General features: G+C 41.3%; 57 protein-coding genes, 4 tRNA genes, 1 other RNA gene and 1 pseudogene. 26 read left to right on the top strand and 37 right to left on the bottom strand.

Annotation, left to right across the window (positions count from 1 at the left end; translation table 11 throughout):
• The 5 genes from E0H79_RS12240 to E0H79_RS12220 form a co-directional block, all read left to right on the top strand.
• Window positions 1–172, top strand: a 172-nt coding sequence (locus E0H79_RS12240; RefSeq protein WP_171458230.1) for a transposase, incomplete at its 5' end; no start/stop codon positions are given.
• A gap of 120 nt (window positions 173–292) precedes the next feature.
• Window positions 293–910 (top strand): GGDEF domain-containing protein, encoded by a 618-nt coding sequence (locus E0H79_RS12235; RefSeq protein ID WP_228258791.1) that lies wholly within the window; start codon window positions 293–295, stop codon window positions 908–910.
• 42 nt (window positions 911–952) lie between these two features.
• Window positions 953–2,083: a DUF389 domain-containing protein gene (locus tag E0H79_RS12230; RefSeq protein ID WP_131261761.1), complete on the top strand. Its 1,131-nt coding sequence runs from the start codon at window positions 953–955 to the stop codon at window positions 2,081–2,083.
• A 172-nt stretch (window positions 2,084–2,255) separates the two neighbouring features.
• Window positions 2,256–2,633, top strand: a complete 378-nt coding sequence (locus E0H79_RS12225; RefSeq protein ID WP_131261760.1) for a diacylglycerol kinase — start codon at window positions 2,256–2,258, stop codon at window positions 2,631–2,633.
• 58 nt (window positions 2,634–2,691) lie between these two features.
• Window positions 2,692–3,405 carry a phosphatase PAP2 family protein gene (locus E0H79_RS12220; protein ID WP_131261759.1) on the top strand — a complete coding sequence of 238 codons (714 nt, stop codon included), beginning with the start codon at window positions 2,692–2,694 and terminating at the stop codon, window positions 3,403–3,405.
• On the opposite strand, the gene E0H79_RS12215 is transcribed toward E0H79_RS12220, so the two are convergent.
• From E0H79_RS12215 to E0H79_RS12185, 7 genes and pseudogenes are all read right to left on the bottom strand, one after another.
• Window positions 3,386–4,696, bottom strand: coding sequence for an ATP-binding protein (locus tag E0H79_RS12215; protein WP_131261758.1), 1,311 nt, complete (start codon window positions 4,694–4,696; stop codon window positions 3,386–3,388). The two genes, E0H79_RS12220 and E0H79_RS12215, sit on opposite strands and share 20 nt — an antisense overlap.
• Entirely contained in the window at window positions 4,696–5,373 is a 678-nt protein-coding gene (locus tag E0H79_RS12210; protein ID WP_131261757.1) for a response regulator transcription factor, read from the bottom strand. Before E0H79_RS12210 ends, E0H79_RS12215 begins: the two co-directional genes overlap by 1 nt.
• Window positions 5,366–7,087 (bottom strand): phosphoethanolamine transferase, encoded by a 1,722-nt coding sequence (locus E0H79_RS12205; protein ID WP_131261756.1) that lies wholly within the window; start codon window positions 7,085–7,087, stop codon window positions 5,366–5,368. The genes E0H79_RS12210 and E0H79_RS12205 overlap by 8 nt, the downstream gene beginning before the upstream one ends.
• Window positions 7,088–7,328: 241 nt before the next feature.
• On the bottom strand, window positions 7,329–8,030 hold the full coding sequence (locus tag E0H79_RS12200) for a VIT1/CCC1 transporter family protein (RefSeq protein WP_131261755.1): 702 nt from the start codon (window positions 8,028–8,030) through the stop codon (window positions 7,329–7,331).
• Window positions 8,031–8,135: 105 nt separating this feature from the next.
• Window positions 8,136–8,354 (bottom strand): annotated as a pseudogene (locus E0H79_RS12195) (transposase); the annotation flags it as partial.
• A 101-nt stretch (window positions 8,355–8,455) separates the two neighbouring features.
• Window positions 8,456–8,848 carry a Cu(I)-responsive transcriptional regulator gene (gene cueR, locus E0H79_RS12190; protein ID WP_131261754.1) on the bottom strand — a complete coding sequence of 131 codons (393 nt, stop codon included), beginning with the start codon at window positions 8,846–8,848 and terminating at the stop codon, window positions 8,456–8,458.
• A gap of 57 nt (window positions 8,849–8,905) precedes the next feature.
• Complete coding sequence (locus tag E0H79_RS12185) at window positions 8,906–11,377, bottom strand: heavy metal translocating P-type ATPase (RefSeq protein ID WP_131261753.1); 2,472 nt, start codon at window positions 11,375–11,377, stop codon at window positions 8,906–8,908.
• A 159-nt stretch (window positions 11,378–11,536) separates the two neighbouring features.
• Here E0H79_RS12185 and E0H79_RS12180 point away from each other — a divergent pair, with 159 nt between their 5' ends.
• The 6 genes from E0H79_RS12180 to E0H79_RS12155 all read left to right on the top strand — a co-directional run bounded on the left by E0H79_RS12180 (window position 11,537) and on the right by E0H79_RS12155 (window position 15,658).
• On the top strand, window positions 11,537–11,731 hold the full coding sequence (locus E0H79_RS12180) for a heavy-metal-associated domain-containing protein (protein ID WP_004970528.1): 195 nt from the start codon (window positions 11,537–11,539) through the stop codon (window positions 11,729–11,731).
• Between the two features lie 503 nt (window positions 11,732–12,234).
• Window positions 12,235–13,236, top strand: a complete 1,002-nt coding sequence (locus tag E0H79_RS12175) for a putative oxygenase MesX (RefSeq protein WP_131261752.1) — start codon at window positions 12,235–12,237, stop codon at window positions 13,234–13,236.
• A gap of 26 nt (window positions 13,237–13,262) precedes the next feature.
• On the top strand, window positions 13,263–14,291 hold the full coding sequence (locus E0H79_RS12170; protein WP_131261751.1) for a methionine synthase: 1,029 nt from the start codon (window positions 13,263–13,265) through the stop codon (window positions 14,289–14,291).
• Between the two features lie 107 nt (window positions 14,292–14,398).
• The gene (locus E0H79_RS12165) at window positions 14,399–14,893 is read left to right on the top strand and encodes a flavin reductase (protein WP_131261750.1); all 495 of its coding nucleotides are present in this window, start codon (window positions 14,399–14,401) and stop codon (window positions 14,891–14,893) included.
• 71 nt (window positions 14,894–14,964) lie between these two features.
• Window positions 14,965–15,255, top strand: coding sequence for a type II toxin-antitoxin system HigB family toxin (locus tag E0H79_RS12160; protein ID WP_019836372.1), 291 nt, complete (start codon window positions 14,965–14,967; stop codon window positions 15,253–15,255).
• Window position 15,256: 1 nt separating this feature from the next.
• Window positions 15,257–15,658, top strand: a complete 402-nt coding sequence (locus E0H79_RS12155) for a helix-turn-helix domain-containing protein (protein ID WP_004970519.1) — start codon at window positions 15,257–15,259, stop codon at window positions 15,656–15,658.
• A 47-nt stretch (window positions 15,659–15,705) separates the two neighbouring features.
• Here the strand turns inward: E0H79_RS12155 and ssrS are convergent.
• The 3 genes from ssrS to E0H79_RS12140 form a co-directional block, all read right to left on the bottom strand.
• Window positions 15,706–15,888: non-coding RNA, 6S RNA (gene ssrS / locus E0H79_RS12150), on the bottom strand.
• Between the two features lie 110 nt (window positions 15,889–15,998).
• Window positions 15,999–16,283: a cell division protein ZapA gene (locus tag E0H79_RS12145; protein ID WP_004970518.1), complete on the bottom strand. Its 285-nt coding sequence runs from the start codon at window positions 16,281–16,283 to the stop codon at window positions 15,999–16,001.
• A gap of 1 nt (window position 16,284) precedes the next feature.
• The gene (locus E0H79_RS12140) at window positions 16,285–16,836 is read right to left on the bottom strand and encodes a hypothetical protein (RefSeq protein WP_131261749.1); all 552 of its coding nucleotides are present in this window, start codon (window positions 16,834–16,836) and stop codon (window positions 16,285–16,287) included.
• 64 nt (window positions 16,837–16,900) lie between these two features.
• Here E0H79_RS12140 and E0H79_RS12135 point away from each other — a divergent pair, with 64 nt between their 5' ends.
• Both E0H79_RS12135 and pepP read left to right on the top strand, forming a co-directional pair.
• On the top strand, window positions 16,901–17,539 hold the full coding sequence (locus tag E0H79_RS12135; protein WP_004970514.1) for a UPF0149 family protein: 639 nt from the start codon (window positions 16,901–16,903) through the stop codon (window positions 17,537–17,539).
• Window positions 17,540–17,632: 93 nt separating this feature from the next.
• Window positions 17,633–18,967 (top strand): Xaa-Pro aminopeptidase, encoded by a 1,335-nt coding sequence (gene pepP, locus E0H79_RS12125; RefSeq protein ID WP_131261748.1) that lies wholly within the window; start codon window positions 17,633–17,635, stop codon window positions 18,965–18,967.
• 79 nt (window positions 18,968–19,046) lie between these two features.
• Here pepP and E0H79_RS12120 read toward each other — a convergent pair whose 3' ends face one another.
• Together E0H79_RS12120 and E0H79_RS12115 are read right to left on the bottom strand one after the other, a co-directional pair.
• A complete protein-coding gene (locus E0H79_RS12120) occupies window positions 19,047–19,340 on the bottom strand; it encodes a type II toxin-antitoxin system RelE family toxin (protein ID WP_131261747.1) in 294 nt (97 codons plus the stop codon).
• Window positions 19,330–19,575 carry a type II toxin-antitoxin system RelB/DinJ family antitoxin gene (locus tag E0H79_RS12115; protein WP_004970507.1) on the bottom strand — a complete coding sequence of 82 codons (246 nt, stop codon included), beginning with the start codon at window positions 19,573–19,575 and terminating at the stop codon, window positions 19,330–19,332. The genes E0H79_RS12120 and E0H79_RS12115 overlap by 11 nt, the downstream gene beginning before the upstream one ends.
• A 372-nt stretch (window positions 19,576–19,947) precedes the next feature.
• On the opposite strand from E0H79_RS12115, the gene ubiH reads away from it, so the two are divergent.
• The 3 genes from ubiH (at window position 19,948) to E0H79_RS12100 (ending at window position 22,828) form a co-directional block, all read left to right on the top strand.
• On the top strand, window positions 19,948–21,156 hold the full coding sequence (gene ubiH, locus E0H79_RS12110; protein WP_131261746.1) for a 2-octaprenyl-6-methoxyphenyl hydroxylase: 1,209 nt from the start codon (window positions 19,948–19,950) through the stop codon (window positions 21,154–21,156).
• On the top strand, window positions 21,153–22,403 hold the full coding sequence (locus E0H79_RS12105; RefSeq protein ID WP_131261745.1) for an FAD-dependent monooxygenase: 1,251 nt from the start codon (window positions 21,153–21,155) through the stop codon (window positions 22,401–22,403). Before ubiH ends, E0H79_RS12105 begins: the two co-directional genes overlap by 4 nt.
• A gap of 176 nt (window positions 22,404–22,579) precedes the next feature.
• Window positions 22,580–22,828, top strand: coding sequence for a hypothetical protein (locus E0H79_RS12100; protein WP_004972644.1), 249 nt, complete (start codon window positions 22,580–22,582; stop codon window positions 22,826–22,828).
• Between the two features lie 191 nt (window positions 22,829–23,019).
• On the opposite strand, the gene rsmI is transcribed toward E0H79_RS12100, so the two are convergent.
• Complete coding sequence (gene rsmI / locus E0H79_RS12095) at window positions 23,020–23,862, bottom strand: 16S rRNA (cytidine(1402)-2'-O)-methyltransferase (RefSeq protein WP_131261744.1); 843 nt, start codon at window positions 23,860–23,862, stop codon at window positions 23,020–23,022.
• A 202-nt stretch (window positions 23,863–24,064) separates the two neighbouring features.
• On the opposite strand from rsmI, the gene E0H79_RS12090 reads away from it, so the two are divergent.
• From E0H79_RS12090 to E0H79_RS12080, 3 genes are all read left to right on the top strand, one after another.
• A complete protein-coding gene (locus tag E0H79_RS12090; RefSeq protein ID WP_131261743.1) occupies window positions 24,065–24,493 on the top strand; it encodes a YraN family protein in 429 nt (142 codons plus the stop codon).
• 110 nt (window positions 24,494–24,603) lie between these two features.
• A complete protein-coding gene (locus tag E0H79_RS12085) occupies window positions 24,604–25,281 on the top strand; it encodes a BON domain-containing protein (protein WP_004972649.1) in 678 nt (225 codons plus the stop codon).
• Entirely contained in the window at window positions 25,271–26,164 is an 894-nt protein-coding gene (locus E0H79_RS12080) for an alpha/beta hydrolase (protein ID WP_131261742.1), read from the top strand. Before E0H79_RS12085 ends, E0H79_RS12080 begins: the two co-directional genes overlap by 11 nt.
• A 95-nt stretch (window positions 26,165–26,259) precedes the next feature.
• Here E0H79_RS12080 and nudC read toward each other — a convergent pair whose 3' ends face one another.
• The 3 genes from nudC to dnaQ form a co-directional block, all read right to left on the bottom strand.
• Complete coding sequence (gene nudC, locus E0H79_RS12075; RefSeq protein WP_131261741.1) at window positions 26,260–27,033, bottom strand: NAD(+) diphosphatase; 774 nt, start codon at window positions 27,031–27,033, stop codon at window positions 26,260–26,262.
• On the bottom strand, window positions 27,033–28,676 hold the full coding sequence (locus E0H79_RS12070) for a chemotaxis protein (RefSeq protein WP_131261740.1): 1,644 nt from the start codon (window positions 28,674–28,676) through the stop codon (window positions 27,033–27,035). The genes nudC and E0H79_RS12070 overlap by 1 nt, the downstream gene beginning before the upstream one ends.
• Before the next feature lie 128 nt (window positions 28,677–28,804).
• The gene (gene dnaQ, locus E0H79_RS12065; protein WP_131261739.1) at window positions 28,805–30,355 is read right to left on the bottom strand and encodes a DNA polymerase III subunit epsilon; all 1,551 of its coding nucleotides are present in this window, start codon (window positions 30,353–30,355) and stop codon (window positions 28,805–28,807) included.
• A 212-nt stretch (window positions 30,356–30,567) separates the two neighbouring features.
• Between dnaQ and E0H79_RS12060 the strand changes: the two genes are divergently transcribed.
• The 6 genes from E0H79_RS12060 to E0H79_RS12035 all read left to right on the top strand — a co-directional run bounded on the left by E0H79_RS12060 (window position 30,568) and on the right by E0H79_RS12035 (window position 40,862).
• On the top strand, window positions 30,568–33,837 hold the full coding sequence (locus E0H79_RS12060; protein ID WP_131261738.1) for a lytic transglycosylase: 3,270 nt from the start codon (window positions 30,568–30,570) through the stop codon (window positions 33,835–33,837).
• Between the two features lie 66 nt (window positions 33,838–33,903).
• Complete coding sequence (locus tag E0H79_RS12055) at window positions 33,904–35,751, top strand: extracellular solute-binding protein (protein WP_004972660.1); 1,848 nt, start codon at window positions 33,904–33,906, stop codon at window positions 35,749–35,751.
• A gap of 64 nt (window positions 35,752–35,815) precedes the next feature.
• Window positions 35,816–36,886, top strand: a complete 1,071-nt coding sequence (locus E0H79_RS12050; RefSeq protein WP_131261737.1) for a microcin C ABC transporter permease YejB — start codon at window positions 35,816–35,818, stop codon at window positions 36,884–36,886.
• The gene (locus tag E0H79_RS12045) at window positions 36,886–37,896 is read left to right on the top strand and encodes an ABC transporter permease (protein ID WP_131261764.1); all 1,011 of its coding nucleotides are present in this window, start codon (window positions 36,886–36,888) and stop codon (window positions 37,894–37,896) included. The genes E0H79_RS12050 and E0H79_RS12045 overlap by 1 nt, the downstream gene beginning before the upstream one ends.
• Window positions 37,874–39,475: an ABC transporter ATP-binding protein gene (locus tag E0H79_RS12040; protein WP_131261763.1), complete on the top strand. Its 1,602-nt coding sequence runs from the start codon at window positions 37,874–37,876 to the stop codon at window positions 39,473–39,475. Before E0H79_RS12045 ends, E0H79_RS12040 begins: the two co-directional genes overlap by 23 nt.
• A gap of 142 nt (window positions 39,476–39,617) precedes the next feature.
• Entirely contained in the window at window positions 39,618–40,862 is a 1,245-nt protein-coding gene (locus tag E0H79_RS12035; protein ID WP_004972669.1) for an NADH:flavin oxidoreductase/NADH oxidase family protein, read from the top strand.
• A gap of 244 nt (window positions 40,863–41,106) precedes the next feature.
• Here the strand turns inward: E0H79_RS12035 and E0H79_RS12030 are convergent, their stop codons facing one another.
• From E0H79_RS12030 to pyrC, 20 genes are all read right to left on the bottom strand, one after another.
• A complete protein-coding gene (locus tag E0H79_RS12030) occupies window positions 41,107–41,931 on the bottom strand; it encodes a tyrosine-type recombinase/integrase (protein ID WP_100833116.1) in 825 nt (274 codons plus the stop codon).
• A 413-nt stretch (window positions 41,932–42,344) separates the two neighbouring features.
• On the bottom strand, window positions 42,345–42,614 hold the full coding sequence (locus tag E0H79_RS12025) for a hypothetical protein (protein WP_131261736.1): 270 nt from the start codon (window positions 42,612–42,614) through the stop codon (window positions 42,345–42,347).
• The gene (locus E0H79_RS12020) at window positions 42,611–43,795 is read right to left on the bottom strand and encodes a zonular occludens toxin domain-containing protein (RefSeq protein ID WP_131261735.1); all 1,185 of its coding nucleotides are present in this window, start codon (window positions 43,793–43,795) and stop codon (window positions 42,611–42,613) included. The genes E0H79_RS12025 and E0H79_RS12020 overlap by 4 nt, the downstream gene beginning before the upstream one ends.
• Before the next feature lie 69 nt (window positions 43,796–43,864).
• Entirely contained in the window at window positions 43,865–44,143 is a 279-nt protein-coding gene (locus E0H79_RS12015; RefSeq protein ID WP_125272310.1) for a DUF2523 family protein, read from the bottom strand.
• Window positions 44,140–45,459 carry a virulence factor TspB C-terminal domain-related protein gene (locus E0H79_RS12010; protein ID WP_131261734.1) on the bottom strand — a complete coding sequence of 440 codons (1,320 nt, stop codon included), beginning with the start codon at window positions 45,457–45,459 and terminating at the stop codon, window positions 44,140–44,142. Before E0H79_RS12010 ends, E0H79_RS12015 begins: the two co-directional genes overlap by 4 nt.
• A 111-nt stretch (window positions 45,460–45,570) precedes the next feature.
• Entirely contained in the window at window positions 45,571–45,828 is a 258-nt protein-coding gene (locus E0H79_RS12005) for a major capsid protein (protein ID WP_131261733.1), read from the bottom strand.
• Window positions 45,821–46,021, bottom strand: coding sequence for a hypothetical protein (locus E0H79_RS12000; RefSeq protein ID WP_131261732.1), 201 nt, complete (start codon window positions 46,019–46,021; stop codon window positions 45,821–45,823). Before E0H79_RS12000 ends, E0H79_RS12005 begins: the two co-directional genes overlap by 8 nt.
• Before the next feature lie 111 nt (window positions 46,022–46,132).
• Window positions 46,133–46,345, bottom strand: a complete 213-nt coding sequence (locus tag E0H79_RS11995) for a hypothetical protein (protein WP_131261731.1) — start codon at window positions 46,343–46,345, stop codon at window positions 46,133–46,135.
• Window positions 46,342–46,623 carry a hypothetical protein gene (locus tag E0H79_RS11990; RefSeq protein WP_070076104.1) on the bottom strand — a complete coding sequence of 94 codons (282 nt, stop codon included), beginning with the start codon at window positions 46,621–46,623 and terminating at the stop codon, window positions 46,342–46,344. Before E0H79_RS11990 ends, E0H79_RS11995 begins: the two co-directional genes overlap by 4 nt.
• A 38-nt stretch (window positions 46,624–46,661) precedes the next feature.
• On the bottom strand, window positions 46,662–47,834 hold the full coding sequence (locus tag E0H79_RS11985; RefSeq protein WP_228258790.1) for a replication initiation factor domain-containing protein: 1,173 nt from the start codon (window positions 47,832–47,834) through the stop codon (window positions 46,662–46,664).
• A complete protein-coding gene (locus E0H79_RS11980; protein ID WP_070076103.1) occupies window positions 47,824–48,057 on the bottom strand; it encodes a hypothetical protein in 234 nt (77 codons plus the stop codon). The genes E0H79_RS11985 and E0H79_RS11980 overlap by 11 nt, the downstream gene beginning before the upstream one ends.
• A gap of 9 nt (window positions 48,058–48,066) precedes the next feature.
• A complete protein-coding gene (locus E0H79_RS11975) occupies window positions 48,067–48,315 on the bottom strand; it encodes a hypothetical protein (RefSeq protein ID WP_070076102.1) in 249 nt (82 codons plus the stop codon).
• Window positions 48,316–48,662: 347 nt separating this feature from the next.
• Window positions 48,663–48,738, bottom strand: a tRNA-Glu gene (locus E0H79_RS11970).
• A 55-nt stretch (window positions 48,739–48,793) separates the two neighbouring features.
• Window positions 48,794–48,869: transfer RNA gene (locus E0H79_RS11965), tRNA-Glu, on the bottom strand.
• Between the two features lie 25 nt (window positions 48,870–48,894).
• Window positions 48,895–48,970, bottom strand: a tRNA-Glu gene (locus E0H79_RS11960).
• Between the two features lie 288 nt (window positions 48,971–49,258).
• On the bottom strand, window positions 49,259–50,677 hold the full coding sequence (locus E0H79_RS11955; RefSeq protein WP_026438458.1) for an amino acid permease: 1,419 nt from the start codon (window positions 50,675–50,677) through the stop codon (window positions 49,259–49,261).
• A gap of 110 nt (window positions 50,678–50,787) precedes the next feature.
• A tRNA-Glu gene (locus E0H79_RS11950) sits at window positions 50,788–50,863 on the bottom strand.
• A gap of 149 nt (window positions 50,864–51,012) precedes the next feature.
• Window positions 51,013–51,171 carry a hypothetical protein gene (locus tag E0H79_RS15320; protein ID WP_004972674.1) on the bottom strand — a complete coding sequence of 53 codons (159 nt, stop codon included), beginning with the start codon at window positions 51,169–51,171 and terminating at the stop codon, window positions 51,013–51,015.
• Between the two features lie 215 nt (window positions 51,172–51,386).
• Window positions 51,387–52,049 (bottom strand): ribonuclease T, encoded by a 663-nt coding sequence (gene rnt, locus E0H79_RS11945; protein ID WP_131261730.1) that lies wholly within the window; start codon window positions 52,047–52,049, stop codon window positions 51,387–51,389.
• Window positions 52,034–53,068: a dihydroorotase gene (pyrC, locus tag E0H79_RS11940; protein ID WP_004972678.1), complete on the bottom strand. Its 1,035-nt coding sequence runs from the start codon at window positions 53,066–53,068 to the stop codon at window positions 52,034–52,036. The genes rnt and pyrC overlap by 16 nt, the downstream gene beginning before the upstream one ends.
• 197 nt (window positions 53,069–53,265) lie before the next feature.
• Between pyrC and E0H79_RS11935 the strand changes: the two genes are divergently transcribed.
• A complete protein-coding gene (locus E0H79_RS11935) occupies window positions 53,266–54,525 on the top strand; it encodes a GGDEF domain-containing protein (protein ID WP_131261729.1) in 1,260 nt (419 codons plus the stop codon).
• A 67-nt stretch (window positions 54,526–54,592) separates the two neighbouring features.
• Here E0H79_RS11935 and tnpA read toward each other — a convergent pair.
• A partial coding sequence (gene tnpA / locus E0H79_RS11930; RefSeq protein WP_131261728.1) for an IS200/IS605 family transposase occupies window positions 54,593–54,817 on the bottom strand: 225 nt, incomplete at its 5' end.

The raw sequence follows: 54,817 nt of genomic DNA, 5'->3' as shown, positions 1-54,817 counted from the left end.
GAATTTGTATTTTATTCCAGCTTATAGCCCTGAGTTAAATCGAATCGAGATGGTATGGAAGCAGATGAAATATTATTGGCGAGATTTTCAAGTCATGACAGCTGATAAAATAGAGCAATGGGTGGAGAGAGTATCAAACCAATTCGGAAAAGAATACATGTTTACTTTTTAATGACAGCTTACGCTGATTTTTAAAGTATCGATTGGAATCTTCATTTTTTACTTTTTTATTTTTTTATTGATTTGGTATATCTCAAGCTTTATTTCTTCACCTTTGAACCGCTTGGCACGTATGGCAAGTATGCTCAATCATGCGGACATTGAAAATAAAATTAAAGAAGTTGATCCGTGGTATTTCGAGGTTTTAAAGTTTAGAACCTCATTATTAATGAGTTCGGAAACCTTTAGTGATCGGATTGCGGAGTTAAAACATCGTGTCAATACGGACCCATTAACAGGTTTATATAACCGTCGTGGTATGCAATTATTTTTAAATGAACTGCTAGAGACTCGTACCGAATTTGCAGTATTAGCCATTGATATAGATTTTTTTAAGCAAATTAATGATCAGTATGGGCATGATCAAGGTGATGTGGTACTTAAAACGCTCGCGCAAATAATGCTAACTAATTTTAGGGAACAGGATGTTTGCTGTCGTAGTGGCGGTGAAGAATTTCTGGTTTTAATGACGACTGCAGATGCAAATGTGGTGTATAAAGCTGCAGAGCGGCTTAGAAAAACCATGCAGGAAACTACGATTAATCAGATGGGTCAAATCACCATCTCTGTTGGCATCGCTTTTTGGCCTCGAGATGCAGAAGATGTGTCTGATGTACTGAAACTTGCAGATAATAAATTGTATGAAGCTAAACATGATGGGCGTAATTGCACAAAGTCTACGGCCGTATGAGGATTTGGAAAGATTCTTCTTTAGCTGACACGGAGGTATGCTTTGGAAAAAGATCAAGATCCAACGATAGTGGTTGAAGACAGTCCTGAACAAGAAAAATATGAACTTTTGAAAGAAAAGCTGAAATACAAACAGGCGGAGCGCGAAAATTCTAAAAAAATTGATCATAAACAAGTACGGTTGAACATTCAAGCGGATGCCTTACCAAGCAAAACCTTCTTTATTATGAATGCTTTGGCAGCTATTATTGCGGGCTACGGTTTACTGTCAAATTCAGCCGCAGTGGTGATTGGTGCAATGCTAGTTGCGATGATGCTAGGCCCTATTTCAGGTATTGCACTCGCCTTTATTGATAATCGTTGGTTACTGTTTAAAACGGCCTTAAGCACCTTGCTGCTTGGTGTGTCGATGATTGTCAGTATTGGCATCATTTTAGGTCTGATCAATTTTAACTTGCCCATCACCCATGAAATTCTGTCTAGAACTCAGCCCACCATTATGGATTTAATGATTGCACTTGCGGGTGGTGCGGCAGGGGCATTTGCAGCCGTTTCGCCGCGATTGTCTGTGGCTGTTGTTGGTGTTGCAGTTGCGACCGCTTTAGTACCTCCTTTGGTTGCAAGTGGCATATTAATTACGCATCTAGAATGGAAACATGCAGCAAACGCGCTACTGTTGGCACTGACCAATATTGTCGCGATTCAAATTAGTTCCTCTTTGGTATTGTGGGCAGCAGGTTTTAGACGCGGTTCGGATGAAGAAGTACAAAGTAATGTACTTGAGTTTTTAAAACGAAATTTGGCTAGCTTAGTGGTTTTAGTGCTTTTAAGTATTTATTTGAGTTTCAATTTTATATTGATGCTGAAAAAGCAGATTTATGAGCAGCAAGCTGAAAGCATGATTAGCACTCAGTTTAATCAGCATAATAATTTAATTGATACGGTGCAGTTTGATCGGCGTAAAGAGATGACTCTAATTCGCGTAGTATTGCGTGGAGATATAGCGCCAAAACCTCAACAGATTTCTGCATTAAATCAAAAACTGGCACAGGATCCACGCGGAAAACCCAGTGTTGTTCAAGTGCGCTTTATTCCTGTGCAAATTATTCAAGCCAAAGAAAGTCCTGATTTTGAGATGAAGCAAGTTGAAGCCGAGCAGTTGGTACAACCTTAGATGAAGAAATTGATGGTATTTATAGCTTACTTTAGATGGCGTCTTATTATTCAATAAGCACTCATAATGTTACATATTACACAGATTTAATTTAATAGTCTCAAAAGGTTATAGTTAAGCCAATTTTAAGCTAAGTGATTTAACATCCGTTTTATTTCAAATCAGATTCACTATGCTTCCACGCTCTCCTTACAAAGGCACTTCTGGTTTACAACGGATTTTGAACGCCACAGGTTATTCTTTGGCAGGCTTTAAAGCCGCCTTTCAAAACGAAGCAGCATTTCGGCAAATCATCCTGATTAATTCACTGCTGATTCCTATCAGTTTTTTCATGCCTGTCAGTCGTGTCGAACAAGTGCTCATGATCGTGGTGTGTTTACTCGCCATCATTATCGAACTGATTAACTCTGCTATTGAAGCTGTGGTCGATCGTGTTTCGATGGAGCAACATCCCTTGTCTAAAAATGCCAAAGATATGGGCAGTGCAGCGCAATTTGTTGCTTTGGCAATTATCGCATTGACTTGGGGCGCATGCCTGATTCCTGCTTAATCCCTTAAAAACAAGCATAAAACAGACTTTAAAATAGATAGTGAGTTGAGTATTCCTCATGCGGCATCAGCATTCAAAATTTTTACTTCTTCAAGCAATTTTACTCCTTCTGAGTTTGCTGATATTGCTCAATTTCTTTAGCGTTGCAGGCAGACTAGATTTACACCTCATTCAACCCTTTATGGATGCTCATGCAGAATTTCCACTTCGACAAGACTGGGCATTGGCTGAATTAAATCATCGGTATGTCAAATATATCCTCATTGCGGTATATCTGAGTTATTTACTGGCTTGGTTGCTGTCTTTCAGATTTCAAAAATTACGTGCTCGTCGTTGGGAGTTTGGCTATTTCTTTTGGATGGTGGTGATTTCGACCAGTGTGATTGCAATACTTAAATCACAGTCGGCACATGCTTGCCCGTGGGATATGAGTTTAGCCACAGCGCATGGTGTTCGGTGGGATTTAAGTGCAACGGCAGGGCATTGTTTTCCTGGTGGGCATGCCTCAAGTGGTTTTGCTTTATTGGTAGGATATTTTGTTTATCGGGTTGCTCAACCTAAACGTGCTTATTTTTTCTTCATTGCGGCTTGCATTTTAGGCATGGGGATGGGCTGGGCACAAATGATGCGCGGGGCACATTTTTTTAGTCATAATCTTTGGACAGGCTGGATTACTTGGTGTTTGAACGTAGTCGCTTATGCGTTCTTGGCGCATAAATTGCCACAATCAAAATTTAACTTAAAACCCGATTTTAACGCATCGGAAATTTAACCTGCACACATAAACCACCTAAACTGGCATTTTTAGAAAACTCTAAACTTGCACCTAAGCGTTGGGTGGCTTTATCTACAATAGATAAACCTAAACCACTGCCAATTTCTGCATGGTTGTGAATACGGTAAAAACGCTGTCGAATTTGATTGAACAGTGCGGGGTCAATACCTGCACCACTGTCTTCAATTTGCAAAATTGCATGTTGTTCTTGCTGAAAAATAGTCACATTAATCACGCCTTGTTTGGGCGTATATTTAATCGCATTATCAATTAAATTATAAATAATGGAATGCAAAGCAGAACTTTGCCCATGAATATTCAACTCTTGGCGTTGTTCGACACCTAAATCAATATCTTTTTGCAATGCCAATTGAATGAGCTGTTCCACACAGGCAATGGTCATTTGATTTAAAGAGAGGGTTTGATCGCTTTCAATCAGACTATCTAAGGCATCTTGCTTGGCTAAGCTTAATAACTGATTGACCAAATGCTGTAAACGTAAAACCCCTTGGCTTAAATTATTGAGGGCATCACTATGTGGAAATTGCTGCAATAGAATTTGTACTTGTAAATTGAGTGCAGTGAGTGGGGTACGTAATTCATGTGCAGCATCGGCAACGAACTGGCGCTGTTCCTGCTGTGCGGCAGAAATTCGCGTAAATAACTGATTCATTTCCTGAATCGTGGGTGCAAGCTCGACAGGATAATCCAACATGTGAATCGGGCTGAGATCCTGCGCTTTACGACGTGCCAATTCGCTTTTAAAGTCATTGAGCGGTTGGAAATTATGACGAATGAGCCAACCCAAAGCCAAAAGGGCAAAGGGTAAAAATAGCGCGTAAGGAATAAACATATTTGCCGCTAACTCTAAAGCTAAATATTGGCGCACAGAGTTTTGCTGGCTAATTTGAATTTGTAGATTTTCCTGCGGCAAAATATAGGTATGCCACAGTCCAGATTCAGTTTGATGATTATAAAACCCTGGTTTTTCTACGGGTTGTAGCAACACACCTTGAGGGTGTAATTGTGGTGTTGCATCGGTATATGACCAAATATCGACAAATAAGTCTTCTTCACTATATCTCTGATTTAAATTGATTTGGCTTTGTGTAGGTTCTGGATGGTTTGCTGCAATGCGTTCCGCCAAACTTTGCATTTGTGCATCTAAAATTTCATTGATTTCTTCTAGGGCAATTCGATAGGCTGCAAATACCAAAACGCAGCCCAACATGACACTAAAGATAGAAACATAAACAATCAGACGTTTTTGCAAAGAGTAGGATTGCATTAAATTTGCCCTAAACGGTAGCCCAAACCACGAATGGTACGAATAAAGTCCTTGCCAAGTTTGGCGCGTAAATGGTGAATATAGACTTCAATGGTGTTGCTGCTGACTTCACTGTCAAAATCATATAATTTATCTTCTAAATTACTTTTAGAGAAAATTTTATTAGGGTGGCTGAGCAAAGCCATTAAAATTGCCCATTCACGATTCGACAGTTCAATATATTCACCTTTGAATTTTGCTAAATGTTGTTCGGTATCTAAGACTAAATCGCCATAACTTAAAATATGCACAGTATTATTCACAGGATTTTGTGTACCGCTGCGTCTGAGTAGGGCATAAATTCGCGCCAGTAATTCATCAAACTCATAGGGCTTAATTAGATAATCATCTGCGCCCTGATTCAAACCATCAACCCGTTGTTGCAATTGATCACGCGCAGAAATAATCAGCACGGGCAATTGTGGATGTAACTGGCGAATATTTTTTAATACCTGTATGCCGTCCATCATGGGTAAGCCTAAGTCCAGCAACACCAACTGGATATCATGTTGCTGTAATTGCTTTAAGCCATCTATCCCGTTATTCACCCAAGTAACATCAAATTGCTGTAGCTTGAGCAAGGTCTGGGTCGATTCGGCAATCATAAAATCATCTTCGATGATTAATATTTTAGGCATGTGATGACTCGTGCTGCGGTTGGGTGATATATGGAGTATGACATTGATTCAGCATATCATTTTTCGGGTCAATTACTTTGCTGTTTACATCCAGCAAGCTCAATAAACTTGGGAAAAGATTATCCTGACTCAATGTTGCTTGACGTTGCGCTTTTAAGCAATTCACTTGCGCAGAATTTTGTTGTTGCCAGGTTTCTGAAAACCACATCAGCATAGGTACATGGGTTTGTTGAGTAGGCGCCATAGAATATGGTGCACCGTGCAAATATAAACCATGTTCACCTGTCGATTCACCATGGTCAGACAAATACCAAAAACCGGTTTGATAGTGCTTTTGTTGCGCTAAAGTTTGAATCAATTGACTTAAAACATGGTCGGTATAGACAATCGAGTTGTCATAGGTATTGCGTAAGGCATCGGCAGTGCAACCCTGAATCGCATTGCTGTTACACGTGGGTTGGAAAGGTTGATAAGCTGGGGTTGAGCGTTTGAAATAAGCAGGTCCATGACTGCCCATTTGGTGCAATACAATTAAATGTGAGCGCGTGTCTTTCGGGTCAAGTTGAGCAAGATAAGCCTGTAAACTGTCTACTAAAATTTGATCTAAACACTCACCGCTGGCATCACACCACTTTTGTTTTAGCGCTGCAGGAATTTGATATTGCTGCACCCGATCACAGGCACCTTTACAGCCTGAATTGTTATCAATCCAAGTGACTTGATAACCTGCACGCTGGGCAATATCCAGTAAACCTTCACGGTGACTTGCTAGTTGTTCATCATAATTTTGGCGTGGCATTCCGGAGAACATGCACGGCACAGAAACAGCCGTAGCAGTACCACAAGAGTTGACTTGAGTGAAATTAATTACAGGCAGCTTAGAGAGTTCAGGGTTGGTATTTTTTGCGTAGCCATTCAGCGAGAAGCTTTCGGCACGTGCAGTTTCACCAACCACCAACAGCATAATTTTGGGTGCTGTGCCTGTTTGCGCACGTTGAATTAAATGTGCATCTTCACCATAGCGCAGCAGCGGCAAATTCTGTTTGGGTGCTTTCTTTTTATAATACGATAGACTAGAGGCAATCGCATTTTGTGGAGAAAGCATGCCTTTTAAATCACGATGTTCACGGAAGATTGCAGCATAATCCACATAAAAACAGAACAATAAACCCAAAATCAGCACAATCGAAACTACACTACCGAAGGTCTTTTGCAGTAATTGTCGAGCAAAATGAGTCGGCTGAATTTTAACAGACCACACTAAAACCAATGGCAGTAGCACAAACAGCACACTCCAAACCACCAAACGTACAGACCAAAGATCACGTACTTCACGTACATCGGTTTGCAGCATATTTTGAATTTGGTCTGCGGTAATCACTACGCCCAAACTATTAACAAAATAAGCGCTGAATCCACCAACTACAATCAAAATACTTGCTAATATTTTGGCATTCCAACGCCAGTTCAGCCATTGCAGCAACAGATGATATGCTGACACAATCACGATCATAGTTGCGATCAATAGGCCAGTGGCTTTAATTCCTTGATAAGGTGTGAATTGTTGAATTTTCTCATAAAATCCATAGTTCAATACCAAGCCTAACCATAGGGCAAGCATTAGATTGAAATAGAATAAAGAAATCGGTTTTTGCCAAACGCGCAGTCGGTCTAAGAAAGACGGAGCAAGTGGTGAGTGGGGCTGCTTAGACATCGTCAATGATTCAAAAGACTTTAAGATGCTTTAGCCTAAAATTTGAAACTTAAAACTGACTTAAAATTGTGGGCTGAATCTGTCGTAGTTTTATTTTAGTAACTTTGAAGATAGAAATTTTAGAGAAGTAAACTTTTCATAAGTAACTTGTTTATTCACTTTATTTCTGAATTTCCCCCCTATCTCTGAATATATTTTTATTCAAAGACAGGGCAGAGATTTATACTGAATTTTCTAGGTTTTAAGCCACTGCAACATGGAACATTGAACCAATCCACGCACTAAATACCATGGCGACAATACCCCAAATCATGACGCGCAATGCGCCTTTCCACATACTAGCACCACCGACATAGCTGGCAAGCGCGCCCATAATGCCTAGGCTGATTACACCGACCAACATCACACCTTTATCTAACAGATGCTCAGGTAAGAGTAAAATAGACACCAACGGGAATAATGAACCTATGGTAAATGCCAATGCCGAAGAAAATGCTGCGGTAAAGGGTCGCGCTGAGGTGTGTTCTAAAATACCAATTTCATCACGGGCATGGGCATCTAAAGCATTGTGAGCAGTCAATTGTATGGCCACTTGTTCTGCCAATTTGGCATCTAAACCGCGAATCATATAAATATTGGTAAGCTCTTTTAGCTCATGCTCTGGGTTGAGTTTTAATTCACGTGCTTCCATCGCAAGGTCATTTTTTTCAATGTCTTGTTGAGATTTCACTGAAATATATTCACCCGCTGCCATAGAAGCAGCGCCCGAAATTAAACCCGCAATACAGGTAATCAACAATGTTTGTGAAGATGCACCACTAGCTGCCATCCCAACGACCAAACTCGTCACAGAGATGATTCCATCGTTTGCCCCTAAAACTGCAGCACGTAACCATCCAGATCGTGAAATATAATGTTTTTCGAGGTGGTAAGAATGAGGCATAGATCAAATTCTCTTGTTATTCAATTTTCATTTATTGATGTGTGATATAGCATAAATCATTCTAAAAAAATTATCGGTTAAATAGGTGCTTTATTTCACAAAAAAGATGTTTTGTACAAAGCCAATGACCATAGGTAAAGAAAGATTGAATAAGGATTTCATCATTAAGCAGCATTGGAAGGCTGCTTTGGAGTAGGTTTAGTTTAACCCTTGTTTGCCTTTTGATGGAGCATAGCATTGCCCAGCAGGATCAAACCAAATGGCAATATTTTCGCGATGAATGAGTGCTCGGTTATATGAAGACCAATGGGTTATCGGATAAATTTAACGTTTAGGCTTATTCGTTTGGAAATTATATTGTGGAATAAGCCTTAGAGATAGTTTGTGCACCAAAGCCATTTAAAATTAAATGTTGAGTTGAATTCTCACTTGCCCAATTCAATATTCTTCAAAATCACACAATCGGCTTGCTCATCACCAGAGCAATGATCTGCAGAACTTTGTAGCCAATTCGCCATTTCCTGTAATTGTGCAATCTTTTGATTTAAGGTTTCAATATGTTTAAGCGTGAGCTGCTTCACCTCTGCACTTTGTCGGTCAGCATTTTTCCATAAACCTAGCAATTCTTTCATTTGCTCAGAAGAAAAACCCAAATCCCGCGCATGCTTAATAAAAGACAAGGTTTTTAAATCTTGCTCAGAATAAATCCGATAACCCGAAGCAGAGCGTTTGGCACTATCCAACAAACCAATTTGCTCATAATAACGAATCATTTTGCTGGAAATACCCGATAGCTTAGAGGCTTGACCAATATTCATGTGACTTCTCTCATAAAAGGGCATAGAACAATTTTCTAAACCCTTTGTATGTTGCATTTAAACCTGTGCGGCTTGGAAATATTTTAAGCGGAGCGCATTCCCCAATACAAATACTGAAGATAACGCCATCGCACCCGCAGCAAAAATAGGCGAGAGCAAAATACCTGCAAAGGGATACAGCACGCCTGCAGCAATTGGAATCAAGGCAATATTATAAATAAATGCCCAAAATAGATTTTGACGAATATTGCGGATGGTGGCTTTACTCAATGCAATTGCATTGGGTACACCTTGTAAATTGCCCGACATCAACACCACTTCGGCTGCTTCAATCGCAACATCTGTGCCTGTACCAATCGCAATCCCAACATCGGCTTGTGCCAAAGCAGGGGCATCATTAATACCATCGCCCACAAAAGTCACACGTCCAAATTGCTGTTGTAATTCACGTACAACATCAACCTTGCCTTCGGGTAAAACCTCAGCCACCACATGATCAATCTGTAAACGTGCAGCAATCGCCTGAGCCGTATGTCGGTTATCACCCGTAATCATCGCCACTTTTAAGCCCAGTTGATGCAAGGCTGCGATTGCAGCAAAAGTCGTATCTTTAATCGGGTCTGCAACGGCTACAATGGCTGCCAGTTGTTGATCAATCGCCATATAAATTGGCGTTTTGCCTTCTTGTCCTAAACGCGCAGCTTCTGCATCAAAAGCGCTAACATCTAGCCCAATTTGCTGCATATAACGATCTGCACCAATCTGAATATGCTGACCAGCTACTTGTGCTTCAATGCCTGAACCTGTGATGCTGTCAAACTCGGTCACAGGCAGTAAACTAACTTGCTTTTCTGTTGCAGCTTGCACAATCGCCAATGCAATAGGATGCTCAGACTTCGCTTCTACCGATGCTAAAAGTGCAAAGACTTGATCTGCATCAAAACCCGATTGGACATGAAAATCGGTCAATGTCGGTTTGCCTTCGGTGAGTGTTCCTGTTTTATCCACCGCGACCACTTTGACCTCTTGCAAAAGCTGCAAAGCCTCGCCTTTACGAAACAGCACGCCCATTTCTGCGCCACGACCTGTTCCCACCATAATCGAAGTGGGTGTGGCTAAACCCATTGCACATGGGCAGGCAATAATCAGAACTGCGACGGCATTGACCAAACCAAAAGTGAGGGCAGGGTCTGGGCCAAAAATAAACCAGACCATAAAAGTCAGGGCAGCCAATAACATCACGGCAGGTACAAACCACATGGTTACTTGATCCACCAAGGCTTGAATGGGCAATTTAGAACCTTGCGCCTGCTCGACCATGCGAATAATTTGCGCCAACACCGAAGCCTCACCAATGGCAGTAGCACGAATATTCAGTGTGCCATTTTGGTTGATGGTGCCACCTACAACTTGATCGCCTGCTTGTTTGGCTACAGGAACAGGTTCACCCGTAATCATCGACTCATCTATATAACTATGACCTTCGACTACCTCACCATCTACAGGAATGCGCTCACCCGGACGGATTTCAACAATGGTATTGGAGCTCACTTCTGCCACAGGTACTTCAATAATTTGACCATCCCGATGAATACGGGCAGTTTTGGCTTGCATGCCAATTAAATGCTGAATGGCTTGTGAAGTGCGACCTTTGGCTTTGGCTTCAAAATAACGACCTAGCAAAATCAAACTGACAATCACTGCTGCAGCTTCATAATAAACATGAACTGTGCCTTCGGGTAAAAGCTGTGGCATAAATGTTGCCACCAATGAAAAACTGTATGCAGCCAAAGTTCCCACAGCCACCAAAGAGTTCATATCAGGCGCAAAACGTAACAGCGCAGGAATCCCTTTTTGATAAAAACGACGTCCAGGTAAAAGCAGTACCAATGTGGTTAAAGCAAATTGAATCCACCAGCTTTGTTGTTGTCCAATATTGTGCATTACCCACATGTGAAAGGCGGGAATCATGTGTGATCCCATTTCTAGAATAAATACAGGCAAGGCTAAAATGAGTGAAATCACTAAATCACGTTTCAGTTGTTGCTGTTCTAGATTCTTTTTATCGTGTTGTTCATTAGCGTTATGTTGCAGCAGTTTGGCGTCATAACCTGCTTTTTGAATCGCTTGAATTAGGTCTTGGCTAGAAACAGTGGCATTCGGCTGAATCCATGCGCGTTCAGTCGCCAAATTGACATTGGCTTGTTCTATACCAGGCACTTTCTTTAAGGCTTTTTCGACACGCGCCACACACGAAGCACAGGTCATGCCATCAATAGACAGTTCGATTGGTTGAATGGCTGGCACATCAAAACCTGCACGTTGCACCGCCTTAATGAGCAGCGCACGGTCTAAAGGTTGCGATGCGTGAATCAGTGCTTTTTCAGTTGCAAGATTAACTTCAGCTTTTTCTACACCATCAATTTTTTTTAAGGCTTTTTCGACCCGCCCGACACATGAGGCACAGGTCATACCTTCTATAGACAAGGTTTCCTGATAGAGAGAGGCATTTTGGTGTTTTGCGTCCATGGTCATCTCAATCATCTCGATCATTTGGGGGGATGTGCTTAGCATATAGATTGACATGATGGTAAGGTCAAGTAAATTCTTGCTCACAATAAGCTTGACCTTGCCAGCATGGTAAGCTTTAAACTACAGTTCAATAAAGGCAGAAGTGTGGAGTTCATAATGAAATTATTGATTGAAAATATGACTTGTGGCGGTTGTGCACGTGGCGTCACTGCAACGATTCAAGATGTTGATCCTGCTGCAAAAGTTGAAGTCGATTTAGCAACTAAAATTGTGACTGTGGAAAGCACTGCAACTGTAGATCAAATTACGGCTGCATTGGCAGAAGATGATTTTCCTGCACAAGTTCAATAAAACTGCATCATCTAAGAAGCTCCAATGTCTGAGCTTATTGTAAGGTCAATTGGTCAACTGACGAATTGACCTATTTTTTTGCATGCTAATTTTTGCTTGTTGTTTTTTTGATATGATCCAATGCATACATTTTGATCACGAAGATGCTCAACCATACCAATCAAAAGCTGAGATTTTTTAACTTCAAGCTGAGTTTCATTCATTCAGGGCTGAAACTTGCTGAATGGGAGATATACTGTCATCTAAAATCTACTATTCAATTCTTATCATTATAAAAATTTTTTTTGGCTTTAACTTATTGTTATTAATGTATTTGTCTTAATTTTTAAATTTTATTTATAGTAAAAAATCATTATTTTTAGATGTTTTGCAGCATGATCTAAACTAAGGTGAATAAAATTCACTTTGGACTGAGGTTAAATCATTTTTATTCACTTTGTCATTGCAGTATAAATACCCTCATTCAGAAATTTTAAATTTTTAAATTTGGGTAGTAGATCATCATGACAAAGCCATTCACCTGTTCAATTAAACGCATTCGTTTTGACGAAAACTATGAACCTGCTAACAGCACGCGTTTAACTACCAACTTTGCAAATTTAGCGCGTGGTGAAAGCCGTCAGGAAAATTTACGCAGAACCTTAGCGATGATCAATAATCGTTTTAATTCGCTCGCATCTTGCGATAACCCGAAAGGTGATCGTTATTCTCTTGATATTGACATCATTTCTGCAGAAATTGATATTGAAGGAAATGGCAAAACTTTCCCATTCATTGAAATGCTAAAAAGCACGATCACAGATCATCAAACAAATGAACGCATTGAAGGCATGATTGGTAACAGTTTTTCTTCTTATGTCCGCGATTATGACTTTAGTGTGGTATTGCCTGCATTCGGCTGCAAAGTGAATGAAAAGCCTGAAAGTTTTGGCGATTTGCACGGGAAGCTTTATCAGCATTTGGTCGGTTCAGCAGTGTTTCAAACTGAGTTTCAAAAACAACCAGTGATTTGCCTGAGCGTATCAACCACGAAAACTTATTACCGCACAACCAATGTACATCCTGTCTTAGGTACAGAATATAAAAACGATGAATATTCACGTACCGATGACTACTTTGAAAAAATGGGTTTAACCGTGCGTTACTTCAAACCTGAAAATAGTAATGCACCGCTTGCGTTCTATTTTTCTGGTGATTTACTGCGCGATTACACAGATTTTGAGCTGATCAGTGCCATCAGCACCATGGAAAGCTTCCAGAAAATTTACCGTCCTGAAATTTATAACACCAACTCACCTGCAGGCGAGGTCTATCAGCCAAGTTTGAATTATCAGGATTATTCATTGACCCAAGTTGTATATGACCGAGTTGAGCGTGCTCAGTTGGCAGTGAAGCAGGGTAAATGGACTGAAGAAAACTTTATCAAGCCTTATCAAGACATTCTTGAACAATGGGCTGCTAATTTCGTGCCGCCGCATGCTACTAATCAAGAACGCGTTGCTTAACTTAAAATACAGATAGAAGATTTAAAATGACTATTTTATTACCGACATCAACGGCTGGCAGTTTACCTAAACCTTCGTGGCTGGCAGAACCTGAAAAGCTTTGGTCAGCTTGGAAATTAACAGGGCAAGAATTACTGGACGCAAAACAAGATGCGTTACGTCTATCACTGCATGAACAACAACAAGCAGGGATTGATATTGTGAGTGATGGGGAGCAAACCCGCCAGCATTTTGTTACCACTTTTATTGAACATCTTGAAGGTGTCGATTTTGAGAAACGCGAAACAGTTAAAATTCGTGATCGTTATGATGCCAGTGTTCCTTCGGTAGTGGGTGCAGTTTCTCGGCAAAAGCCAGTATTTGTCGAAGATGCCAAATTCTTGCGCTCACTGACAGATCAACCTATTAAATGGGCGCTGCCTGGCCCTATGACCATGATTGATACTTTATACGATGCACACTACAAGAGCCGTGAAAAGTTGGCGTGGGAATTTGCCAAAATCCTGAATCAGGAAGCACGTGAACTTGAAGCTGCAGGAGTAGACATCATTCAGTTTGATGAACCTGCGTTTAACGTGTTTTTTGATGAAGTGAATGACTGGGGCGTGGCAACATTAGAGCGTGCTTTAGAAGGTTTGAAATGTGAAACGGCCGTGCATATTTGCTATGGCTATGGCATTAAAGCCAATACTGATTGGAAAAAAACACTCGGCTCAGAATGGCGTCAATACGAAGCGGTTTTCCCAAAATTACAGCAGTCAAATTTGGATATTATCTCACTCGAATGTCACAACTCACGTGTTCCGATGGATTTGCTTGAGCTTATCCGCGGTAAAAAGGTGATGGTGGGGGCGATTGATGTTGCAACAAATACGATTGAGACAGCCGATGAAGTCGCAGACACATTGCGTAAAGCATTGCAGTTTGTAGATGCTGATAAGCTTTATCCATCGACTAATTGCGGTATGGCGCCGTTGAGTCGAGAGGTTGCACGAGGCAAGTTACAGGCTTTGGCCGCTGGTGCGAAGATTATTCGTCAAGAATTGTCTAATTAAACGTTTGATCAGGCAAAGTGAATTCAAGTTAAGTGAATCAGGGGTGCTTTTTTAGGCAAAAAGCATCCTTTAAACTTTTGATAAAAGTTGAGTGTTGGAATACGGTGATGGTTAAAGCGACAGACTTTAAAAATGCAATGTCTTACTTATCAAGTGCGGTTAATGTGGTGACGACGGCGGGAGATGCGGGACGTCATGGTTTTACTGCATCTGCGGTATGTAGCGTGACCGATTCACCACCGACATTGTTGGTGTGCATGAACAAATCATCGCGTTCTCATCTCAGTTTTTTAGAAAATAAAGTGCTGTGTGTGAATGTGCTGAATGCAGAACAAGAACATCTTTCCAATGCGTTTGCCTCATCAAAATTAAGCTCAGATGAGCGTTTTAAGCTGGCGGAATGGGCTGCTTTAGAAACGGGTGCTCCTATATTAAAAAATGCATTAGTGAGCTTTGATTGTGAAATTTTGCAAATTCAAGAAGTGGGGACGCATACTATTTTTATTTGCCCAATAGTTGCCATTCAAAAAAATCAACAAGATCAGGCGTTGGTTTATTTTAATCGTCACTATCATCAAGTTGGTGAAACTGAGTTTGTTTAATTCGCTATAAAATATTGCAATATGCGATAATCAGTTTATACTTGATTTATAGCAAAATGCGATAAAATATTATGCATGTGATCACCCACGCTAGAATTATAGAGGCAATGCACAAGTGGCCACAGGCTGAAACAGCACTCGATGGTTGGTATCGAATTATTAAGGCAAATGATCCGAAAGACTTTGCCGAAATGAAGCAGTTATTTCCAGCAGTTGATAAAGTTGGAAAGTTTCATGTATTCGATATTGGTGGGAATAAGATTCGACTTATTGCTGTTGTGATGTATCAGGCAAAGCGTGTGTATATTCGTCATGTGTTATCCCATAAAGAATATGACAAAGGTCATTGGAAGGAGGATTAGTATGAACGCAATGATTAAACAGGCTGTAGATCACTGGCACTACGTTGCTCCTTTGCTGAGTAAACCAGAAAATGAAAAAGATTTTCATGCACTTGTCGAGGCTTTAGATGAGCTTTTAGATATTGTTGGTGATGATGAAACGCATCCTTTAATGGGACTGATTCATCAACTCGGTGACTTGGTTTCTGTTTATGAAAATGAACACCTGCCTATTCCTCATGGAGATGGTCGTGCTGCTTTAGCTTTTTTGATGGCGCAACATGGATTAGGTCAATCTGACTTGGCAGAGGTTGCAACTCAATCTGTGATTTCGGAGATTTTAAGCGGCAAACGCCAGTTGAATATTCGTCATATTAAAGCGCTGTCTGAGCGGTTTAAGGTTTCTGCTGATACATTTTTCTAAACGATTTTATATTTTTTAGACATTTTATTTTTAGATATTTAAAAATAAATAGCTCCGAAGATGCCGCTGCATGTCGTTACCCTGAACCCGAAAAAGTTCAAGGCGGACGCGACGCATACTTGCTGGGTTTCCCATACGAGATGGGCATACGCTCTAAATATGCAGAACACAATCCTAAGATTTAAGTATCGGCAGGGATATAGACTCGCTGGCGAACACCTCAGAGTTAGAATTAGTATAACCCATCTCAGTTGCTTGGCAACTCATGTTCACGAATTAACTGTAAAGATAGAGCTTGTTTGCATAGCCTTTATGCAAACTTAAGTCAAAAAAACGACACTTAAGTAAGGGCTTCAACTTCTTGCAAAATGGTGCTGAGTAAACGCTCACAATGCTCATAATGCTGCAAAGATTTATTCATAGAAAGAACCTCTTGCATCAACTCTAAAGCCACCACAATAATCAGTTTGCTCGGTTCCATATTGGGCGCTTTACGACGAAACTCATCATAGCGTTCGTTCAATAATTGTGCCGCACGCTCTAAATCTTCTCTTTTTTCTTCAGTTGTGGCTAAACGGAAACTATGCCCTAAAACACGTAAATCAATTGGAATTTGAACTGACATATTAACCTTCCTCGCTCACTTCAGCAGGGTGGGCAAGTTGTTGAATTTCTTGCGCATGATGATCTTGAGCTGTACCTAAAATTGCAAGACGCTGAATAATGGCTTCCACTTTGGCTTTGGCATGCTCATTTTTTTGTAACAATCTTTCACGTTCTTGTTTGAGTGTCTGGATTTCGTGCTGATTTAAACGCTGATCATTCAGCATTTTTTCTTTCAGAATGCGTAATTCATTGCGCTCAGCCAAAATTTCCTGAAAGCGGTTTTTCAAATCAGTACAGCTTTTTTCCAAACGACTGTAACGGTCTGCCAGTGCTGTCGCATCTTGGTTTAACTGCTGAAATTGCGCCTGAGTGCTGCTTAATTGCTCAGTCAGATTCTCAATTTCATCTTGCTTGGCAGTAATAATGCTGTTTCTTTGCACAATTTGTGCATGATGCTGTTCCTCAGCAGTTTGCTTGGCTGTGCTGAGGGCGGTATTTTCACTTTCATAATGATCAATTCGTGTTTTTAAAACACCAATATGCGCTTGTAGACGCTGTAATTCTTCTAACATATCGTGGTCGCACAGTATTGCAAACAAAGGTAATATATACGAAGTATAGAGATTGGATAAACGAATGCAAGACGATATTTCAGGTTGGTCGGAATGGTTCCGCAATTTTTCTAACATTGAAGAAATTTCAAGCCCAAGTGAGTTACATGGCTTGCTGACAGGTATAGTTTGTGTGACAAATGCACCAACTGAAACCGAGTGGCAGCAGATTTTAGAAACCCTCAATGTGCCAGAATTAGAGCCAGCCGCACTGTCACTTTTAACCGATGAATCGGAAGATGTCGCACATGCTTTGTCTGAAGATGAGTTAGATTATCTGCCGTTATTGCCAGATGATGAACATCTTTTACAAGAACGTGTGCAAGCTTTGGCAGATTGGTGTGCAGGCGTTGTGCTTGGTTTTGGTTTGGCTTCTGGGCATATTCGTTCAGATGAAATCGAACTGATTGAGCATTTACAAGATGTTGCTGCGGTTGAATTTGAAGATTCAGACAATGACGAAGAAGGCGAAGAAAGCTATCAGGAATTGTATGAATTTGTACGTTTGATTCCTGTGAGTTTATCTGTTGGGCGTAAAAAAGTACCAGTAGAAGAAAGCTCTTTATTGCAAAACTTACATGCTAAGTCGCGTCAACAAACTGCACAAACCACACAAAACGCAAGTGCTGTTGTTGAAATGTTTACGCCACACCGTCCGAGTTAATCGGGCGTTGTGTGCCTAAGCATGTCGGTGTAAGGTGCTTTAAGTCATTACAACAATCATATTTTCATCATTTTATATATGTAGACCGTATTTATGAAAAAACTGACTCAAGTCGAATTTAAAGAACGTCGTGATCAACTTGCAGAACTGATGGGGCCTAATAGTGTCGCAATTATTGCAACCAGTCCTGTGGCAATGCGTAATCGTGATGCAGATTATAAATATCGTGCCGACAGCAGTTTTTTCTATTTAACAGGTTTTGCCGAACCTGAAGCAGTTGCGGTGATTGAAACCTATGAATCAATTGATGAAGGTTATACCTACACGTTGTTCTGCCGTGAACGTAACCGTGAAATGGAAATCTGGAATGGTTATCGTGCAGGGCTAGAAGGCGCAATTGAGTTGTTTGAGGCAGATGAGTCTTTTGCAATTGCGCAATTAGATGCAGAAATCATCGCCAAAATTGTCAATAAAGACACGTTGTATTATCGTTTAGGGCAGCAGACTGAATTTGATGTACGTGTTGCGGCATGGAACCAACAAGCTGATGCACAACATCGTCAAGGCAATACTGCACCTGCCAAAATTGTTCAGTTAGATCGTTTGCTGGATGAAATGCGTTTGCATAAAACTGAGTCTGAATTAGAGTTGATGCAAATTGCTTCAAATATCAGTGCTGAAGCGCATACTCGTGCCATGCAAACAGTAAAAGCAGGCATGATGGAATATGAGCTAGAAGCTGAACTGAATTACATTTTTGGTAAAAATGGCTGCGTACCTGCCTATAACAGTATTGTCGGTGGTGGTGAAAATGCCTGCATTTTGCATTACGTTGAAAATGATAAAGTGCTTAAAGATGGCGATTTAGTCCTGATTGATGCTGCCTGTGAATATCAGTGCTATGCCTCAGATATTACCCGTACTTTTCCCGTGAATGGTCAATTCAGCCCAGAACAAAAAGCACTGTATAACATTGTATTGGATGCGCAAATTGCTGCAATTGAAGCTGTGCAAATTGGTAACTCTTATAAAGAGCCACACCATGTTGCGGTGCGTATTTTGGTGCAAGGTTTGCTTGATCTAGGCATTATGCAGGGCAATTTAGAAGAAATTATTGCTTCAGAAAGTTATCGTCAGTTTTATATGCACGGTACGGGGCATTGGCTGGGTATGGATGTGCATGATGTCGGCAGCTATAAACATGGTGAAGACTGGCGTGTTTATGAGGAAGGTATGGTGGTGACCGTTGAGCCAGGTCTTTACATTGCGCCAGATGATGAAACGGTAGATGCTCAATGGCGTGGCATAGGCATTCGTATTGAAGATGATATTGTGGCGACTGCGAATGGGCCATTGAATCTGACTTCAAAAGTGGTGAAAACCGTGGAAGAGATTGAAGCATTGATGGCGAAAGCCAAATTTGCTTAATTGAACTTAATCAAAGCTGGTCAGATGATCAGCTTTTTTATTAGAAAGCGCGTGTAAATTTTGAGTATGTAAATAATTTTTAGTCTTTTATCCGCTTTTTTGCTTCATTATAAACAATACTATCAGCACGCTTTCCAACGGTAATGAGCAAAATAACGACCTGATCATCTTTGACCTGATAAATAAGTCGGACGCCCGCTTTTAATAATTTGATTTTATAGCAGCCAGCAAGATCACCTTTAAGCATGTTCTTTGGAATATGTGGCTGCTCAATGACTTTGGCTAGTTTTTTCTTGAATTGGTCGCGAATAGCACTCGGAAGCTTTTCCCATTCTGCAGTGAAGTCCTTGTGACGTAAAAGCTTATAAGTCATCTAATGTGACTTCCTCAAACATCTCTTTAGGATCATTCATGCGTTTACGGACAAGTGCTAATAGTTCAGCATCTTCTTCTGAAAGTAAGGCTTTCTGTACTGGAAGCTTTCCAGTCGTTGCCACATATTCAAGAATATTGGTAAAGAAATCGGTAGGTGAGATACCTTGTTCTTTAAGGATTGAATAAGATTTTTCTTTAAGGGCTTCATCGACCCTGAAATTAACAGTAGCCATCACTTCTCTCAGTTATTGAATGTATGGAAATATTGTAATGCAATATGCATTACAAAGATAGTTTGTATAATAACCATTATGTGAGATCATTTTTATCGTTGAGCTTATTCTAAAATCAATCATCAGCCATCAATAATACTAAGTATTGAATTTATCTTCTCTTGTGTCATACATGGCTCGGAGCAAGAAGATGAGGGACTAATAATTATAGTTTGAATTGGACATTTGCAAGAAGTCTAATCATCTTCCATAGCTTCAACACTAATTCATTATAAAAATAAATGACTTTGCGGTAAGATAAAATCCATTACAGATTATACGTATTTCGATTGAATCTTTTGAAGTCGAATACCTCATAAAAAGGATCAAGGCATGCAACAAGAAGTGATCATTGTAGGCGGTGGTATGGTCGGGCTAAGCTTAGCCTTGATGTTGGCTAAGTCAAACATTGCAGTAAAGTTGCTAGAAGCGATTCAATACCCCAATTATGACGATGCTAACCTTGCGCCGTATCATTCCAGTTTTGATGCACGTAACAGTGCCTTGTCGCGTCGCAGCGTACAAATTTACCAAGAGCTAGGTTTATGGGATGCCTTGCAAGAACATGCTACGCCTATTTTAGAAGTTCAAATTACCGAACAAGGTAGTTTTGGCAAGGCACGTTTATTGGCCGAACAAGAAAAAGTCGAAAGCTTTGGTCAGGTGATTGAAAATGCATGGTTAGGTCGGGTGTTACTGACCGAAGTGCGTAAACAACCTTTGATTGAATTGATTGATGGTGTGCAGGTCACCAGTCTTAAACAAGATGCAGATTTTGCCTATATTGAAGCGGTACGTGGTCAGGAACAATTACAGCTTGCTGCCAAACTACTGATTGCTGCCGATGGTCGTGATTCTTTCTGCCGTAAAGCCTTGGGCATTGGTGCATCGGAACATGATTATGACCAAGTAGCGATTGTGACCACAGTGCAAACCTCCAAGCCGCATGCGCATGTGGGTTTTGAGCGTTTTAGTCACTTAGGGCCTTTGGCGTTGCTGCCCCTGCCAGGTGAATATCGCCGTTCTGTGGTGTGGCCTGTGCCAAAAGGGACAGAACATGAATGGATGGGCGATGAAAATGATCAACACTTTTTAAATGCCTTGCAACAAGCCTATGGTGATCGTGCAGGGAAGTTTGAAAAAACAGGACGTCGTTTTAGTTTTCCATTGTCACAAGTTCTGGCAGAAAAACAGGCGGTTGGTCGCGTTGTACTGATGGGTAATGCAGCGCATACCATTCACCCAGTCGCGGGGCAGGGCTTTAACTTGTGTATGCGAGATGCTTACGTATTATTGCGTTATCTCACCGAACAGGCGGCACAGTCAGCAGATTTAGGCGATGCTGCAATGCTGCGTGACTATGAACAATCGCGTTTGAAAGATCAACAGCGAGTCATTAAATTCTGTGACAGCGTGGTACGTGGATTTAGCAATCAAAACCCAATCCTGAAATTTATGCGTAATACAGGCTTAGTCGCGTTTGATACCATTCCAGGCATTAAACCTTTGGTCGCCAATTATGCCATGGGGTTAAAAGCATGATCACAGCAAATCAACAAACGCAAGTGTTAGATGTCGTCATTATTGGTGGCGGCTTGGTGGGAGGCTTAACTGCACTTTTATTGGCACAAGGGGGTGTGCAGGCTACAGTTTTAGATGCCGCACCTATTTTAGATGCAGAGAAAACCCTTGCAGTTGCCAATCCGCGTGTATTGGCTTTAAGTCAGGCCACCATCCACCTGTTAAAAACAGTCAATGTCTGGTCTAAACTGGCGCGACATATGCCGTATAGCGGCATGCAGGTTTGGAATAAAAATGGCTATGGCGAAATTAACTTTGGGGCAAGTAACGAACGTACACCCGCTATTGAGCAGGCTCTGGGTTCAATGGTCGAGCCAAGCATTTTAAATCTAGCGATTCAGCAGCAAATGTTGCAACAAGTGCAAGATTATCGAACGCAAGTCAAAGTGACCCGTTTAGAGCGTGGTGTTGGCGTTTGGCACATTTATTTGGCCGATGGTACACAATTACAGACTAAGCTAGTCATTGGCGCAGATGGTGCTAACTCCTTTGTGCGCGAACAAGCCTTTATTGATTTTGATGTGTTGGATTATCGTCAGGCAGGTCTAACCTGTGCAATTCGTACTGCGCAGCCGCATCAGCATGTTGCACGTCAAATTTTCTTAGAAACTGGTCCTTTGGCCTATTTACCGATGGCAAGTTTACACGCCGAGCAGGAAGGGCATTGGCAGTCGATTGTTTGGACTTTGCCTGATGACTATGCCGAAGAATATGCCAAACTGAATGATGCCGATTTTACTCAACTCTTGACCCGTGAAAGTCATCACATGCTTGGGGAAGTCTTAGAGGCAACCCCACGTGCTATTTTCCCACTGAAAGCACGTGCAGCGCAGCGCTATGTGCAAGAGGGGCTGGCATTGATTGGTGATGCCGCGCATGTAATTCATCCGCTTGCAGGGCAGGGCGTGAATATTGGTTGTCTGGATGCAGCCGTACTGTGCGATGTGTTGTTGAATGATTTCAAACGTGGTGTTTGGGCGCATGAGCAAACTTTAAAGCGTTACGAGCATCGTCGTAAAGGACAAAATGATGCCATGATGCATAGTATGTCTGCGATTGGCTGGATGGAAACCACCACTTTATTCCCTGTGGTGTGGGCACGTAACTTTGGTTTAAAACAGGTGGAGCAGCTGCCTGCGTTAAAAGATGCCTTTATGTCACAAGCCAGTGGATTAAGCCTGCTTAAAGACACACGCTACGCGGTTTAAAGCAAAACAGTCGTTTTTTGTACGGTCATACATACCTGATTACGAATTTGGTTAAAAAAGATACATTTTTTTTAATCTAGACTCTATGCGAAAGGCCAAGAGATTGCTAAATTTCATCGTAATTCATAACCAGTTTTCACTTGGACTAAATTGAAGTCATTTGTGGGGAGATTAAGATGACGGACATGAACGATTACGATGATGTAGAAGATTCAACTGTAGACGAAGATGAAGCGAAAGCGGCTGAAAAAGGTGCAGCAGAATCAGAAGAAGGTGCTGTAGATGGTGATCTTGCAGAAGCAGAAACTCTCACTGTAACTGCCAAACTAAAACAGCGTCAGGCATTGGAAGATGAAGTGGCTGCATTCTTGGCGCGTGGCGGAAAAATTACCGAAGTGCCACCAGATGAGTCTGCGCGCGACTAATCTGTTGAACGTGCTTGCTGAACTTGTTGATTGAATTTATTCGTTGAACTGTTGAGTGAGTTAGGGCGGGATGCTTACTATGCAGGCTGCTCTAATGTTTATCACTTCAAGATAAAAAAGCATCACCTTGTATAAAGGGTGATGCTTTTTTTATGCGCGATGATCGTCATCACTGTTATTGCTCAATCGGCTTATTCGGCTGCTTGGCTTAATTCCAATGCACGTTGATAGGCAATTTTCTTTTTAATCCCTGTTAGATCAGCCGCCAATTGTGATGCTGCTTTTACCGATAAATCTTGCAATAAACGCTGCAATAATTGATCTAATTTTTCTTGTTCCATGTCTTTTTCTTCGCTCGCTCCCCCCACCACCAATACAATTTCACCTTTTTGTTGATGATGATCTGCTGCGATAAATTCAGCCAATTCACCTAAAGTCATTTTTTTAATGGTTTCAAAGGTTTTGGTGATTTCACGGGCAAAGCCAACAGGGCGATCTGCACCAAACACGGCAGCCATATCTTTGACTGAATCTAAAATTCGATGTGGTGCTTCATAAAAAATCAGGGTTTGGGTTTCATCTTTTAGCTTTTCAAGTTGTTGTAATCGCTGTGACTGTTTAGAAGCGAGAAATCCCTGAAAACTAAAGCGATCACTTGGTAAGCCAACCGCACTGAGCGCTGCAATGGCTGCACATGCACCCGGCACAGGAATCACACGAATACCATTGGCTTGTGCTGCACGAACCAGTTTAAAACCTGGGTCGCTAATCAGTGGCGTACCTGCATCGCTAATGAGCGCAATATCTTCGCCATTGAGTAATTTTTGGACTAAAATATCAATCTTGTTACTTTCGTTGTGTTCATGGCAGGCTGTAAGCGGAGTTGAAATATTAAAATGTTTCATTAATTGTGCAGAGGTGCGGGTATCTTCAGCAGCAATTAGGCTGACTGATTTGAGCACATCAATTGCACGGTAGCTCATATCATCTAAGTGACCAATTGGGGTAGCAACAACAAATAACTGGGCACTCATTGAGTTTTCTCCGTGGGAAATAACAAACTAAAATAAAAAAATCAAACACGAAACAACGGCAGTATTGGCTTGCGTCTGATGCAAGTTACAGACCAAGCGCTTATTCTACCTGAATTGCAGTCTGACGTGTGAAACTCGCGTCATCTCACCTCAGTGAATAATATGCCTGATCAGCACAACAAAATAAAAAATTGGATATAGCATGAATAAAAAAATACTGCAGCAAAGCATTGGCACATGGGCAGAGCAGACGGCTTGGCAATATTTACAACAACATGGCTGGCGTATGTTGGAGCAGAATTATCACAGTGTTTTTGGTGAAATAGACGGTATTTTTATTCAAGCAGAACAACTGATTTTTGTAGAAGTTAAAGCGCGTTCACAAACTGGCTATGGTAAAGCCTATGAAGTGGTGTCTGCATCTAAGCAGCGTAAAATTATGAAAACCGCTCTGCAGTTTTTAATAGAATATCCACACTATTCAGAATATTATTGTCGTTTTGATGTGATTTGCTTTGATTTTTCTCGGCAATTTGCAAAAACAGTACAGCAAGACTTTTCCAAATTCCCGTATGATTTGCAATGGATTGAAAATGCTTTTACTTTTGATGCAGACTTGATTAATCTTTGAGTGAAATTTAAAGCAAAAGCATCAGTCGGTGTATTGTTGATCGTGCAAATCTAAGGATGAAATGCACAGCACAAGCCAGAATTGAAAGAAAATAATAGGAGTCTTGCTGAGTGTTCAAGCGTATTGCAGTGACCTTGCTGTGTGTAGCAAGTTTATCGGGTTGTGCAAGTTTTATTTCAAGTGGCACAGGCACTGCGCCAGTGGGTACAGAAAGTGGTGCACGCTCACTTGGGCAAGTGTTTATAGATAACTCTATTGAACGTACTGCAAAAATTAATTTATATAAACTGGATTCACGTTTTAAACAATCACGTGTCAATATAGAAAGTTTTCATGGCAATGTGTTGTTGACAGGGCAAGTGCCTGACGCCCATTTAAAACAATTAGCAGAAGACAATGTGCGTGCCATGAGTGATGTAAAAACCATCCATAATTATATTACAGTGGGTAATCAAATCAGCTATAGCACCATTATGCAGGACACCACGGTCACTGCAAATACCCGTGGTTTGATTATGAAAGCGCCTGTGGTGTCAGACAGCAAAGTGCGTATTCATACCGAAGATGGCGTGTTATATGTGATGGGACGTTTGAACAATGCAGAATTGCAGGATTTAAACCAAGTGCTACAACAAGTGGGCAATGTCACTAAAATTATTACCCTAATTGATAATATTGAGCTACAGCCGAGCAACAACGCGAACTTTGTCAGCCCAATGGTTGCTCCAGAAACACAAACGCCAGTCGCGATTGACCCAGATCAGGTTGAACCGACGCATGTTCAATAATGTGGAACACTGGTTTAAACAACTGAATAAAACTTTAGAACAGGCGAAACGTATTTATGAAGAATTTCGCCTGTATAGTTTGGGCAGCTATGCGCTGAACCGTTTAACCCCACGTCAGGGTTATACCGTTCAAAGTAATATTGCTTATGGTTTACGCGCGCGACATCGTCTGGATTTGTACCGCACTACAACACCACGCCCGCAGCGTCCACTCATGGTCTTTGTGCATGGCGGGGCATGGTCACGTGGCGATAAGCAGGATTATCGCTTTGTGGGCGAAGCATTTGCCAAAGAAGGCTTTGATGTCGCAGTGATGAACTATCAGCTCGCGCCACAGCATATTTTTCCCACCTATATTGATGATTTAACCCTTGCACTGAATTACTTGACTCAGCAGCAACACAAACTGGGTATTTCTACGGCACAGGTGGTGTTGATGGGGCATTCAGCAGGGGCGTTTAATGTGATGTCCTTGTTGTACCATCCGCAGCCGTATGCTTTAAGCTGTAAAGATCACATCCGTGCAATTATTGGTTTGGCAGGGCCTTATCATTTTGATTATAAAGATGACCCGCTGTGTGCCGATGCCTTTGATCAGGATGTACCGTATCAGGATGTGATGCCGTATTATTTTGTTGAGCCGAATCCAGTTAAGCACTATTTACTGGTGGCAGAAAAGGATCAAATCGTTGGGCCAAGCAATGCTACTGACTTCGACCATGTGTTAAAGAAATACGGCAATCATAGTGAAATTATAGTCATTCCAAGAACAGGGCATGTCAGTGTCATGGCATCGGTATCTAGTTTGTTTAGTCGTTTCTTTGCGACCAAGACTCAAATTATGCGAGCTTTAGATCAGGCCCTGGAAGATGAGTTATATTGATTGATCTTCAACATAGTGTTTGGTTGATGTAGCAATAAAAAACCGTTGCAGCAAATTTGTGGCAACGGTTTTTGTATTTAGGGTCACAGCAAGAGTTATAACCAAGCTTTGGTATCATCTGCAACAGCAGTGCCTTGCGTCACGTGCATAATCATGGCGTGTGCAATACTGCCTTTAAAGGGAATTTCAGGCAGTTGATCAAATTTAAAGAACTGCGCATCACGAATTTCTTCTTCTTGTAACTGAATTTCACCGCCTGCATATTCGGCTTTAAAAGCAATCATCAGATTACTTGGGAATGGCCAAGGCTGACTGGCTAGGTACTGAATATTTTTTAGTTGCACGCCAACCTCTTCAACGGTTTCACGACGTACCGCTTCTTCTAAGGTTTCACCCACTTCTACAAAGCCTGCAATGAGGCCATAAATTGCCTGTTTGTTGCGTGCATTGCGCGCCAGTAGTACTTCGTCTTCACCGCGAGTAATGACAGTAATCACACATGGATTGACACGTGGGTATTGATGATAGCCGCAAGCAGGGCAGACCATGGCATATTGGGTGGCATGCACTTCAGTTTTGTGACCACAATGGCTGCAGAATTTATGATTGCGACGCCATTCCAATAACTGTATGGCACGGCTGGCTTGCTCAAATTGCTGAGTGTTCCACAGTTGTAATAACTGTCGGATAGGAATTAATTGAAAGCCATTCGGGATTGGTTCATCTTCGAGGAGGTCTCGGGCAATCACTTGATCGCCCGAGCAAAAGCTTAAGTCACTTGCCAGTTTTTCCACACGGGGCAATTGGAAGTTTTCATCGACCAAAAGTTGTTGTTGCTGAAAAATATATGCAAGTGAGAGTTCAGTCATTAGGCTACAGTTTTCAATTTTTCACTACTGTCCAATGCTACCTTAAACATGCTGTGCAGAACAGGCTGTTTGTTCTTTAAATTGTCAATCAGCATATCTGCGCTGGCAAGTGTATCCAAGATGTGGTTGACTTGTTCTGCAGTTAAGTTCTGACCTGCTTCAACTTGTGTTTTCACAAAATCGGCAGAGACTTTCAGGGCTTTTTGACCACTTTCTGCATTTAAGAACAACATTGCACCCGCAACCTCACGAATTTGAGCAGAAGTATGCTCTAAATCTGCAACACTTTGAGTTTGTAGGTGCTGTGTCAGTGTTTGCGTGATTAAGTCAATCAGTAACTTGGTTTCAGTCAGCAAGGCTTCGTGTGCTTCATCTAAACGATCTAGCGAAATGTTCATGTTATTCACACGTAACTGCAAACGGCTAGAGGTGTGGTGACGTTCAAGCACACCGATTGAGTTCATGGCCGATAAAATCACGTTCATTAATTGCTGGGCAAAGTTTTCATCTTTGAGTAATTCAGGACGGCTTAATGATTCAGCTTGGCGTTGTAAGTCCAAATGCGCTTCATTTAAGTTCAAGACTTTAAACAAGTTTGCTAACTCTGTTAATTTGCCTTGTAATTCCAGCGTTTTTTCAGGACTCATGTTTTGATAGTTGTATTCAATATCATTGCGAATTTGTGTCATTTCTGTGGTGACCAAATCGCTAATGGTATGCATGGTGTCAAAATCTGGACCATATAAATGACGGCTGAATACTTGGAGCTGCATGTCGGTGAGTAAGTCTTCACCAATATTCATTTGACTGCGAATATGTTGAGAAATTTCATCTTCTTGACTAATACACAGGCTCAACACATTCGCAAGATCAGACAAGCTGGCGGTAAAGCTTTCTGGCGTAGCAAAGTATTGACGCATATTGTGCTCAATACTAATAAAAGTACGCAAACGTGGCTCATTCAACAACAAGTTATCAATATGGTTAAAGGCAACGTGTACTAAGCCCCAATATTGCTGACTCGGATGTTGTTCTGCCAAACCTGCCAAATACGTTCCTACCAGTTTAATCGCTTGAAGATCCATGGCAGATTCTTCTTGCTTGAGCAGCTTATGTAATGACAGTTTATATAAGCGATGCACATAAGCCGACTTTTCTAAAGAAGGCACTTGCGGCAATTGGAAACTTGGAGTGATGCAGTCCAATAAAGTTTCAATATGCTGACCTTCCTGAGTCAATGGTTTACCCAATGCCAATTCTAAACGGTTTAAAGTGTCGAGTAGGAATTGTGGAATTTTAACTTCACGTAGGCAAATAAACTCAATATAACGCTTGAGCATGGTGGTGCCTTCGCTAAGTGCAATGACTTCCAGCGTGTTGATATTGCTTGGATTCCCCATAATTTTACGCATCAGCTCTGCTGAGTATTGCGCAATTTTTGCCAAGCTTTCCATATCAATTAAGGCTAAAACCTGAGCACACTGTTCAAACTGATTCAGTGCATCATCAATCCCAAAAGGCAAAGTTTGATCTTCTGCTAAGGTGCTTACTGCGGATTCAACCAGTTTGATAGAATTATCAACCTCATTTTTTATTATCAGTAAGGCAGTTGGATCAAAATGTATAGAGGTTTGGTAAGACATGGATCTGCACCTTTCCTAGTGTTTTATCTGTTTGTTGGTTCTTTGCAAAATACACAAAGTCCTATTTGCTTTAACTATAACTGAACTGGCAAATCTTTAAATACATAAAATTACAAAACTCGTAGATTTTATTTGGCAAAAAAGCAAGGTTTACCGTGTTTTTCTTCAAATTGTTTGACCCAATTCTCATGTGCAGCCAATTCTTCTTCTGATGGCAGAATCACAGCAAGATCAATATCAATGCTTAAACGATCACTTTGACGTTGCTGTTCTTCGCTTGCAGACAGAGCATCCATATCAAAGGCGACTTGTCCGCCAGTCATTGCCAAGTAAACATCGGCTAGAATTTCAGCATCTAGTAATGCGCCGTGGAACGTACGGTCACGCGCAGGAATTTCATAGCGTCTGACGAGCGCATCGAGTGAGTTTTTTTGCCCAGGATGCTTACTTTTTGCCATGAGCAGTGAGTCGGTCACTTCGCATACTTCGGACAAATTGCCCAACCCCGCACGACTGAACTCCATATCTAAGAAGTTCATATCGAAGGTGGCGTTATGCGCAATAATTTCTGCACCTTTAAGATATTGATACAGCACATCGGCAATTTCGGCAAACTTGGGTTTGTCTTTTAAGAACTCATCTGAAATACCGTGAATGTTTTCTGATTCACCGACCAGTTTTTCAGGCTGAATATAAATGTGGATGGAACTGCCCGTGAGTTTACGGTTAATCATTTCCAGCGCACCGACTTCAATAATTCGGTCACCATCTTGATAGTAAAAACCTGTGGTTTCAGTATCTAGAATCAATTGGCGTGGACCATGTAAGCTTAGCGTGGCAGGGGTAATCACAATGTGTGGATGATTGGAAAGATCATTTACTGCTGCTGTATCGGCTTCAACGGCATTGATTGCAGTTTCAATTGTTGTTTCTGTTTCTGTTTCTGTTTCTGTTTCTGTTTCTGTTTCTGTTTCTGTTTCTGTTTCTGTTTCTGTTTCTGTTTCTGTTTCTGTTTCTGTGGCTAGGCGTGTGGTTGGCGTCTGCATTATTTCAAGATCGACCTTGACCTGATGATTGTTGTGTACGTCGATTTCTACAGGACGATGCAGCGTACTTGTTTCAATTTCTACATCTTCTTCGATCAAGTCAAAACCGAAAGGATCGTCGAGCAACCAATCAGATTCCGCTTTTTTTTTATCATTTGGGGTAAGCTCGAGCGCAGGGCGAATGTGTTGAGCCGTATTTGTAGTTAAGGTTTTCTGAATTTGATCTGCACCTAAATTGGCAAGCTGATCTGCCATTTCATTGCCTACATGTCCTGCATGACCTTTAATCCAGTGCCATTCAATTTCACGCCCTTGACAGGTGGCATCTAATTTTTGCCAAAGGTCAGGGTTTTTGACATCTTTCCAGTTTTTCTTTTTCCAGCCGTGAATCCACTCGGTAATGCCTTGTTTGACGTAATTGGAGTCAGTCCAAATAATCAGCTTGGCATCCATTGGGCAAAATAAAATGCCTTCAATCGCTGCAGTCAATTCCATACGGTTATTGGTGGTTTGAGCTTCGCCACCATATAATTTATGTTCTTCTTGTTCAGTAACAATATACGCACCCCAGCCACCCAAGCCAGGATTACCACGACAAGCACCATCAACATATAAAGTGATTGTTTGAGACATAAATCAGATCCGCAGGTTGTGCAAAATAAATCAAAATGAAAAGCTATTGTATATCGCAAATTCGGTTTAGACGTGTAAATCCTGTCTATTTTTTAATTTCTTGTAACATTTATAGACGAAACGCGCTAAATTAATGCCTTGTGTCGTTGTCTAGCTCTACTACAATGGCAAGTCTAAAAAATAATTTATATACGAGTTGTTTGGATTTTTTTATGTATAAACCAACCACGCGCATGTGGCAGCCGACTTTACCTTCATTTTTAAAAATTACAGTTTTAGGTTCAGCATTGGCTGCCCTTGGCTTGATGACGGGCTGTAGCTCGACGCAGGGTGCGAGCAAGCCACTCACTTCAAGTCAGGTCGGTTCGGGTTATTTAGATGCCAGTACTTTAGATGGTCTGGAAGATTTACTCTCTGCAACCGATATGCGCGCGGTAGAAGGTGACCGTTTATTAATTTTAAAACACGGTGATGTCTGGAAGCGTATGACCGTTGGTTTCAAAATGGATTTAAACCATTGGAACCCACGTATTGAAGCGCAGCGAGGCTGGTTTATTTCACGTCAACCGTATTTGGATCGTTTAAGTGCGCGTGCGTCACGTTATTTGTATCACACGGTTAAAGAAGCTGAACGTCGTGGTATGCCAACTGAATTGGCGTTGTTACCTGTGATTGAAAGTTCCTATGACCCTGCAGCAACCAGTAGCGCAGCTGCCGCAGGTTTATGGCAGTTCATTCCAAGTACAGGGCGTATTTACGGCTTAAAACAAACTTCGATGTACGATGGTCGCCGAGATGTCGTGGAGTCGACTCGTGCTGCCTATGAGTTTTTGGGCAGTTTGTATAATCAGTTTGGTTCTTGGGAATTGGCATTGGCGGCTTATAACGCAGGCCCGGGTCGTATTCAACAAGCCATTAACCGCAATAAAGCTGCAGGTTTACCAACCGATTATTGGTCTTTAAAACTGCCGCAAGAAACCATGAACTATGTGCCGCGTTTCTTGGCGGTAGCACAAATTATTAAAAGCCCGCATGCTTATGGTGTGTCTTTACCCCCAATTGCCAACCGTCCACACTTCCGTGAAATTAATGTGGGCGCGGTGAATTTAAATGATGTGGCCAATATTACCGGTCTCAGCCGTGCCGAACTGTATTCGCTTAACCCTGGACATCGTGGGGATCGGATTGACACCCAAAGTCCAATGCGTATTTTGATTCCTGCAGATTTAAGCCCAACAGTCGATGCACGATTGAAAAAACTACAAGGTGGTGGCGGTTTATGGGCAAGCAATAGCAGCAACACACCATCGTTTTCATCTTCTGGTGTGACCATTACACCATCTAAATCTGAGCCACCTGCGTTAACGACCAGTACAACAACCAGAACGACTACAGGCAAGCCTGCTGCCTCTACGGCAGTCACAACTACCACTACACCAAGCACAGCATCGACTACAGCCAGTGTTTCAAAACCAGCAACGACTACGCCTACACGTTTGTCACGTACGCCACAAGGTTCGGACGCTTTGGCAGCATTTGCTGCGGGTAGCGATATTCCAAGTGCGCCGCGTATTCCTGTTGCTGTTACACCTGCTGCCAATATTCAGCCTGTGCGGATTGAACCACCAATTTCCAATACCGAGCGTGAGCAAATTCTTGCAGCAGTGCAGGCAGAAGGTAGCAATAAAACTGTAGAAGAAGTGTTGCAGCCTGTGGCTTCTAAAGCAGAACAAGAACAACTTGTGGCTGAGTTAAAACAAATTGCGCCTCAAGGCACTGAAATTGTTGATCCATACGATGGAAAAATTAAGCTGACCGCTATTCAGACCAGTCTGTCTGTTGCAGAGCAGCAAGGTAAAGAATTAACCAAAGGTTTTGCTTACCCGAAAAGTGTGGCAGAAAATACGCGCCTAGATTCAGAAGAAGCAAAGCGTAACCAAGGTAAGAATTATGTGCGTACGGAGTCTGAAGTGGTGGTCGTACCACCAAAAGGCAAACGTACCACGTACACCGTGTTAGCGGGGGACACCTTGGCCAGTATTGCCATGAAAAATGGCTTGAACTGGCGTGATATTGCCAAGTGGAACCAAATTGCTCCAGATGCAACTTTGTATGTGGGCACCAGTATTTATTTATACGACGCCAAGCCACAAGTACAGGCAGAGCCTGCTAAGCCAAAAACCATGCCTGAGCAATACGTGGTGCAAGCCAATGATACCTTAACAGGTGTCGCCAGTCAGTTTGGTTTAACTGTAAAACAATTGGCAGATTTTAATAACTTAAGCACCACCAGTGGCTTATTTGTAGGGCAGCGTCTAAGTTTAAAAGAAACGGCTGCATCTAAAGCCAAAGCAGAAGCCGACAAAAAAGCCGCAGAACAGGCTGCAAAAATCGCAACCAAAACTTACGTAGTGAAGCGTGGCGAATACTTAAAACTGATTGCAGACCGTTATGCCTTGTCAAATCAGGAATTGGCTGATTTAACTCCAGGTTTAAACGCGAACAGTAGCTTATTGGTTGGGCAACGCATTAATGTGCCTGTAAATGAAGTGACTGCACAAAAAACGGAAGCGAGCAAAGCTGAAGCCAGTAAGTCAGAAACAAAAGCAGCAGAGCCAAACTATCCGACTGAAAACTACCAAGTACAGCGTGGCGATACTTTATCGAGCATTGCCAACCAAGCCAAAATTTCTTTGGCAGAGCTCGCCAGTTTAAATAATATAAGCACGCAAAGCGGTGTGCGCATTGGTCAAACCCTCAAAGTGCCTGCAGGTGTCAATGTGCCTGAGCGTTATACGGTACAACGTGGCGATACCTTATCGGCGATTTCGACAAAATATAATCTCAGCCAAGACTATATTGCAGACTTAAACAATCTAAGCCGTAACAGTGGTTTAAGAGCAGGACAAATTCTTAAACTCACGGGGGATGTTCCTGAGAAAAAAGCCCAAGTTGAAGCGGTGGCTGAAACCACCAATGATATTCACGTGGTCAAAGCAGGGGAAACTTTAAGCAGTATTGCGCGCCAATATAAATTGCAATTGAATTATTTGGCAGAGCTGAATGACCTTTCACGTACTGCAAATGTCCGCATTGGACAACGCTTAAAAGTCGATGCTAGTGCTGCAAAGAATGAAGTAAAAACGGAGGTCGTAAGTGCTGCGAAAAGCAGCAGTAGCAAAGCCACCGAAGCTTATACCGTTAAAAGTGGTGAGTCTTTAAATTCGATTGCCAGCCGTGTGGGTGTGTCGGTTGCAGAATTGGCGAGTTTAAATAACTTAACGCCACGTTCAGGTTTACGCATTGGACAAAATATTCAAGTTCCCAAAACCGTAACTGAATATAAAGTGAAACGTGGGGATACGCTGATTGGCTTATCCAGTCGTTATGGCATCGACACCAAAGCATTGGCAGATTTAAATGATATGCAGCCAAATACTCAATTGCGTATTGGCGATGTGATTAAAGTCCCGAATCTGTAAAGTTTAATCCTGAGGATGTCATGTTTTGACGGCATCCTCAGGAATACTGCACAAGGAGCTGTGTGCATGTCATTTGCCATAAAAAAGACACATCAATATCTGGGCTGTATTTTAGGTTGTGTGGTCTTGCCGCAGTTTGGATGGGCTGCGTTACAAACCACGCCCTATATTGCCGTACATAGCCAGCCTCAGTATGTGGGGCGCTCGGCTATGCCTTATGCCAACCCGCAAGCGCCCAAAGGTGGCGATTTAATTCGTGCCAGTAATGGCACTTTTGATAATTTAAATGACATGAATGGCAAGGGCAGCTCAACCGATGGGGTGAGTTTTATATTCGATTCACTCATGAGCAGTTCTTTAGATGAGCCGGGGGTGATGTATCCCTTATTGGCAGAAAAAGTCAGCTATGACCCCAAGCAAACTGCATTTGTCATTTTTCATTTAAATCCTAAAGCTAAATTTAGTGATGGCAGCCCAGTTACAGCAGATGATGTGAAATTCAGTTTTGATGCTTTTCAGACCAAGTCTAATCCAGGTTTGCAAATGTATTTATCCGATTTAGATAAAACCACGGTCTTGTCTAAGCATCAGGTTAAAGTCAGTTTTAAATCCACTAACAATGCAGAAATGCCGCTGATTTTGTCGCAAATGCCAATCTATTCTAAAAAAGACTGGCAAAAGCGTGACTTTACCCGCATCACACTAGAACCGATTTTAGGTTCAGGGCCGTATCTTATTGAGCGGATTGATGCAGGGCGCAGCATTACTTATAAGCGTAATCCAAATTATTGGGGCAAAGATTTACCCGTAAATAAAGGGCGCTATAATTTTGACCGCCTGAAGTATGTTTATTATCGCAATCTGGATATTGCCTTCGAAGGGTTTAAGTCGGGGCAATACACGTTGCATGAAGAATATACCGCACGAAAATGGGTCACTGAATATCGTTTTCCTGCTGTGAATGCGGGCATGGTGGTCAAGCATAAATTTCAGCACCAAAACCCAATTCCGACCCAAAGTTTTGTTTTTAATACCCGTAGACATGCGTTTCAGGATATTCGTTTTAGGCAGGCTTTAACCTACGCTTATGATTTTGAATGGCAAAACAAAGCCTTGTTTTATGGGCAATATCGCCGTTTGCAAAGTTATTTTTCTAACAGTGAATTAGAAGCCAAAGGCACACCTTCAGCCGCAGAATTGTCTGTTTTAAAACCCTATTTGGCCAAGCTGCATCCTATTCAACGCCAAGGCGTATTGCAAAATTGGCAGTATCCTGTGACTGATGCCAGTGGCTTTAACCGTAACGGCTTGCTTAAAGCCCGTGAATTGCTTTTGAAAGCGGGTTATCGTTTTCAGCAAGGTAAATTGGTCGATGCCAAAGGCAAAGCCATTCAAATTGAATTTTTAATTCATCAGGATGGTTTGCAACGCACATTAGTGCCTTTTGTGCGCAATATGAAACGTCTGGGCGTTACGGTAAATATTCGGCATGTCGATGTGCCGCAATATATTGAACGCATGCGCCGTGCCGATTTTGATATGACCACCAGTGTCATGCCGCAATCTTTAAGTCCAGGCAATGAGCAAGCACAGCTTTGGAGTAGTGCTGCCGCAGATCAACCAGGAAACTATAATTACGCAGGCATTAAAAACCCAGTGATTGATGAAGTGGTACAACAGTTGATTCGTGCACCTAATCGTGAACAATTGATTGTGCGTACCAAAGTTTTGGATCGTTTATTGCGCGCAGGGTATTATCAAATTCCAACCTATGGCAAAGGTGAAAACTGGTATGCCTATTGGAATATGTATCGTCAGCCCGCCATCAAACCTAAACTATCGGCAGGAATTGATTATTGGTGGAGTGATGCTGCCCAAGCCAAGAAAGTTGCACATTATTTACGTCAACAATAACGATTTTAAAACTCAAGCATGACAGTGTTTGCGATAAACCAGAACATTGCCAAAAGGTAAGTACATGGGCACATACATACTCAAAAGATTGCTCCTGATTATTCCAACCTTGTTTTTCATTTTATTGATTAACTTTGTGGTGATTCAAATTGCACCGGGCGGTCCAGTCGAACAGGCGATTCAGCAAGCCGAAGCCTTTCAGGGCATGGGGGCGACAGGCGGTGAAACTGCTGCAACCTCCAATAGCAGCAATTATCAAGGTGCTAAAGGTTTAAGTGATGAAATGGTCGCAAAAATCGAAGCGCAATATGGATTCGATAAACCTGCACATGAACGCTTTTGGCAAATGCTCACCAGCTATGTGCAGCTTGATTTTGGCACCAGTTTTTTTAAAGACAAACCTGTGACCCAATTGTTATGGGAAAAATTGCCCGTATCGCTATCTTTAGGTTTATGGAGCACCTTGCTGATTTATTTAATTTCTATTCCATTAGGTATTAAAAAAGCACGTCAGCATGGTTTGTTGTTTGATAAAGCGACTTCTATTTTGTTGGCAGTTGGTTATGCCATTCCTGCGTTTGCCTTTGCTATTTTGCTGATTGTATTTTTTGCGGGTGGTTCATATTTTCAGTGGTTTCCTTTACAGGGTTTGGTGTCTGAAAACTTTTCACAATTAAGTCTGTGGGGAAAAATTACCGATTATTTCTGGCACATGACATTGCCTTTATTGGCGATGGTGATTGGTGGTTTTGCAGGGCTGACTTATCTGACCAAATACTCGTTTATGGAAGAATTAAACAAGCAGTATGTGTTGGCGGCACGTTCTAAAGGTCTAACCGAATCGCGTGTGTTATATGGGCATGTGTTTCGTAATGCCATGCTAATTGTAATTGCAGGTTTGCCCGAAGCGTTAGTGGGTATATTCTTTGTCGGGAACTTGTTCATAGAAATTATTTTTAATTTAGATGGATTAGGCCTGCTTGGTTTTGAGGCGATTGTGCAGCGTGATTATCCTGTAATTTTTGGTACTTTATTTATTTTTACCTTATTGGGCTTAATTCTGCGCTTAATCAGTGATGTGTTATATCAGGTGATTGACCCACGTATTAGTTTTGATTCGCGAGGGGCCAAATGATGTCACCGATCATGCAGGCACGTGTGCAGCGTTTTAAACAGAATAAATTGGGTTTTGGTTGTTTCATTGTCTTTATCATTATTTCTGTATTGTCTTTGGCGGCAGAATTGATTGCCAATGACAAACCGTTATTGGTCAAATATGAGCAATCTTTATATCTGCCAGTGTTCAAGGCTTATCCTGAAACGACCTTTGGCGGTGTATTTGAAACCGAAGCAGATTATAAAGACCCGGTGGTGCAACAACTGATTGCAGACCGAGGATGGGCAGTTTGGCCGCTCATTGAGTTTTCTTACCAGACTCCGAATTTAGATTTGGCCGTGCCTGTACCTTCAGCACCAACTGCACAAAACTGGTTAGGTACAGATGACCAAGGACGTGATGTGTTGGCGCGAATTTTATATGGCTTGCGTGTATCTCTGTTATTTGGTTTTGCACTGACTTTTGCATCGGCAGCTCTAGGCATTTTGGTCGGGGCAATACAGGGCTACTACGGTGGTTGGGTTGATTTAATTGGTCAGCGTGTTTTAGAAGTGTGGGGTGGTTTACCCATGCTGTTCATGGTGATGATTTTAGTCAGCATGTTTACCCCAAGTGTGTATTGGCTATTTGTAATTATGCTGCTGTTTGGCTGGACGACACTGGTCGGCTTAGTTCGGGCAGAGTTTTTGCGCGCCCGAAATTTTGATTATGTCCGTGCAGCGCGAAGTTTAGGCGTAACCGATCGTACCATTATGTTTCGGCATATTTTACCCAATGCCATGAGTTCGAGTTTGTCGCAGTTGCCTTTTATGCTGACCGCCAATATTACAGCTTTAACAGCACTGGATTTTTTGGGTTATGGCTTACCGCCCGATGCAGCATCTTTAGGCGAGTTGCTGTTACAAGGCAAAAATAATTTAAATGCACCGTGGTTAGCGTTGTCAGGCTTTTTTACCTTAGCGATTGTGCTGTCCTTGTTGATTTATATTGGAGAAGCGACCCGTGATGCATTCGATCCAAGACGTTAATACTTCAACTGCATCACAGCCCGCAGTATTGCTAACAGTCAGTCATCTGCATATTCGGCAGCAGCAACAGGTTTTGCTGCATGATTTAAACTTTGAGCTGCATGCAGGAGAAACTATTGCGTTAGTCGGTGAAAGTGGTTCTGGAAAATCTATTAGCAGTTTGGCGTTGCTGGGTTTATTGCCCGAACATTTACAGGTGCAAGGTCAGGCAATCTTTGCAGAACAGGATTTACTTCGCCTTAAACCGCAACAATTGCAGCAAGTTCGTGGTCAAAAAATTGCCATGATTTTTCAGGAACCGATGACGGCTTTAAATCCCTTGCATCGCGTGGAAAAAATTATTGGTGAAAGTTTGTTGCTCCAAGGTTGGAGCAAGGAAAAAACGCGTGCCCGTGTGTTGCAATTACTTGAAGATGTTGGCATTCCTCAGCCTGAAGAAAAACTAAAGCGTTATCCACATGAATTATCTGGGGGGCAACGTCAGCGAGTGATGATCGCAATGGCGTTGGCACTCGATCCCGATATTTTAATTGCTGATGAACCAACTACGGCTTTAGATGTGACTTTGCAGGCGCAGATTTTGGATTTATTAAAAAGCCTGCAAGTGCGTCGTAATATGGCCATGATTTTGATCAGCCACGATTTGAATTTAGTCAAACACTATGCAGATCGGGTAATTGTAATGAATCAGGGGCGGGTCGAAGAACAGGGCAGTGTGGCAGATATTTTTAATAGACCGCAGCAAGCCTATACCCAAAACTTGTTGAATCATGATTTTGGTGAAGCTTTGCAGGTTGATGAGTTGCCGACCATTTTGGAGTTGGAGCAGGTTGCTGTGAAATTCCCGATTAAACAAGGCTTGCTGAATCGGGTTAAAGATTATGTGGTTGCGGTTGAGCCGTTAAGCTTGCAACTTCCGCAAGGTCAATCTATTGGTATTGTCGGTGAAAGTGGTTCGGGTAAAAGTTCATTGGCACTTGCAATTGCACGATTGATTGAAAGTGAGGGAAAAATTGAACTACTTGGGCAAGATCTGAATCAACTGAATGAACGCCAATTGCGTCCCTTACGTCAGCAGTTTCAAATTGTATTTCAAGACCCGTTTAGCAGCTTAAATCCACGTTTAAATGTGGAGCAAACCATTGGTGAGGGTTTGGCATTGCAACAATTGTCCAAGCCTGAAATCATCCAGCGCATTGATGAAGCTCTAAGCAAAGTGGAATTGCCTGTGAGTTTTAAACAACGCTATCCGCATGAATTGTCGGGTGGGCAACGTCAACGGATTGCATTAGCACGCGCGTTGGTGCTGCGTCCTAAACTGTTAATTATGGATGAGCCGACTTCTGCCTTAGACCGTACCACGCAACGTGCTGTCGTGCAGCTGTTACGCCGTTTGCAGCAGCAAGAACAGATGAGCTATTTGTTTATTAGCCACGATTTGCAAGTGGTGAAAGCACTGTGTCAAAAAGTGTTGGTGCTGCATCAAGCGAAAGTCATGGAATTTCAAGATACTGTACAGTTATTTAGCCATCCGCAAACAGAATATACCCGTCAATTGATTGCTGCCAGTGAGTATTAAACCTTCAATATTTTTAAACAGCTATTTCGGCTGGCTGACTTGTTTTACCATTTTGACAATAAGATTTGTCAAAATGGCATTGACCTGTTCCGAAAAATCTTTAGAGTAAAAAAGACCAATAAAACACAATACGGAACAGTGTATGAGCCATCTTGCCGAAACAATTCAGATTCGTAATACCATGTTTAAAAATCGCATCATTAAAGGCGCGATGAGTGAGGCGCTTGCCAACACGGCAGGGCAGCCGAATAGCCTGCATTTAGGTCTATATGAAGCATGGGCAAAAGGTGGTTTGGGCTGTGCCATCACTGGCAACGTAATGGTCGATTTACGTGCCAAAAATGAACCGGGTGTTGTGGGAATTGAATCAGACCGAGATATAGAAAAGCTCAAACAGTGGGCAGAAGTTGGTAAACGTTATGGCATGGTGCAATTGGTACAGTTGTCACATCCTGGGCGGCAATGTCCGAAAGGTTTGAATAAAGAAACGGTTGCACCTTCGGCTGTGCCTTTTAGTCCAAGTTTAGCTTTGAGTTTTGGTACACCACGTGAACTACATGAAGATGAAATCCTCGATATTATTCAGCGTTTTGCCAAAGCTGCACAGATTTGTGAGCAAGCGGGCTTTGAAGGGATTCAACTGCATGGTGCGCATGGCTATTTGATCAGCCAGTTTTTATCGCCACTGACCAATAAACGCCAAGACCAATGGGGCGGCAATATTGAAAACCGTATGCGCTTTTTGATGCAAATTTATCAAGCGGTACGTGCAGCGACCTCAGACAATTTTATTGTATCAGTCAAACTAAACTCTGCAGATTTTCAACGTGGCGGCATCACTGAAGAAGAAGTGATTAGCGTGTTTAAAGCCATGGATGAAGCAGGTATAGATATGATTGAAATTTCAGGTGGTACTTATGAAGCACCCGCGATGGCAGGCTCTAAAGCTGATAAACGTAAACCAAGTACCATTGCCCGTGAAGCCTATTTTTTATCTTTTGCGGAATTGATTCGCAGTCAGGTGAAATGCCACTTAATGGTGACAGGTGGTTTTAGAACGGTAGTTGCCATGAATGCTGCTTTGGACAGTGGTGCATGTGACTTTATTGGGATCGCCCGACCATTTGCGGTAGAAACCGATTTAGCCAACCGTTTGTTGGCGGGTCAAGATGTACGTTACGGGGTCGATAAAATTAAAACTGGTATCCCGATGATTGATAAAATGGCAATTATGGAAATTATTTGGTATGCCGCGCAGTTCAAAGCAATTGCACAAGGCAAGCGTCCAAACCCGAAACTCTCGCCTTTAAAAGTCTTTTTCAAATATTTAAAAGGCAATTTAACTGCGGTGATTAAAGGACAGGTCAACTCACGTAAATCAGCTTGATTCGTATTTTTCAAACCTCAGTGGACGGATTCAAAGCTTAAACTATGGTTTTTGAATCAGTCCGCACAGATTGAAATATAAAACTAATGCGTTAGATAGCAAAAAGCCCAAGTCATATTGATTGGGCTTTTTGTTGAGATGTAAACCTCTCGAATATGGCGTCCCTACGGGGATTCGAACCCCGGTTACCGCCGTGAAAGGGCGAGTATCTTCTTTATCAAATTAATTGTAAATATTTGTAAATTTATACCAAAGAAGGTAAACATTTTAAGACCTCATGTAAATTTTCAGGTGCTAAATGAGCGTAACGCTGGGTGATGCGCGTGTCAGAATGACCCAATAATGTTGAAACGTGATAGATCGGAACGCCTTGCTTTACAAGAAAGCTTGCAAATGTGTGTCTTAAATCGTGGATTCTTAAATGACCTAAGTCAGCACGTTGAGCAGCACATTGAAAACCACGCCTGAAACTTTTTATATGACTGTTAGTTTTAGGATTGTAAAAAACATATTTTCTATGTGTTTTAAGCCGAATAAGCGCATCGAAAGACGTATCGTTAATGGGCTTGTAAACAGTCTTTTTATTCTTAGAAAGTGAATTACGGATAATAAGAAAACGGTCATTTATAGACACGTTATCCCATGTGAGTGTTGTCAATTCAGAAGCACGGCAACCAGTATTGAGCGCAAGCAAGATAAAATCATGTAATAGATAATTGTTGTAACGCTTTGCAGCAAATAATAGCTTCTGGCATTCAGTCGCATTTAAAAACTTTGGGATATAATCTTCTTCAAATAAGCGAAAGCCATTAAATACATTTTTAAAGGTGACGTTTTTATGTTTCAGGTAATAATTAAAAGCAGACTTAATAAGATTTAATTCACGGTTAATTGTGCTGTTTTTCACTCCCTGTAGTTTTCTATATGCACAATATTCATTGATCAATTCTATTGTGACTTCATCAAATTGATAAAACCATTCTAGATGCATGATTTTATCTGAATAAGTATATTTAGAATCAAAAAGCCCATTGCGAGCGTAAAACTCAACTATTTCTCTAACATTCATAAATACAACTACTTATTTATAGCGGGAGTTCAAATCTATCAGTTCGCGCCCATGCGGGACGCTCTAAAACTCCCGTTTGCAGGCAAAAGGGAGCTTGTAATCAAGGAGGGAGAAGTCATAGAATCAAAAATCCCGAATCACTCGTAGACACTCGTTCTGTAAAACCATGTTTGAAAATTTATTCGATAAAAACAGATATATATCAAATACCAATTTGCTGTATAAAATCGCAAAAGATGCGCTACTGGAGAAGCACGTCATAAAACGTGGCAATCAGATTTTAGTGTACGAGATCAGCAGCTTGAAAAAGCAGGGGCGTTTTATTAAAAGTCTTGAAATCAACAAATTTCCGATCACCCTAAAATCAAAACAAAGCATCAAGTACGGTAAAATTCCAAAGCGTGCAGAAATTATCAAAGATTTTCTTTGATACGTGATTCCTTGTATTTCTGAATAGCCTGCGAACGCAAAGCGTTACGCTTATCAAGCGGAACATACATATTTCTAAAGCGATATAAATAACCGTTTTCAGTTTTAATGCGAGATGGCTTTGTGTAATGCAAGCTGATAGCAGTTCTAATCTCTCTAAAAATTCCAGTACAAATTGAACCGGCTACTATTCCCATTACAAAAATAAAAGTAGCAATGGATTCAAATGCAGAAATATCTTGAATAGTAATCATATTAAGCCCTCAATTTTAGCCTGTTCTATCTTCGCCAATTCCTGAATAGATAGTTCACTAGGTTGCGAATTATTTGCTTGATTAGGTACTGAAGCATTGTTATTCACCTGTGTTGGTTGTTTTGTATAGTCAAATAGGCGCTCACCTTTAAGCCATTTCAGACAGGCGTTTTTATCAAGATTAGGCATGATATTACCTTGTTGATCTATGCCTACAACCTCTCCAGTAGGCTTTTTTGCACATCCGGTTAAGCGTGGATAATCTACAATTTGCAAGGGTACATTGGATAAATCAACGTCATAAGGCTGATTAGGATTGTAAGAAACTACAAAAGCATTAGATTCATTAGATTGAACAGATGCACCCGATTTAGATAGACCATCAAACCAAGCTATACATTCAGGACGTTCAACATTGACACCCTTTCTACACTCAATATTAGGGTCAAATGCAGTAGTCACACTGGCAGCTTGTGAACCGACTACAGTTGTTTCAGCGTCTTTTTTGCCTGTGGCATATTCTGCATTTTCTTTAATTTTGGATGCACTTAAAAATGGATTATCTGAACCAAAAACCATGTAACCAATTAAAAGTAGTACACAAGCGAGAAATCCGCCTAATTTGAAATAAAGGGGCGGAATTTTTAATTTATGAGTATCAACTTCGGTTGATTTATATTTATCAAAAATCTTTGCGTCAGGTTTAAATTTAGTATGGGATTCTGCTTTGTTCTTTGCACCAGTGGAATCTGGACTGTGCGCAGTATAACGCCACAGAAAAACGTCAGCATAAGAGCGACCATAAGCACGGTGTAAATGGTAATGCTCACCAACTAAAGATAAAACGTGATTATGCAAAAACGATGGGGACTGTGTAATTAAAATAATGTCATGACCAGTGTGACGGTGTACTTCTAATTCTTTTACACGATGATCACTAGATAGTTTTTCACGGCCTTTGTACTGTAAAAATTCGAATTGTTGAGCTTCATCATAGATAACAACGGAACCAATCGGAGTATTTGTCCAATCATCATTTTCCGGTAGTTTTTCAACACCCTCATAATTAAATTCATCAATATTGGTAAATACACGTCTACCCGCTTTTAAGTAATCAATTGCCAGTGATGCACATTTTGCAGTTTTGAAAGAACCTGGCTTACCTGTAATTAATATGAGCATTTATTATCTCCAGGGCGTGACCGTCCACGCTTACGCATGCGAAGAAGCGCACGCGGTGCGCGCAGTCAGTCACGCCTTTTTAAATGATAAATTGGCAGCTAATAAGGTAGCCCGTGCTATTAGAGCGCCAATGATGATTGAAATTGCATGATCTAAGCCTGATATTGAAAGCAAGCCTAAATACGTTGAATCAATTTGATTTGAAGCTGATATGGCTTTATTGATGTAGGTTGTAAGAATGATATTGATTACCGCACCACTAACAATCGTAACACCCGCACCGACTAAGACTTTCTTGGCAAAATTAGAAAGAAGCCAACTTGTAAGACCAAATAAAATTGCTTTCATGTTCTAAGCCCCAAAACAATGAAAGCCGCACCAATATATGCTGACGCAATAATTGCAGGCTTAATAATTGATAAGAGCTGACACCAAGGCCCCCAAGAAAAAACAAGCGTACTGGAGACACCTTGCATTGAGATAGGAATAGAAACATCAGCAGGACAAGCAGCACCCCAAGATATAGCATCTTCCTTAAGATCAGGCATTACATGCTCGACTATCTCAGGAGATTCATTGTCAGGAAGATCATCATCAGCTTGTGACCAGTCAAACCAATCACTAACTTTTTCAAAGAAAGTTTTATCTTGTTGAATCTGTTCACGTTGATTGTTTTTTATGTCTTTATTATCAGCTTTTTGGACTTTGAAGAAGTCACAAACAGCAGGCGCCCAAGAACAAAAATTTGGAAGTTCAAACGTGGTTTTTTCCTTTCCTGTTGCTTCCCCTGTTTCAGGGTCTATTTCAGGTTCTGTTTCAGATTCTCCTTTTGGTTCCTGTTCAGGTTGAGGGTTTGCATTATCAAGCGCGTCTTGCGTTGCCTGTGGTGCAGGTTCGGACTGTGCAGGGTTATTAGGTGAGTAAGCGTCCTGAACAGCGGAAGGCAAAGGTTGAGTATTTTCACCTTTACCGATAATTTCGTTGCCTAGTCCAGAATCAGATAAATATTCAAATTCAGGCTCAGGTAACGTAACCTTAGCAATTGCCCAGACTGAAATTTGAGGATCAATCCCTATACCCGGAATATCAACATTCTTAGCTTGTCTGGTATTAGGATTATTTACAGCACGGTTCAATAGTTCATTATATGCTGAATATATAAGGCTAAGATCTTCTGATTTAGTAATCGGATTATTTGGTCTGTGAACAGAATTAAAATTATTCAATGCCGCAGATAATGCAGAAAAATAACCAGATTGTGAAACATTATAATTAGCGCATCCGTTTGAAATACAAACATAAACCCCGTCAATAATTTGATTAGGATTTGTAGTTCCAGTAGGGCGTTTAATTGTTTGCGAACCATGATCTATTACCCAGCCTATACCCTCAAGCATAGCTTGAACGCCTGCAACGGCAATACCAGTCCACATCATTGTTTTTACAGTTTTGCCCAATGCACTAGGATTTACAGGTACTTCTACTTTATAACGACCACTATTTGCAGCATCTTGCGTGATTTTTCGAGCTTCGATTTTTACTTTATTTGATACATGATCGTAATTATTTTCTAAGACTTCCCATTTTTCAGCAGCACCTGCGAAAGCAAAAAAAGGGGTATAAATAAGCGAAAGGCAAATAAATATTTTTATAATTGTTTTCATTTTACTAGCACCGTGATAGCAACGATAAAGACAATGACAATAAGCCAGTTAAAAATAGATGCTTCCATATTGCCCCCGATGAATTAAGAAAGGGGGCGAACCCCCTTTGTATTACTTCGCAGCAGCGCGAAGGTTACGCCAAATTGCAATGCCAGCAGTGAAACCAAGCCAAGCAACACCAATTGTCGCAGCAGCAGTAACAGCAAGACCAAGGTTCGTGATGATTGCAGATACATCGTAATCAGCACGGGCAGCACCAGTAGCAGTTGCAACAGTTGCAACAACAGCACCACGATTTAAGAAAGTTTGTAAGCGAGATTGCTTTTTAACTTGTACTTGAGCTAAGCCCATTTTTTGTTGTTCAGTCATGAGATTTATCCCCTATTTGACCAAGTTTATTAAACACAGCCGCAACGACAATCACTAAAGCGGAAGCTAAACCGATCTGTGCAGCTTGTGCAGTTGTTATGCCAAACATATCGTTAATACCGACTTGTTCAGCCCACAAAACACACGTTTGCACCCCGTCAATTATTTGCAGTTGTTCACAAACGTATGCCATGTCTTAAAATCCTTAACCTTTACAGGTTTTTTCGTGTAAATCTTTTTGCTGTGCATAGAAAAATATGCAGTAGCATTTAGAACATTCCCAAGAAGCGTAATAAGTCATTTCTTAATCCATAGTCTTAAGAGATTCAATTGATGGAGTGGTCAAACAGTCGATGTAATAATTCAATCGTCTAATCGCAAACTCATCAGGTTTTGTATCAGTCTGTTCAAGCAAATACTTTTTATGAAATTCAAGATACATCTTGATTTGAGAAGCAGTTGCAAAAGGAATACGAACAAAACCACGTTCTAAAATAACGTTGGACTCATCATTCATTTTTGAGCCACTGGAGAGACGTCATGCACGATGGTCATTTGTTTATTACCATTCGTGACGATTTCCATTGAAATGTTGGCATTAAGCGGGAAAGGCAAATCCTGAATCTTTTTAATGTTGTCAGCCGTGCCCCACTTGTATTCCACAGTGGCAGATCCAAAGCCTGAATCACCTAGATCAGTCATGACATAAATTTTTGTGAAGTTATGAAGAACACCATCAACAGTATTGTTGTAGCATTTCGCACCAGTAATAACGGCAGTAGTAGTAAAGCGCATGGTTAATTTTCCTAAATAGCCTAAGTGATATTCCTAACCTATGCAGGCAACGCAGTAGGGGGAAGTGACGATGTAAAATCTATGAGTAAGGGTTTTAGCCGTTTAGGAAACTCATCCTTTTCAGGCATCAAGATATCCAAGACTTTTGAATCATCTTCATAGAATTTACGGAAAGCGTTTAAATATTTGCCAAATTGATGCTTGGTAATTTCGATAGCTTTTTCCCAAGTGATTTCGGCTTTTTTCTCCAACATTTCAAACTTGATGGCCTTAGATTGATCATCGAAAACGTGAAAGCATGGATACGCAGCGAGAAAATGCTCAGATGCATTGAGCAGGGCATCTAGAGGGATGTGATAAGAACGAGATTTAAACTCGACTTCTACACGTGTCCAAAGGCTGTTTTGATCGCCTAGCTGTTTTCCTTTTTCGTAGACTCGGCAGAACTTGGAGCTTGTTCGTTTTCCAATATAAGCTGTGCGACCTGTACCATCAGGACGCTTCCAACAGCCATCAGTACGAAAAGCAGGAGGTCGCCCACCGCAAGTAAATCCCCCGATAGTATCTTGATCATTCGCCCAATCAGGTGAAACCAAAACGCCAGACAGATCATCAAAAGCGTAATCAATGCGAGTAATTTTAGGACGATGGGCATAAAGCGAGAGCCAAGCATGTAAATCTTCCTCCCATCCATAACGGCCAGCTGTGCAACCTTGACCAGAAATAGACAGCATAATTGTGTTGTTTTGACCGCCTACACAGATGAAACCGCACTCATTTTCGAGTTGATAGGCTTCATCATAGTAATTGATACCGTTAACCATCTTCTTTTCGATGCCAAAACCAAAAATATCTTTAAGGACAGCTTCTAGGGCATATACACAATAAGTATCAGGATTTTCGGTTAATTTTGTGGTAACTGAATTTAAGAACGTATCTTTATGCATAGTTATGTTTAACCAATCTATAACGGCAACCTCTCCAGCAGCAGGACGACGGATTAATACAGGTTTTGGGCCATCTTCGGTAAGTACCATAACGGTGTGCTGTAACGGGTAATCTTTATAGGCTTTTTCTAGGCTGTGCATGGATTCACTGCGGGACTTTTCCCCCGTGTTACTACGGGGGGAAACATCGCTAAAAAGTGATACCCACAGTGGAGATGTGGATAAAGGGTTAAGTGTTTGATTAGCCTTGTAATTAGTCATCATAGCCATAGCCCCCGTTGAACTCGATGCATTCACGGTTATGTATGTCTAGGTCATGAGTTAATGCAGACACTACTGGAGAGCATTGACCTAGATCATTTAAAAAGTTTTCAATATAAAAAAGGACTGAAACAGAATGAGGGCAAGGAATCCCATCCATGATTGAAGCTTGTCCGTCCGAGTGGACTTTGCGAGCGATAGTTTCAAATGCTTCTAATTCAGTCATTTTTTATACTCAATTAAAATTATTGTTAATAATGTTTGAAGTAGCAGACCAATGAGCTTTTGAAAGTTTTGCAGCGAGTTCATCAACTTCGAAGTAATCGAAAAGACCGAGAGCAGAATAGGCTTTGATTGCTCCGTAAACTTGATCTTGAATTAAATCAATAATGGCAAAATGCGGGCCTTCGTAGTTTTCAATCTGTGCAATCTGATCTAAAACGTACTGCTTAGCCCCAGCAGGGTTATTGTTGTAATCGCTCATGTGTTGCCCCTTTATTTTGTGTACTTCACAATTTTGTAAAGTTCTGAACAAAAAAAACTATACAATTATGTGAAGTCAATCTAGTTCACAAATATGTAAAAGACAAGGGGGCATAAATGCTTAAAGACTTGATCGAAATGTGTAAAGACAGAATAGGAAGCTATGAAAATCTATCTAGTAGATTAGATATTGCACCGACAGTTATATCAGATTGGAAAGCAGGAAGAAGAAAGCCAACGCCTTACCACGTATGCCAAATGGCTGAAATTGCAAGGTTAAATGTAGCTGAAACACTATTTATTGTTATGCAAGAGTTAGACAAAGAACATGCTAAATCTTGGGAAATATGGCGTCCCTACGGGGATTCGAACCCCGGTTACCGCCGTGAAAGGGCGATGTCCTAGGCCTCTAGACGATAGGGACAAATAGAAGTTTATATTTTTAAACCATGTAACAACCAATGCAGTTGTTGAGAATATGGCGTCCCTACGGGGATTCGAACCCCGGTTACCGCCGTGAAAGGGCGATGTCCTAGGCCTCTAGACGATAGGGACTTAAAAAAATATCTACTTCTGAAATTGGCGTCCCTACGGGGATTCGAACCCCGGTTACCGCCGTGAAAGGGCGATGTCCTAGGCCTCTAGACGATAGGGACGTTTCAGAGGTGGGCGTATAATAGGGCGTATAAGGGGGGGTGTCAAACGCTTTTCTGCAATAATTCTGAAAAAAATGTTCAACTGAATAAAATTAAAACTATTCTGCTGTCGTGATACGTTTGAAGCGGTAAAAATCATGCTTTTCAAGTTATTTTTAAATGGACACATTTATTAGAGCAGCATGATTTTCTTTGTATTTTGCAGTATTCATTGCTAATCAACACAACTCAAAAAACAAGGCAATCCGAAGATCGCCCCTATTGTTTTACATCATCGCTAAAAAAGCATTATGATTTTTTGTGATAAATCATGTAATAACTGAGATAGCACAACACAATAAAAATCATACAGCCAATAAAACCTGCCAGCATTTCAGGGTCAAACACCATACTTAAGCAAGTAATAAAACAGAACACAAAACCTAAAATAGGCACTATTGGAAATAGCGGTGCAGCAAAACCTAAGTCCTGCACGGTTTTACCTTGTTTATACCATTGGCGACGGAAGTTAAACTGGCTTAAACAAATGCTCATCCAGACCACGACCATGGTAAATGCAGCCACACCCAAGAGGTTTTTAAAGATGGTTTCAGGCGCAAATTGTTCAGACAATAAACCTGGCATTGCACCGAGCATGGTGACCATGACTGCAATATAAGGAATACCACGCGCATTCACCTTAGAAAAAATCTGTGGTAATTGCTTTTGGTGTGAGAGCGACCACATCATTCGTGAAGCTGCAAATAAACCTGAGTTCGCTGCAGAGAGTAACGCTGTGATAATCACAAAACGAATAATATCTTCCGCATAAGGAATACCAATCTGATTAAACACCGTTACAAAAGGACTGCTGCTTACACCTTCTGCAGCCAAACCTGCAGCCTGATGTGGTAGCAAGGCACTAATCACCACAATGGTACCTACAAAGAAAATCAACAGACGGAAAATTGCGGTATTGATTGCTTTAGGCACGTTTTTGGCAGGGTCTTTGGTTTCACCTGCGGCAACACCAATCAACTCTGTACCTGAAAAGGCGAAATTAACAATTAACATGGTGGCAAAAATAGGGAATAGCCCTTCAGGAAACCAACCTTGTGCGGTTAAATTGCTAAATAAAGGTGCAGAGGTATAACCTTGATAAGACACAGCACCTAAAATTGCCATTAAACCCAAAACGATAAAGGCAATGACAGTCACGACTTTGACCAAAGATAGCCAAAACTCAGATTCTGCAAACAAGCGCGTGGAAATCATATTCAAACCAAATACAACGCCACCAAAAATCAGTGTCCAAATCCACATGGAAATATGCGGGAACCATTCCTGCATTAGCAACGCAGCGGCGGTAAATTCTGTGCCTAAAGTGACCGACCACGTGAGCCAATATAACCAAGTGATGGTATAGCCCGTGCCAGGTCCAATATATTGTTTGGCGTATGCCCCAAATGAACCTGAAACAGGCATGTGTACGGCAAGCTCGCCCAAACACAGCATCACCATATAGGCAATTAAACCACCAAAAATATAAGCGATGATGGCGCCAACGGGGCCTGTTTGTGCAATGACTTCACCTGAGCCTAAAAATAGACCTGTGCCAATAGCACCGCCCAGTGAAATCATAACCAAATGTCGAGTGCTCATCGCACGTTTTAAAGGCATAGTATTGCCTTGATGCACAGCATCATTTTGATGATTCGATGACGGCATAAGTGATAGGAGAAAAAATGAAATGAAGCGAAGTATTGTAGAGAAAAACTACAAATCTGCAATCTTGAAATAATAAATTTGGATTAGAAATGATCGTATAGCACGATAAATGGCGTCCCTACGGGGATTCGAACCCCGGTTACCGCCGTGAAAGGGCGATGTCCTAGGCCTCTAGACGATAGGGACGTTGCGAGGTGATGCGTATATTATGAATTTTTAGCGACAGTGTCAAACCTGAATCTAAAAAAACTGCCGCACTATTTGTTATTTGCTTAAAAAATAATACATCTTTAAAAATAAATCAGTGCATGTAAATTTGAATACGGTGCATCATTTTAATGATCAGGGGTTTGATATTGCTTTTCAGTGGTTGTTGTTTGTGTGGCTGCGGGTTGAGTGCTTGGTTTAGGTTGAGCAGGCTCACGATTCACAATATAAAGATACAACGCAGAAGGCGCGAGAATGACCAAAACCAAGACAATTTTTTTCAACATGGCAGAATCAATAACACAAATTGGAATATTGCCATTATAACCAAAGCCAGCTCAAAAGACTGCATGCATAAAAGCTGATTCGCAGTAAAAATCATTTTGATGCTCAGTCTTGTGGTTGAAAAGCACGAATCAAAACCACAACACTAAAAAGAAAACAGGACGACAAACGCAGTCTGTCATCCTGTAAACATCTCAATGTTCGAGTACAAATCGTATTATTGATCTGGGTTGAGTAAGTTCTCTACCATGTGCGGCGCAAGTTTATTTAGAATAAAACAAAACAGCTCTGCAGTTTTTTGCGTATCGTATAAAGCTGAATGAGCTTCTTTGCCATCAAACTCAATACCTGCCTGAATGCATGATTTTGCCAGCACCGTTTGACCAAACATCACCGCACTTAAAGTCACTGTATCAAACACTGAAAAGCTGTGGAATGGGTTTTGGTTTTTCGTGCCTGTGCGGGCAATGGCTGCTTGTACAAAGCCTAAATCGAAATGCGCATTGTGACCGACCAAAATGGCATGGGTACAATTCTGTTGGCGACGCACTTCATTGACTGATTTGAAAATCCGTTTTAATGCGGTTTTTTCATCTTCAGCCATAGCCATACGCATAGGGTTGAAAGGATCAATCCCAATAAAGTCCAACGAACGACGGTCTAAATTTGCCCCTTCAAACGGGTTGATATGCGCATGATACGCTTCACCTGGTACAAATTTGCCATCCGCATCATAAATAATTGGAATGGCAGCAATTTCCAACAAAGCATCGGTTTGGGCATTAAAGCCTGCGGTTTCCACATCGACCACCACAGGCAAAAAACCACGAAAACGTTGCCCCATCACGGGCAAAGTTGTATCTGTCACACTTTTCTCCATTGAATGGTTTTACCCGCATATAACGGAATAATTTGTTCACCATCCAAGTAGTCTAAACTGGTTGGAATGATTTGCTCTTCTTTCACCAAAGTAATGGTGTTGGTATTACGCGGCAAACCATAAAAATCTGCACCAAAGAAGCTTGCAAAGCCTTCTAAGCGGTCAATACGTCCAACTTGATCAAAAGCTTGTGCATAAAGCTCAATTGCCGTAGGCGCACTATAGCAGCCTGCACAGCCACATGCATTTTCTTTGGCATTTTTTGAGTGCGGTGCGCTATCTGTCCCTAAGAAAAATTTAGGATTTCCGCTAGTTGCGACTTCTAATAAGGTTTGTTGATGGGTTTGACGCTTTAAAATAGGCAAACAATAGAAATGCGGTTTTACGCCACCTACTAACATATCATTACGGTTAAATAATAAATGTTGTGGGGTAATGGTTGCTGCGACATTACGGCCTTGTTCTAAAACAAATTGCGCTGCTTCAGAGGTCGTAATGTGTTCAAGCACCAATTTTAAGTTTGGAAATTGTTGTAATAATGGTGAAAGCACTTCATCTAAGAAACGTTTTTCACGGTCAAAAATATCGACATGATTGTGCGTGACTTCGCCGTGCAGTAATAATGGCACTTGTTGTTCTTCAAGTTGCTCAATCACCGCATATACTTTACGAATGTCGCTCACCCCATTGTCTGAATTGGTGGTCGCGCCAGCAGGGTAAAGTTTAATGGCATTCACATGCGCAGAGGCTTTAATTTTCTTGACTTCTTCGGGAGAGGTTTGATCGGTAAAATACAACACCATACGCGGATCAAAATTTACACCTTCAGGGACGTGTGCCATGATGCGTTCACGATACGCTTCCGCTTCTTCTACCGTTTTTACTGGTGGAACAAGGTTAGGCATACAAATTGCGCGTGAAAATTGCTTGGCAAGATCGGGAACAGTACGTTGTAGTGCTAAACCATCACGTAAATGAGCATGCCAGTCATCTGGCTGGATAAGAGTAATCGTATTCAAGGCGCTGCCAGTCTGAAAAATAAAACAGATGATAATCTATAAATGTTAAAATGGTAACGTCGAAAGCCATAAAAAATAGAAATGCCTGAATTAATTGTTTCGACATTGTGTTATTTTTAAACCACTAAAAAAATTATATTCAGGTTGTTACAGTTTTGCTGTGTAACAATCGTGATTAAATGGAATTTAAAGCATCCATGGAATACAAATATAAGTTAGCCAAGCTACAGTACGACAAAGAAAAAAATGAAGAGTTGATTAAACGTCAACGTAAACGTGCGGGGCAGGTTTTTCCGAAACAACTGGAAGTTGAGTTTTGGCAACAGCATCTTGAACAAGCTCGGCACAACATTAACCAATATTTTTGGTCGGGCGTACTCATCTACTTTATTATCACCGTGCTGATGATTACTGGGGATTATTGGATTATTGATCGTAATTTTTTTAAACACGATTTTATCCACTCTTTACTAGGCTTGGTCAATGGCGCGTTTTGCTTACTGACCCTGTTCTTTTTTGCCCATTATAAAATTTTGCGCCAGTATTATGCCTATGCCGCCATGGCTATGATTTTTTGGGCCATTGTGTCGATGACCTGGCTGACCATGACGGTGCATACCGAAGTGTTTAGACACCAAGCCATGATGATCATCAGCATGATTTATATTATGGGTTTTGTACTGACGGGGGTGAAGCCGTTTCACATGCTGCTGACTGGGTTAATGGCGGCTGTGGTTGCCATGATTATGCTATTAACCTTGTATATTCCAATTGATGTGATGGTGATGGGGCGGGTGTTGGTTGGCAGTACGGTAGTGGGTTTTTTAATCAGTAAAATGCTGTGTACCCGTGAGCGGATGATTTTTTTGGTCATGCACCAAGCCCGACTTAGTGAAAAAATTAACCGTATTCATGCTGAAGAATTGTTGCATTTAAGTCAGCATGACGCGCTGACTAAAGTATCCAACAGACGTACTTTTGATGAAATGCTGGACAGCTATTTCGAACAGGCACGGCATGATGAAGTGCCATTGTCTTTACTCTTTATCGATGTCGATTTTTTTAAAAAATATAACGATCATTATGGGCATCAAAAGGGAGATGAAGTCATTTCAGCGATTGCCAAATCCATTAAAGACTCAATTCGTCACATGGATTTTGTTGCGCGTTATGGTGGTGAAGAATTTGTGGTGTTATTGCCAGAAACCGATGCGCATGGTGCGTATGCTGTGGCTTCCAATATTTTTAAAGCGGTTGAGCGTTTAGCGATTCCACATAGTCAATCTTTGGTTGACAGTAATGTCACCATCAGTTTGGGCTTTACCGTCTATAAAGGTGAGGCGGACATTTTTAAAAGCGATTTCTTACAACGTGCAGACCAAGCCTTGTACCGTGCGAAACAGTTGGGACGTAATCAAATTTATTACCACACTTTGCAGGTGGAAGAAGTGCTGTAAATTTTTCTATCTCCAAGTGAAAGAGGACTCCACCCGTCAGTCAGGGTGGAGGTGGATTTCACAAATTTCAACCTTGTTGATTCTGAATATATTGTTTGATTATTTCCAAAGGCGCACCACCACAAGACCCTGCAAAATATGATCTTGACCATAAAACAGGTTTTGTATAATTCCCTCTCAAGTCTAAAAACTCATTTCGCATTCTTCTACTTGTTACAGACTTTAAATTATTAACCAATTTGCTTAACTGTACCGTTGGTGGATACTGAATAAGCATGTGAACATGGTCGGA

The organism is Acinetobacter sp. ANC 5045 (genome assembly GCF_004331005.1).
GTDB classification, from domain to species: domain Bacteria; phylum Pseudomonadota; class Gammaproteobacteria; order Pseudomonadales; family Moraxellaceae; genus Acinetobacter; species Acinetobacter towneri.
This window is presented reverse-complemented; position numbering and strand designations above follow the sequence as displayed.

What these genes read in the sequence shown, in the direction of transcription:
- E0H79_RS12155 (WP_004970519.1), top strand. Translation starts at nt 15,257, where the DNA reads ATGAACGCAATGATTAAACAGGCTGTAGATCACTGGCACTACGTTGCT.
- E0H79_RS12105 (WP_131261745.1), top strand. Translation starts at nt 21,153, where the DNA reads ATGATCACAGCAAATCAACAAACGCAAGTGTTAGATGTCGTCATTATT.
- E0H79_RS11980 (WP_070076103.1), bottom strand. Translation starts at nt 48,057, where the DNA reads ATGACTGAATTAGAAGCATTTGAAACTATCGCTCGCAAAGTCCACTCG.
- E0H79_RS12050 (WP_131261737.1), top strand. Translation starts at nt 35,816, where the DNA reads ATGGGCACATACATACTCAAAAGATTGCTCCTGATTATTCCAACCTTG.
- E0H79_RS12140 (WP_131261749.1), bottom strand. Translation starts at nt 16,836, where the DNA reads ATGTTAGAAGAATTACAGCGTCTACAAGCGCATATTGGTGTTTTAAAA.
- E0H79_RS12045 (WP_131261764.1), top strand. Translation starts at nt 36,886, where the DNA reads ATGTCACCGATCATGCAGGCACGTGTGCAGCGTTTTAAACAGAATAAA.
- pepP (WP_131261748.1), top strand. Translation starts at nt 17,633, where the DNA reads ATGAAAAAACTGACTCAAGTCGAATTTAAAGAACGTCGTGATCAACTT.
- E0H79_RS12080 (WP_131261742.1), top strand. Translation starts at nt 25,271, where the DNA reads ATGTTCAATAATGTGGAACACTGGTTTAAACAACTGAATAAAACTTTA.
- E0H79_RS12090 (WP_131261743.1), top strand. Translation starts at nt 24,065, where the DNA reads ATGAATAAAAAAATACTGCAGCAAAGCATTGGCACATGGGCAGAGCAG.
- E0H79_RS12020 (WP_131261735.1), bottom strand. Translation starts at nt 43,795, where the DNA reads ATGCTCATATTAATTACAGGTAAGCCAGGTTCTTTCAAAACTGCAAAA.
- E0H79_RS12100 (WP_004972644.1), top strand. Translation starts at nt 22,580, where the DNA reads ATGACGGACATGAACGATTACGATGATGTAGAAGATTCAACTGTAGAC.
- E0H79_RS12165 (WP_131261750.1), top strand. Translation starts at nt 14,399, where the DNA reads ATGGTTAAAGCGACAGACTTTAAAAATGCAATGTCTTACTTATCAAGT.
- E0H79_RS12015 (WP_125272310.1), bottom strand. Translation starts at nt 44,143, where the DNA reads ATGAAAGCAATTTTATTTGGTCTTACAAGTTGGCTTCTTTCTAATTTT.
- E0H79_RS12215 (WP_131261758.1), bottom strand. Translation starts at nt 4,696, where the DNA reads ATGCAATCCTACTCTTTGCAAAAACGTCTGATTGTTTATGTTTCTATC.
- E0H79_RS12180 (WP_004970528.1), top strand. Translation starts at nt 11,537, where the DNA reads ATGAAATTATTGATTGAAAATATGACTTGTGGCGGTTGTGCACGTGGC.
- E0H79_RS12225 (WP_131261760.1), top strand. Translation starts at nt 2,256, where the DNA reads ATGCTTCCACGCTCTCCTTACAAAGGCACTTCTGGTTTACAACGGATT.
- E0H79_RS12070 (WP_131261740.1), bottom strand. Translation starts at nt 28,676, where the DNA reads ATGTCTTACCAAACCTCTATACATTTTGATCCAACTGCCTTACTGATA.
- E0H79_RS12010 (WP_131261734.1), bottom strand. Translation starts at nt 45,459, where the DNA reads ATGAAAACAATTATAAAAATATTTATTTGCCTTTCGCTTATTTATACC.
- rnt (WP_131261730.1), bottom strand. Translation starts at nt 52,049, where the DNA reads ATGGAGAAAAGTGTGACAGATACAACTTTGCCCGTGATGGGGCAACGT.
- E0H79_RS12055 (WP_004972660.1), top strand. Translation starts at nt 33,904, where the DNA reads ATGTCATTTGCCATAAAAAAGACACATCAATATCTGGGCTGTATTTTA.
- E0H79_RS12035 (WP_004972669.1), top strand. Translation starts at nt 39,618, where the DNA reads ATGAGCCATCTTGCCGAAACAATTCAGATTCGTAATACCATGTTTAAA.
- E0H79_RS12205 (WP_131261756.1), bottom strand. Translation starts at nt 7,087, where the DNA reads ATGTCTAAGCAGCCCCACTCACCACTTGCTCCGTCTTTCTTAGACCGA.
- E0H79_RS12170 (WP_131261751.1), top strand. Translation starts at nt 13,263, where the DNA reads ATGACTATTTTATTACCGACATCAACGGCTGGCAGTTTACCTAAACCT.
- E0H79_RS12025 (WP_131261736.1), bottom strand. Translation starts at nt 42,614, where the DNA reads ATGATTACTATTCAAGATATTTCTGCATTTGAATCCATTGCTACTTTT.
- E0H79_RS12200 (WP_131261755.1), bottom strand. Translation starts at nt 8,030, where the DNA reads ATGCCTCATTCTTACCACCTCGAAAAACATTATATTTCACGATCTGGA.
- E0H79_RS12030 (WP_100833116.1), bottom strand. Translation starts at nt 41,931, where the DNA reads ATGAATGTTAGAGAAATAGTTGAGTTTTACGCTCGCAATGGGCTTTTT.
- E0H79_RS11990 (WP_070076104.1), bottom strand. Translation starts at nt 46,623, where the DNA reads ATGCGCTTTACTACTACTGCCGTTATTACTGGTGCGAAATGCTACAAC.
- E0H79_RS12235 (WP_228258791.1), top strand. Translation starts at nt 293, where the DNA reads ATGGCAAGTATGCTCAATCATGCGGACATTGAAAATAAAATTAAAGAA.
- E0H79_RS11975 (WP_070076102.1), bottom strand. Translation starts at nt 48,315, where the DNA reads ATGAGCGATTACAACAATAACCCTGCTGGGGCTAAGCAGTACGTTTTA.
- E0H79_RS12185 (WP_131261753.1), bottom strand. Translation starts at nt 11,377, where the DNA reads ATGGACGCAAAACACCAAAATGCCTCTCTCTATCAGGAAACCTTGTCT.
- E0H79_RS12040 (WP_131261763.1), top strand. Translation starts at nt 37,874, where the DNA reads ATGCATTCGATCCAAGACGTTAATACTTCAACTGCATCACAGCCCGCA.
- nudC (WP_131261741.1), bottom strand. Translation starts at nt 27,033, where the DNA reads ATGACTGAACTCTCACTTGCATATATTTTTCAGCAACAACAACTTTTG.
- E0H79_RS11995 (WP_131261731.1), bottom strand. Translation starts at nt 46,345, where the DNA reads ATGAATGATGAGTCCAACGTTATTTTAGAACGTGGTTTTGTTCGTATT.
- E0H79_RS12005 (WP_131261733.1), bottom strand. Translation starts at nt 45,828, where the DNA reads ATGACTGAACAACAAAAAATGGGCTTAGCTCAAGTACAAGTTAAAAAG.
- dnaQ (WP_131261739.1), bottom strand. Translation starts at nt 30,355, where the DNA reads ATGTCTCAAACAATCACTTTATATGTTGATGGTGCTTGTCGTGGTAAT.
- E0H79_RS12000 (WP_131261732.1), bottom strand. Translation starts at nt 46,021, where the DNA reads ATGGCATACGTTTGTGAACAACTGCAAATAATTGACGGGGTGCAAACG.
- rsmI (WP_131261744.1), bottom strand. Translation starts at nt 23,862, where the DNA reads ATGAGTGCCCAGTTATTTGTTGTTGCTACCCCAATTGGTCACTTAGAT.
- E0H79_RS11985 (WP_228258790.1), bottom strand. Translation starts at nt 47,834, where the DNA reads ATGATGACTAATTACAAGGCTAATCAAACACTTAACCCTTTATCCACA.
- E0H79_RS12135 (WP_004970514.1), top strand. Translation starts at nt 16,901, where the DNA reads ATGCAAGACGATATTTCAGGTTGGTCGGAATGGTTCCGCAATTTTTCT.
- E0H79_RS11955 (WP_026438458.1), bottom strand. Translation starts at nt 50,677, where the DNA reads ATGCCGTCATCGAATCATCAAAATGATGCTGTGCATCAAGGCAATACT.
- cueR (WP_131261754.1), bottom strand. Translation starts at nt 8,848, where the DNA reads ATGAATATTGGTCAAGCCTCTAAGCTATCGGGTATTTCCAGCAAAATG.
- E0H79_RS12120 (WP_131261747.1), bottom strand. Translation starts at nt 19,340, where the DNA reads ATGACTTATAAGCTTTTACGTCACAAGGACTTCACTGCAGAATGGGAA.
- E0H79_RS11935 (WP_131261729.1), top strand. Translation starts at nt 53,266, where the DNA reads ATGGAATACAAATATAAGTTAGCCAAGCTACAGTACGACAAAGAAAAA.
- E0H79_RS12060 (WP_131261738.1), top strand. Translation starts at nt 30,568, where the DNA reads ATGTATAAACCAACCACGCGCATGTGGCAGCCGACTTTACCTTCATTT.
- E0H79_RS12160 (WP_019836372.1), top strand. Translation starts at nt 14,965, where the DNA reads ATGCATGTGATCACCCACGCTAGAATTATAGAGGCAATGCACAAGTGG.
- ubiH (WP_131261746.1), top strand. Translation starts at nt 19,948, where the DNA reads ATGCAACAAGAAGTGATCATTGTAGGCGGTGGTATGGTCGGGCTAAGC.
- E0H79_RS12175 (WP_131261752.1), top strand. Translation starts at nt 12,235, where the DNA reads ATGACAAAGCCATTCACCTGTTCAATTAAACGCATTCGTTTTGACGAA.
- E0H79_RS12220 (WP_131261759.1), top strand. Translation starts at nt 2,692, where the DNA reads ATGCGGCATCAGCATTCAAAATTTTTACTTCTTCAAGCAATTTTACTC.
- E0H79_RS12115 (WP_004970507.1), bottom strand. Translation starts at nt 19,575, where the DNA reads ATGGCTACTGTTAATTTCAGGGTCGATGAAGCCCTTAAAGAAAAATCT.
- E0H79_RS15320 (WP_004972674.1), bottom strand. Translation starts at nt 51,171, where the DNA reads ATGTTGAAAAAAATTGTCTTGGTTTTGGTCATTCTCGCGCCTTCTGCG.
- E0H79_RS12210 (WP_131261757.1), bottom strand. Translation starts at nt 5,373, where the DNA reads ATGCCTAAAATATTAATCATCGAAGATGATTTTATGATTGCCGAATCG.
- E0H79_RS12145 (WP_004970518.1), bottom strand. Translation starts at nt 16,283, where the DNA reads ATGTCAGTTCAAATTCCAATTGATTTACGTGTTTTAGGGCATAGTTTC.